The 57,671-nt window shown below is 66.3% G+C and carries 38 protein-coding genes, 1 pseudogene and 1 riboswitch (1 of these 40 running past the window's edge); of the genes and pseudogenes, 14 read left to right on the forward strand and 25 right to left on the reverse strand.

Annotated elements, in window-relative coordinates:
- Window positions 1-222: 222 nt before the first annotated feature.
- The 3 genes from AC1D1Y_RS08760 to AC1D1Y_RS08770 all read right to left on the reverse strand — a co-directional run bounded on the left by AC1D1Y_RS08760 (window position 223) and on the right by AC1D1Y_RS08770 (window position 20,625).
- Window positions 223-12,633: a YDG domain-containing protein gene (locus tag AC1D1Y_RS08760; protein ID WP_477682000.1), complete on the reverse strand. Its 12,411-nt coding sequence runs from the start codon at window positions 12,631-12,633 to the stop codon at window positions 223-225.
- A 1,008-nt stretch (window positions 12,634-13,641) separates the two neighbouring features.
- Window positions 13,642-14,460: a LuxR C-terminal-related transcriptional regulator gene (locus AC1D1Y_RS08765; RefSeq protein WP_477682001.1), complete on the reverse strand. Its 819-nt coding sequence runs from the start codon at window positions 14,458-14,460 to the stop codon at window positions 13,642-13,644.
- 114 nt (window positions 14,461-14,574) lie between these two features.
- The gene (locus tag AC1D1Y_RS08770) at window positions 14,575-20,625 is read right to left on the reverse strand and encodes a two-partner secretion domain-containing protein (protein WP_477682002.1); all 6,051 of its coding nucleotides are present in this window, start codon (window positions 20,623-20,625) and stop codon (window positions 14,575-14,577) included.
- 392 nt (window positions 20,626-21,017) lie between these two features.
- On the opposite strand from AC1D1Y_RS08770, the gene AC1D1Y_RS08775 reads away from it, so the two are divergent.
- The 5 genes from AC1D1Y_RS08775 (at window position 21,018) to AC1D1Y_RS08795 (ending at window position 27,092) form a co-directional block, all read left to right on the forward strand.
- Window positions 21,018-21,713, forward strand: coding sequence for a response regulator (locus AC1D1Y_RS08775; RefSeq protein ID WP_477682003.1), 696 nt, complete (start codon window positions 21,018-21,020; stop codon window positions 21,711-21,713).
- A gap of 54 nt (window positions 21,714-21,767) precedes the next feature.
- Window positions 21,768-23,690, forward strand: coding sequence for a sensor histidine kinase (locus AC1D1Y_RS08780; protein ID WP_477654744.1), 1,923 nt, complete (start codon window positions 21,768-21,770; stop codon window positions 23,688-23,690).
- A 235-nt stretch (window positions 23,691-23,925) separates the two neighbouring features.
- Window positions 23,926-24,627 carry a response regulator gene (locus AC1D1Y_RS08785; protein WP_477682004.1) on the forward strand — a complete coding sequence of 234 codons (702 nt, stop codon included), beginning with the start codon at window positions 23,926-23,928 and terminating at the stop codon, window positions 24,625-24,627.
- A 13-nt stretch (window positions 24,628-24,640) separates the two neighbouring features.
- Complete coding sequence (locus AC1D1Y_RS08790) at window positions 24,641-26,515, forward strand: sensor histidine kinase (RefSeq protein ID WP_477654742.1); 1,875 nt, start codon at window positions 24,641-24,643, stop codon at window positions 26,513-26,515.
- A gap of 91 nt (window positions 26,516-26,606) precedes the next feature.
- Window positions 26,607-27,092: a hypothetical protein gene (locus AC1D1Y_RS08795; protein ID WP_477682005.1), complete on the forward strand. Its 486-nt coding sequence runs from the start codon at window positions 26,607-26,609 to the stop codon at window positions 27,090-27,092.
- Between the two features lie 4 nt (window positions 27,093-27,096).
- Here AC1D1Y_RS08795 and AC1D1Y_RS08800 read toward each other — a convergent pair whose 3' ends face one another.
- The 20 genes and pseudogenes from AC1D1Y_RS08800 to AC1D1Y_RS08895 all read right to left on the reverse strand — a co-directional run bounded on the left by AC1D1Y_RS08800 (window position 27,097) and on the right by AC1D1Y_RS08895 (window position 48,809).
- Complete coding sequence (locus tag AC1D1Y_RS08800; protein ID WP_477682006.1) at window positions 27,097-28,551, reverse strand: cobyric acid synthase; 1,455 nt, start codon at window positions 28,549-28,551, stop codon at window positions 27,097-27,099.
- Window positions 28,548-29,558, reverse strand: coding sequence for an aminotransferase class I/II-fold pyridoxal phosphate-dependent enzyme (locus AC1D1Y_RS08805; protein ID WP_477682007.1), 1,011 nt, complete (start codon window positions 29,556-29,558; stop codon window positions 28,548-28,550). The genes AC1D1Y_RS08800 and AC1D1Y_RS08805 overlap by 4 nt, the downstream gene beginning before the upstream one ends.
- On the reverse strand, window positions 29,555-30,577 hold the full coding sequence (cbiB, locus tag AC1D1Y_RS08810) for an adenosylcobinamide-phosphate synthase CbiB (RefSeq protein WP_477682008.1): 1,023 nt from the start codon (window positions 30,575-30,577) through the stop codon (window positions 29,555-29,557). Before cbiB ends, AC1D1Y_RS08805 begins: the two co-directional genes overlap by 4 nt.
- A 46-nt stretch (window positions 30,578-30,623) precedes the next feature.
- Window positions 30,624-31,334 carry a 5,6-dimethylbenzimidazole synthase gene (gene bluB, locus AC1D1Y_RS08815; protein ID WP_477682009.1) on the reverse strand — a complete coding sequence of 237 codons (711 nt, stop codon included), beginning with the start codon at window positions 31,332-31,334 and terminating at the stop codon, window positions 30,624-30,626.
- Window positions 31,331-32,152, reverse strand: a complete 822-nt coding sequence (locus tag AC1D1Y_RS08820; RefSeq protein WP_477682010.1) for a CbtA family protein — start codon at window positions 32,150-32,152, stop codon at window positions 31,331-31,333. Before AC1D1Y_RS08820 ends, bluB begins: the two co-directional genes overlap by 4 nt.
- Before the next feature lie 25 nt (window positions 32,153-32,177).
- Window positions 32,178-32,369, reverse strand: a complete 192-nt coding sequence (locus tag AC1D1Y_RS08825; protein ID WP_477682011.1) for a CbtB domain-containing protein — start codon at window positions 32,367-32,369, stop codon at window positions 32,178-32,180.
- Window positions 32,370-32,438: 69 nt separating this feature from the next.
- Entirely contained in the window at window positions 32,439-32,834 is a 396-nt protein-coding gene (locus tag AC1D1Y_RS08830; protein WP_477682012.1) for a DUF1636 family protein, read from the reverse strand.
- A 40-nt stretch (window positions 32,835-32,874) separates the two neighbouring features.
- Window positions 32,875-33,411: a vWA domain-containing protein gene (locus AC1D1Y_RS08835; RefSeq protein WP_477682013.1), complete on the reverse strand. Its 537-nt coding sequence runs from the start codon at window positions 33,409-33,411 to the stop codon at window positions 32,875-32,877.
- Between the two features lie 131 nt (window positions 33,412-33,542).
- A complete protein-coding gene (locus AC1D1Y_RS08840; protein ID WP_477682014.1) occupies window positions 33,543-34,619 on the reverse strand; it encodes a magnesium chelatase ATPase subunit I in 1,077 nt (358 codons plus the stop codon).
- Window positions 34,616-38,434: a cobaltochelatase subunit CobN gene (cobN, locus tag AC1D1Y_RS08845; protein ID WP_477682015.1), complete on the reverse strand. Its 3,819-nt coding sequence runs from the start codon at window positions 38,432-38,434 to the stop codon at window positions 34,616-34,618. The genes AC1D1Y_RS08840 and cobN overlap by 4 nt, the downstream gene beginning before the upstream one ends.
- A gap of 315 nt (window positions 38,435-38,749) precedes the next feature.
- Window positions 38,750-39,808 carry a cobalamin biosynthesis protein CobW gene (gene cobW, locus AC1D1Y_RS08850; protein WP_477682016.1) on the reverse strand — a complete coding sequence of 353 codons (1,059 nt, stop codon included), beginning with the start codon at window positions 39,806-39,808 and terminating at the stop codon, window positions 38,750-38,752.
- Between the two features lie 35 nt (window positions 39,809-39,843).
- Window positions 39,844-40,725 (reverse strand): ABC transporter substrate-binding protein, encoded by an 882-nt coding sequence (locus tag AC1D1Y_RS08855; RefSeq protein ID WP_477682017.1) that lies wholly within the window; start codon window positions 40,723-40,725, stop codon window positions 39,844-39,846.
- Window positions 40,726-40,730: 5 nt separating this feature from the next.
- Window positions 40,731-41,300, reverse strand: a complete 570-nt coding sequence (gene cobO, locus AC1D1Y_RS08860; RefSeq protein WP_477682119.1) for a cob(I)yrinic acid a,c-diamide adenosyltransferase — start codon at window positions 41,298-41,300, stop codon at window positions 40,731-40,733.
- Window positions 41,301-41,327: 27 nt separating this feature from the next.
- Window positions 41,328-42,113 (reverse strand): annotated as a pseudogene (locus AC1D1Y_RS08865) (ABC transporter ATP-binding protein); the annotation flags it as partial.
- The gene (locus AC1D1Y_RS08870; protein WP_477682018.1) at window positions 42,110-43,189 is read right to left on the reverse strand and encodes a FecCD family ABC transporter permease; all 1,080 of its coding nucleotides are present in this window, start codon (window positions 43,187-43,189) and stop codon (window positions 42,110-42,112) included. The pseudogene AC1D1Y_RS08865 and the gene AC1D1Y_RS08870, both read right to left, overlap by 4 nt.
- The gene (locus AC1D1Y_RS08875) at window positions 43,186-44,058 is read right to left on the reverse strand and encodes an ABC transporter substrate-binding protein (RefSeq protein ID WP_477682019.1); all 873 of its coding nucleotides are present in this window, start codon (window positions 44,056-44,058) and stop codon (window positions 43,186-43,188) included. Before AC1D1Y_RS08875 ends, AC1D1Y_RS08870 begins: the two co-directional genes overlap by 4 nt.
- Window positions 44,055-44,639, reverse strand: coding sequence for a bifunctional adenosylcobinamide kinase/adenosylcobinamide-phosphate guanylyltransferase (gene cobU, locus AC1D1Y_RS08880; RefSeq protein WP_477682020.1), 585 nt, complete (start codon window positions 44,637-44,639; stop codon window positions 44,055-44,057). The genes AC1D1Y_RS08875 and cobU overlap by 4 nt, the downstream gene beginning before the upstream one ends.
- Window positions 44,636-45,484 (reverse strand): ABC transporter substrate-binding protein, encoded by an 849-nt coding sequence (locus AC1D1Y_RS08885; protein WP_477682021.1) that lies wholly within the window; start codon window positions 45,482-45,484, stop codon window positions 44,636-44,638. The genes cobU and AC1D1Y_RS08885 overlap by 4 nt, the downstream gene beginning before the upstream one ends.
- Entirely contained in the window at window positions 45,481-46,821 is a 1,341-nt protein-coding gene (locus AC1D1Y_RS08890; protein WP_477682022.1) for a cobyrinate a,c-diamide synthase, read from the reverse strand. Before AC1D1Y_RS08890 ends, AC1D1Y_RS08885 begins: the two co-directional genes overlap by 4 nt.
- Before the next feature lie 20 nt (window positions 46,822-46,841).
- Window positions 46,842-48,809, reverse strand: coding sequence for a TonB-dependent receptor domain-containing protein (locus AC1D1Y_RS08895; RefSeq protein ID WP_477682023.1), 1,968 nt, complete (start codon window positions 48,807-48,809; stop codon window positions 46,842-46,844).
- An 83-nt stretch (window positions 48,810-48,892) separates the two neighbouring features.
- Window positions 48,893-49,180, reverse strand: a riboswitch (cobalamin riboswitch).
- Between the two features lie 46 nt (window positions 49,181-49,226).
- Between AC1D1Y_RS08895 and AC1D1Y_RS08900 the strand changes: the two genes are divergently transcribed.
- The 3 genes from AC1D1Y_RS08900 to AC1D1Y_RS08910 all read left to right on the forward strand — a co-directional run bounded on the left by AC1D1Y_RS08900 (window position 49,227) and on the right by AC1D1Y_RS08910 (window position 50,983).
- Window positions 49,227-49,466 carry a DUF904 domain-containing protein gene (locus AC1D1Y_RS08900; protein ID WP_477654723.1) on the forward strand — a complete coding sequence of 80 codons (240 nt, stop codon included), beginning with the start codon at window positions 49,227-49,229 and terminating at the stop codon, window positions 49,464-49,466.
- On the forward strand, window positions 49,463-49,783 hold the full coding sequence (locus AC1D1Y_RS08905; protein WP_477682024.1) for a cell division protein ZapA: 321 nt from the start codon (window positions 49,463-49,465) through the stop codon (window positions 49,781-49,783). The genes AC1D1Y_RS08900 and AC1D1Y_RS08905 overlap by 4 nt, the downstream gene beginning before the upstream one ends.
- Before the next feature lie 384 nt (window positions 49,784-50,167).
- Complete coding sequence (locus AC1D1Y_RS08910) at window positions 50,168-50,983, forward strand: sulfite exporter TauE/SafE family protein (RefSeq protein WP_477682025.1); 816 nt, start codon at window positions 50,168-50,170, stop codon at window positions 50,981-50,983.
- On the opposite strand, the gene rraA is transcribed toward AC1D1Y_RS08910, so the two are convergent.
- Both rraA and AC1D1Y_RS08920 read right to left on the reverse strand, forming a co-directional pair.
- The gene (gene rraA / locus AC1D1Y_RS08915; protein WP_477682026.1) at window positions 50,980-51,525 is read right to left on the reverse strand and encodes a ribonuclease E activity regulator RraA; all 546 of its coding nucleotides are present in this window, start codon (window positions 51,523-51,525) and stop codon (window positions 50,980-50,982) included. The two genes, AC1D1Y_RS08910 and rraA, sit on opposite strands and share 4 nt — an antisense overlap.
- A complete protein-coding gene (locus AC1D1Y_RS08920) occupies window positions 51,522-52,013 on the reverse strand; it encodes an Lrp/AsnC family transcriptional regulator (RefSeq protein ID WP_007873193.1) in 492 nt (163 codons plus the stop codon). The genes rraA and AC1D1Y_RS08920 overlap by 4 nt, the downstream gene beginning before the upstream one ends.
- Window positions 52,014-52,105: 92 nt before the next feature.
- On the opposite strand from AC1D1Y_RS08920, the gene yedA reads away from it, so the two are divergent.
- The 6 genes from yedA to AC1D1Y_RS08950 all read left to right on the forward strand — a co-directional run.
- Window positions 52,106-53,029, forward strand: a complete 924-nt coding sequence (gene yedA / locus AC1D1Y_RS08925) for a drug/metabolite exporter YedA (RefSeq protein WP_477682027.1) — start codon at window positions 52,106-52,108, stop codon at window positions 53,027-53,029.
- A gap of 108 nt (window positions 53,030-53,137) precedes the next feature.
- Entirely contained in the window at window positions 53,138-53,596 is a 459-nt protein-coding gene (locus tag AC1D1Y_RS08930; protein WP_122956824.1) for an SWIB/MDM2 domain-containing protein, read from the forward strand.
- 405 nt (window positions 53,597-54,001) lie between these two features.
- Complete coding sequence (locus AC1D1Y_RS08935) at window positions 54,002-55,012, forward strand: ABC transporter permease subunit (protein ID WP_411879545.1); 1,011 nt, start codon at window positions 54,002-54,004, stop codon at window positions 55,010-55,012.
- Window positions 55,009-55,908: an ABC transporter permease subunit gene (locus AC1D1Y_RS08940; RefSeq protein ID WP_477654718.1), complete on the forward strand. Its 900-nt coding sequence runs from the start codon at window positions 55,009-55,011 to the stop codon at window positions 55,906-55,908. The genes AC1D1Y_RS08935 and AC1D1Y_RS08940 overlap by 4 nt, the downstream gene beginning before the upstream one ends.
- A 10-nt stretch (window positions 55,909-55,918) precedes the next feature.
- Complete coding sequence (locus AC1D1Y_RS08945; RefSeq protein WP_436154161.1) at window positions 55,919-56,935, forward strand: ABC transporter ATP-binding protein; 1,017 nt, start codon at window positions 55,919-55,921, stop codon at window positions 56,933-56,935.
- Window positions 56,932-57,671, forward strand: the 5' portion of a protein-coding gene (locus AC1D1Y_RS08950) for a peptide ABC transporter ATP-binding protein (RefSeq protein WP_477676382.1). The gene runs 274 nt beyond the window's last position; only the first 740 of its 1,014 coding nucleotides appear in the window; the start codon lies at window positions 56,932-56,934; its stop codon lies beyond the right edge, outside the window. Before AC1D1Y_RS08945 ends, AC1D1Y_RS08950 begins: the two co-directional genes overlap by 4 nt.

Raw genomic sequence — 57,671 nt, forward strand, 5'->3', positions numbered from 1 at the left:
TAGCGAGACCCCGCCTGAACCGAGCACCGCAGGTTGCCCGCAGCGAAGCGAAGGGACGCAGCAACCAGGGTCGCCTTTTCTTTTGCTTACTTTTCTTTTGGCGAAGCAAAAGAAAAGTGAGTAGCCGCCGGGCTACCCCCGGCCAACCACCCTCAGCAGAGAGAACCGAAGAGAGCGCGCTCCGCCGGAGCAAGACCCGGAGCAGGCCCCAACCCAACAATCCTATTTGTCGTCGCTATTGCCGGCGTCGGCAGCAGCAGCCGAAAGCGCATCGGCCGCGGCGCCGCCGCCGAAACCACCACCCCCGCCACCACCACCTGCGGCGCCACCGCCACCACCCGACGAAGCCCCCAGCCCCGCCACCGCCTGCAGCGCGCCGTCATAAGCCCCCACCAGCGCGGCATTGCCCAGCGCGGCAGTGCTGGCGTTGGCGGTCGTGATGCTGAGCGCGCCATCGACAAAGCCCAGCGCGTAGTTGCCCGAGATGGAGCTCAGCCCGCCCGGCGTGATCAGGTAACTGCCCGCCGCGACGGCGCCCTGCGAGGAGCCGCCATAGGCCAGCGCGCCGCCGATGTCGGCCTGCGAATCGCCCGCCACAAAACCGTTGTAGCTCACGCCGTTGCCGCCGCTGTAAGCCCTGCCATCGTAGTTCTTGTTGTCGTTGTTGGCCGTCACCGTCAGCGCCTTGGGCGTGATGTCCGCCGTGGTCGCCGTCGTCGTGTTCAGCAAGTTGTAGTTGCCGGCGTCGCTGCCCGAGGTGCTGATGCCGTTGACGCTGACCACTTTTCCGCTACCGGCGTTCTTGTCGGCAAAGGAGGCGGAACCCGCGATGCCCAGCACGTCGCCGGCCACGCGGTTGTCGCCGTAGCCCACGGTGGCGGCCGTCGTGCCGTCATAGACCTTGTTGACACCGGTGGCCGTGACCGTCAGGTCCGCCTTGTTGATGGTGCTGGTGGTGTTGTTGGCATAAGTGACGCTGTAGTTGCCGTTGTTCACGCCGTCGCCCACCGTCACGCCCGTGGTTGTCACCGTCTTGTTGCCGGCGCCGGCATTCTTGTCGGTAAAGGCAAACGTACCGCCCGTCAGGCTATCGCCGCTGAACAGCGTGCCTGCCGTCACGGTGGCCGTACCGGCCGCCGTGGTGTTGCCGTCATAAGTCTTGGTGACGTTGCCCGTGCCCACCGTCAGGCTGGCCTGGGTGATGCCGGCCTGTTGCGTGCCGCCGGTAAACGTGTAATTGCTGGCCAGCCCGCTGCCGTCGGTCAGGCTCAGGCCGGTAACAGTCAGCGTCTTGTTGGCGCCCACGTTCTTGTCGGCCATGGTGGCCGTACCCGCGAGGCCCAGGGTCTCGCTGCCCACCAGCAGGCCGAGGTTGAGAACGCTGGCCGCCACGTTGGCCGTTCCGTCATACGTGCGTGTACCCGACAGGCTCACAGCGAAGGGGTTGATGGTGCTGGTGGTGTTGTCGGCGTAGGTGACGTTGTAATTGCCGTTGTTCACGCCGTCGCCCACCGTCACGCCGCTGGTTTGCACTGTCTTGTTGCCGTTGCCGGTGTTCTTGTCGGTGAAGGCAAAGCTGCCGCCCGAGAGGCTGTCGCCGCCGAACAGGCTGCCGGCCGTCACGGTGGTCGTGCCCGCGGCCGTCGTGTTGCCGTCATAGGTTTTGGTGACGTTGCTGGTGGACAGCGTCAGGCTGGCCTGGTTGATGGTGCTGGTAGTGTTGTTGGCATAGCTGACGTTGTAGTTGGCATTGTTGACGCCGTCGCCTACCGTCACGCCGCTGGTCGTCACCGTCTTGTTGCCGGTTCCGGCATTCTTGTCGGTGAACGCGAAGCTGCCTCCCGTGGCGCTGTCACCCGCGAACACCGTGCCCGCCGTTACCACCGCAGCTCCGCTGGCCGACAGGCCACCGTCGTAGGTCTTGGTGACGTCGTAGGTCGACAGTGTCACGTTGGCTTTATTGATGGTGCTCGTCGTGTTGTTGGCGTAGCTGATGTTGTAGTTGCCGTTGTTCACCCCGTCGCCCACCGTCACGCCGCCGGTCGCCACTGTCTTGTTGCCGCTGCCGGCGTTCTTGTCGAGGAAAGAGAACGCGCCGCCCGTTGCGCTGTCGCCCGCAAACACCGTGCCTGCCGTCACAACCACCGCGCCGGTGGCCGAGAGCCCGCCGTCATAGGTCTTGGTGACGCTGCTGGTCGACAGCGTCAGGTTGGCCTGGTTGATGGTGCTGGTGGTGTTGTCGGCGTAGGTGACGTTGTAGTTGTTGCCGCCGTTGCCGTCGGTCACCGTCACACCGGCCGTGGTCACCGTCTTGTTGCCCGTTCCGGCATTCTTGTCGGTGAACGCGAATGTACCGCCGCTCAGGCTGTCGCCGCTGAACACCGTTCCGCTGGCCACGGCAGCGGTACCTGCAGCACTGAGCGTGCCGTCATAGGTCTTGATGACGTTGTTGGTGGTCAGCGTCAGGTTGGCCTGATTGATGGTGCTGGTGGTGTTGTCCGCATAGCTGACGTTGTAGTTGGCGTTGTTCACGCCATCACCCACCGTCACGCCCGCCGTCGTCACCGTCTTGTTGCCGCTGCCGGCATTCTTGTTGGTGAAGGCGAAGCTGCCGCCCGTGGCGCTGTCACCCGCGAACACCGTGCCCGCCGTCACCGTGACCGTGCCGGCTGCGCTGGTCGTGCCGTCATAGGTCTTGGTGACGTCAGAGGTCGACAGTGTCACGTTGGCCTTGTTGATGGTGCTGCTGGTGTTATCGACGTAGCTGACGTTGTAGTTGCCGGTCACATCGGCGTTGCCGCTGTCCTTGATGGTCAGGCCGCTGGCCTGCACCGTCTTGTTGCCGACACCGAAGTTCTTGTCGGTAAACACCTGCGTGGCCGCGGCGTTGACCGACTCGCCTGCACCAGCGCCCGCCAGTGTGCCCACGGAACCTGTTCCCGTGGCACTCAGCGTGCCATCGTAGGTCCTGGTCACGCCGGTGGCCGTTACCGTCAGGTTGGCCTTGTTGATGGTGCTGGTGGTGTTGTCGGCGTAGATGACGTTGTAGTTGGCGTTGTTCACGCCGTCGCCCACCGTCACGCCCGCCGTGGTCACCGTCTTGTTGCCCACACCAAAATTCTTGTCGGTAAAGGCGAAGCTGCCGCCGGTCAGGCTGTCGCCGCCAAACAGCGTACCGGCCGCCACGGTCGCTGTGCCGGATGCGGCCACCGTGCCATCGTAGGTCTTGGTCACGTTGCTGGTCGACAGCGTCAGGTTGGCCTGGTTGATGGTGCTGGTGGTGTTGTCCACATAGCTCACGTTGTAGTTGGCGTTGTTCACGCCATCGCCTACCGTCACGCCGGCCGTCGTCACCGTCTTGTTGCCGTTGCCGGCATTCTTGTCGGTAAAGGCAAAGCTGCCGCCCGTGGCACTGTCACCCGCGAACACCGTGCCCGCCGTCACCACCACCGTGCCGGCCGCCGAGAGGCCGCCGTCGTAGGTCTTGGTGACGTCGGAAGTCGACAGGCTCAGGTTGGCCTTGTTGATGGTGCTGCTGGTGTTGTCAACGTAAGCGATGTAGTAGTTGCCCGACACGTCGGCATTGCCGCTGTCCTTGATGGTCACGCCGCTGGCGCGCACCGTCTTGTTGCCGGTACCGGCGTTCTTGTCCAGGAAGGCCTGGCTGCCGGCGGCATTGACCAGCTCGCCGGCGGCCGCGCCGGCCAGCGCGCCCACCGTGCCTGTGCCTGTCGCGCCCAAGGTGCCGTCATAAGTCCTGGTCACGCCAGTTGCTGTGACCGTCAGGTTGGCCTTGTTGATGGTGCTGCTGGTGTTGTCCACATAGGCAATGTTGTAGTTGCCTGTCACGTCAGCGTTGCCCGAATCCTTGATGGTCAGGCCGCTGGCCTGGACCGTCTTGTTGCCGACGCCGAAATTCTTGTCGGTAAAGACCTGCGTAGCGGCGGTATTGACCGACTCACCGGCACCTGCGCCGGCCAGCGTGCCAACAGAACCCGTGCCCGTGGCAGCGGTCGTGCCGTCGTAAGTCTTGGTCACCCCGGTCGCCGTGACCGTCAGGTTGGCCCGGTTGATCGTGCTGGTGGTGTTGTTGGCGTAGCTGACGTTGTAGTTGGCATTGTTGACACCGTCACCCACCGTCACGCCCGCCGTCGTCACCGTCTTGTTGCCGCTGCCGGCGTTTTTGTTGGTGAAAGCGAATGTGCCGCCCGTGGTGTTGTCACCCGCAAACACCGTACCTGCAGTCACGACCACAGCACCAGCCGCCGAGAGGCCGCCGTCGTAGGTCTTGGTGACGTTGGATGTCGATAGCGTCAGGTTGGCCTGGTTGATGGTGCTGGTGGTGTCATCCACGTAGGCCACGTTGTAGTTGCCCGTGACATCGGCATTGCCACTGTCCTTGATGGTCACGCCGCTGGCGCGGACCGCCTTGTTGCCCGTGCCGACGTTCTTGTTCAGGAAGGCCTGGTTGCCTGCCGAATTCACCAGCTCACCCGCCGCGGAACCGGCCAACGCACCCACGGTGCCCGTGCCAGTCGCGCTGGCGGTGCCGTCATAAGTCTTGGTCACGCCTGTGGCGGTAACTGTCAGGTTGGCCTTGTTGATGGTGCTGGTCGTGTTGTCAACATAGGCAATGTTGTAGTTGCCCGTGACATCCGCGTTACCGCTGTCCTTGATGGTCAGGCCGCTGGCTTGAACCGTCTTGTTGCCAATGCCGAAGTTCTTGTCGGTAAAGACCTGCGTGGCGGCGGTATTGACCGACTCACCGGCACCGGCGCCTGCCAGCGTGCCGACGGAACCCGTGCCTGTGGCGCCGGTCGTGCCGTCGTAGGTCTTGGTCACACCCGTCGCCGTCACCGTCAGGTTGGCCCGGTTAACGGTGCTGGTGGTGTTGTCCACATAGCTCACGTTGTAGTTGTTGCCCCCGTTTCCATCGGTCACCGTTACGCTGGCCGCTGTCACCGTCTTGTTGCCGGTGCCGGCGTTCTTGTCGGTAAAGGCAAAGCTGCCTCCACTCAAGCTGTCGCCGCTGAACACCGTGCCGCTGGCCACTGCAGCGGTACCTGCAGCACTGAGCGTGCCGTCATAGGTCTTGGTGACGTTACTGGTGGTGAGCGTCAGGTTGGCCTGGTTGACGGTGCTGGTGGTGTTGTCCGCATAACTGACGTCGTAGTTGGCGTTGTTCACGCCGTCGCCCACCGTCACGCCCGCCGTCGTCACCGTTTTGTTGCCGCTGCCGGCGTTTTTGTTGGTGAAAGCGAATGTGCCGCCCGTGGTGTTGTCACCCGCAAACACCGTGCCCGCTGTCACCGTGACCGTGCCGGCCGCGCTGGTCGTGCCGTCATAGGTCTTGGTGACGTCGGTGGTCGACAGGGTCAGGTTGGCTTTGTTGATGGTGCTGGCCGTGTTGTCGACGTAGGCGATGTTGTAGTTGCCGCTCACGTCGGCATTGCCGCTGTCCTTGATCGTTACGCCGCCGGCGCGCACCGTCTTGTTGCCGATGCCGAAGTTCTTGTCAAGGAAAGCCTGGTTGCCGGTGACATCGACTACCTCGCCCGCTGCCGCGCCAGCCAGCGCGGCAACGGTACCCGTACCGCTGGCGCCCAAGGTTCCGTCGTAGGTCTTGGTCACCGCATTGGCCGTCACCGTCAGGTCGGCCTTGTTGATGGTGCTGGTGGTGTTGTCGACATAGGCAATGTTGTAGTTGCCTGTGACGTCGGCGTTGCCGCTGTCCTTGATGGTCAGGCCGCTGGCTTGCACCGTCTTGTTGCTGCCCGCGTTCTTGTCGGTAAAGACCTGCGTGGCGGCGGCGTTGACCACCTCGCCTGCGCCGGCGCCTGCCAATGCGCCGACCGAGCCCGTGCCCGTGGCGCCCAGCGTGCCGTCGTAAGTCTTGGTGACGCTCGTGGCCGTGACCGTCAGGTTGGCCTTGTTGATGGTGCTTGTGGCGTCGTCCACATAAGCAATGTTGTAGTTGCCGGTCACATCGGCATTGCCGCTGTCCTTGATGGTCACGCCACTGGCCCGCACCGCCTTGTTGCCGCTGCCCGCGTTCTTGTCGAGGAAGTCCTGGCTGCCGGCGGCGTTGACGACTTCGCCGGCCGCCGCGCCGGCCAGCGTGGCAACGCTGCCCGTACCCGTGGCGCTGGTCGTGCCATCGTATGTCTTGGTCACACCCGTGGCCGTCACCGTCAGGTTGGCCTTGTTGATGGTGCTGCTGGTGTTGTCGGCATAGCTGACGTTGTAGTTGTTGCCGCCGTTGCCATCGTTGACCGTCACGCCGGTGGTGGTCACCGTCTTGTTGCCGGTACCCGCGTTCTTGTCGGTGAAGGCAAAGCTGCCGCCGCTGGCGGTATCGCCGCCCAGCAGCACCGTACTGGCTGTGGCGATGGCGGTACCCGCGGCAGAGGTGGTGCCGTCGTAGGTCTTGGTCACGTTGCTGGTGCTCAGCGTCAGGTCGGCTTTGGCGATGTCCAGCCCGCCGCCGATGATGTCGTAGCCCTGCTGGCCCGAGTAATAGCCCGTGGCATGGCTGCCCGCGTTGCGCGCGCTGGCGTTGCTGCCCAGCACGCCCGACGTGGCCGTGGTAGCGCCGGTTTGTATGTTGCCGTTGTAGGTCACGCTGGTATTGGCCAGGGTCAGCCCGGTCATAAAGCTGCGCAGCAGCGGGCCTGTGTTGCCCTCATAGGCGCGCCAGGTAGTGCCGTCGCCGCCCACGTTACTGGCGTTCCAGCCTGCGCTGGTAAAGGTTGCTGCGCTGGTGAACTCCGCGTTGGTCAGGCCGCGGCTGAGGCCGTCAACCGTGCTGCCTGGCTGGACGTCACCAATACCGGGGGTTGCGCCGTCGCGCCAGAAGGACGCCGTAACGCTTCCGTGGTTCAATTGACCGATAAGTGAGCCTACGGAGGTCGAGCCAGTGACCGCGCCTGTGGCGTAGCTGTTGACAAGGTTGGCACTAGAACTAGTGGATACGCCTGTCAGTCCACCAACGTAATAGGTGCCAGTGACACTGCCTGTGGCGTAGCTGTTGCTGATCGTGCCCGCGTTTTCGCCAACCAATCCGCCTACGTTAGTGACGCCGCTGACACTGCCCGTGGTATAGCTGTTGCTGATCGTGCCCCAGCTTATACCTGCCAGCCCACCTACATCGCTGTGGCCGGTGACACTGCCACCCACCAAGCCGACGTTGGCAATAGCGCTAGTATTAGCGGTCCAGCCAAACAGACCTACGAGGATTTGCCCGGGGCGATTGATGGTGAGGTTGCTGATGGTTTTGCCGTCGCCGTCAAAAGCGCCGTAAAAGTGAGTTATGCCGCCGCCGATCGGACTGAAGCCCGCACCACCGTTCCAGTCCACCGTACCTGTTGCGTCAATGTGGTTGACCAGCTTGTAGTTTTTGTACTGCATGCCATCTGAGCCTGCACCTTGCAGGCCGTAGATGTCAGTGATCCGGTAGGCCGTCCCGGGGCTCCCGCCGTCGCCGCCCAGCGCGCGCACAAAGGTGCCGCCGCTGATGCGGAAATCATTGGCGACGAACGAGGGCAAGGTGCCGATCTGGCTGAAGGTGCCGGCCTTGAGGTCGAACACGCCCGTGACGTTGATGGCCGCCGGCGCGCTGATGCTGCCCTGCGCGCTGAGCGCCAGGCCCGCCGCGTCAATCGCGCTGTTCAGGTTGATGCCGCCGGCCGTGGCCGTGAGGCTGATGTTGTCATTGGTGGACGCAAAGGCATTGCCCACCGTGACGCCCGAAGCCGAGCCGGACGTGAGACTGACGTTCTGCGCCGAGCCGCTGTCGGTGCTGATGCTGTAGTTGGCGGTGTCTATCGCATTGGCGGTGCTGATGCTGATGTCGCCCGTGGCGCCGGTGGTGGACAACGTCTGCAGGCCGCTGACATTGGTGCCCAGCGCGATGCCGTTCTGGGACGAAGCCGTCAGCGTTGTCGCCGTGACATTGTTGTCGGTACCATTGGCGTCGGTGATCGCGCCGGCCGCGGCCGTGAGCGTCACGCCCGAGCCTGACACGGTTTTCACGTCGAGGTTGCCGGTCACAGCCTCCAGGTAAACCGCACCTGTGGTTGAGACGTTCTCGATGCTGCCGCCGGCGACCAGCAACGCATTGATAGTCCCGGAAGTGCTGGTAGCGGTCAGCGCCGCCGCATCAGCGAGCAGGTCGATATCGCCGGCGGCACTGGCCGTGAGTGCGCCGGCCGTCACCTGGCCTGGGCCCGTGATGCTTCCGCTGCCGGCCGCGAGCTGCACGGCGCGTGTGGCGTTGCTGACGGTGCTGTTAAGCACCAGGTTGGTGGCGCCACTCAAGGCCAAAGTGCCGTCGGCCACGCTGACGGGCGCCAACACGGTCAGCTGGCCGGCCGTGGTGCCCACGGCAACATTGCCGGTGCCCGTGGTCGACACGCCGTTGATGGCGCCGCCGGGCACAGTGCCGCCCGCGAAGGTCACCTGGTCGATCGCCAGCGCCTTGTTGTTGCTGATGCCTATGCCGGCGCCGGCCACGGCCGAGAGCGTGTTGACGCTGGTGTTGACCGTGTTGTCGCCGCCCGCGCCGTCGCCGATGTAGCCGCCGGCCCGCACGGCCAGATTGTTGCCGGTCAGTGCTGTCGAGACATCGGCCTGCTGGACATTCGCGCCGGCTGAAACGTAAATGTCGCCGGTAGTGGTCTGGGCATTTGCGTTGCCCGAGAAGATGACGTCGCGCCCGGCTTCAAGCCGGATATTGCCGTTGATGGCCGAGAGCACGCTGCTCGCGTTGATAGTCAGGTCGTTTCCGCCGCCCGCGCTCAGGCTGATGTTGCCGGCGCCGTTGCGGCCCAGGCCGTTCACGGTGAGCGCGCCGTTGCTGGTGGCGATGTCCAGGTCGCCCGTCGTAAACAGGTTCTGCACCTGGGTGCCGCCCAGGCTCACATTTCCGCCGCCGAAGATGACCCGCGTGTTGCCCGCGCGGTTGGCGACGACGCCTGTAGCGTTGCGCGCCGTCCCCGTCACCGGGATGATGCCCAGCCGCTGGCTCAGGTCGCCGGCGCCCGTGCCCGCGCCTATGCCGCGGTTGGCCGTCACGGCGACCGTCAAGCCATTGAAATAACTGCCGGGCACCTGCTGCACATAGCCGTCCGTGGCGGTCACGATCACCGCCTTGCTCAAGCCCGCGGCGCCGCCGGCCAGGCCGTTGCCGCCCGTCGCGTCGATGCCGCCTATCGAGACATTTTTGTTGGCGCCGAGGGCCCCAATCGTCACCGTCACAGCGCCGCCCGCGCCGCCGGCATTGGCCAAAAGGGTGCCGCCGCCCAAGGCATTGCCGCCCTTGGCGTTCACACTGCCGGCGAGGCTCACGTTGCCGTTGCTGGTCGTCATGCTGACGTTGCCCGCGGCACCTATCGAACAAATGGCGTTATTGCTGCAACCCGCATTTTCAACATAGCTGGAAACACTGCCGCTGCCGGTGATGTCGGCATTGGCACCCGTAGTGGTGATGCCAACCGTGCCGCCTGTGCCTGACACGATGGTCGCGCTGCCGTAGTTGGTATTGACCCGGTTGAGCGAACCCGCGCCGCCGTGCGCATCGAGGTTGCCGAACTGGATGGTGGCGCCCGCGCCTACCGTGCCCAAGGTGACATTGCCGGCATTGCCGCCGTTGCTGCCGGGGTTGGAGTTGGCGACGTACCTGCCGCCCCAGGTGCTGATAGCGCCCGTGGTGATCGATGCCGCGCCCGTGCCGGCCGTGGTCACCAGGACGGTGCCGCCGCTGCCGCCATTGCCGATGTAACCCGCCGAGCCGCCCTGGGCGGTGAGGTTGCCCACGCTGATGGCGCCGGCGCCGGTGCTGCCCGTATTTCTCAGCGTGATGTTGCCGCCGTTGCCGCCTGTGCCGAACATCCAGGCAAAGTTGCTGCCGCCGCCGGCGCCGCTGCCGCCGTTGCTGAGCACATTGCCTGTAATGGCGATGCCGGCGCCGGCGGCTGCCATGGTCACCGACACGTCGCCGCCGCGGCCGCCGGCGACGCCGGCGTTGCCCGTGGTGCTGCCCGCGTTGGCGCTGCTGCCCTGCGCGGTCAGGTCGCCGGTGACGCTGATAGAGCCGCTGTTGGCGCCGCTGGTGCTGAGCGTGATGTTGCCGGCGTTCGAGCCGTTGGTGTCGGTGCTGCTGGCCGCGCCCGAGGTCACGATGGCGCTGCCGCCGCTGCCCGACGCCGTCAGGGTCCGGCCGGCGGTGACGGCCACGTTGGCGCCCACCGTGGACACCGTCGCTGCCGTTTGCGCATAGTGGTCATCGGCCGCCAGTGTGATGGTGTTGGTGATGCCGCCGGTGGTGCTCACCGCTTTGTTGAGCGTCAGGTTATCGGTTGCGCCGCCGGTATCAACTGTAGCCAGCGAGATCGCGCCGCCCGTGCTGCTCACGCCGACAATCGAGCCGCCATTGGGAGGGGTCATGCCCTGGAAGGTGACCGTATCCACCGTCAACGCACCGGTGTTGCTCACCGAAATCGCACCCGGCGCCACCGCCGAGAGCGTGTTCACCTGGGTATTGAGCTTGTCGTCACCGGCCACCGCGGCGGCGCTGTTGCCGATATAGCCGGTCGATCGTATGGAGAGCTTGTCGGCGGTGACAGCAATGCCGGTGCCGCCCTGCTGGATATTGCGCCCCCCCAGATAGACATCACCCGTAGCGTTGATGGCGCCCGTGCCGTTGAAGATGATGTCCTGGCTGCCGCTGAGCTGCACGTAGCCGCCAACAATGGCGGAACCGTTGCCGACGGTGATGTCCCGGCCAGTCAGTTTCACATTGCCGCCGTTGGTGTTGATGGCCGCGCCGTTGGCGAGGCTGACATCGCCTGCGCTGGCAATGGCATTCACAATGAGCGCGCCATTGCTGCTGCTGATCGACTGGTTGATGGCAATGTTGTTATCGGCGAGCAAGGCCAGCGTGCTGGTGTTGGGGCCGGTATAGGTCACAGCGTCAACGACTGTGATGTTGCCCGCGCCCGCACCGTCCGGGTTGTTGGTGGTAATGACGACGTCGTTGTTGGCCAAAGCGGCCGTGAGGGACGCGGTGGTCAGCAACGAATCGTCCACCGCGCCGCTGGCGGCAAAGGGCTGGCCCGCGCCGCCGTCGGCACTGCTGTCGCCCACGGCATAGCCCGCAGCGGCATCCGCGCTGGCGTTGTCGACGGCGATCCAGATATTGGTGGGGTCCAGCAGCAGCGTGCCCTTGTGGCCATTCGCCGCAGAGGTGTCCACCTCACCCTTGAAAGCCAGCAGGCCCTTGCCTGATACCTCGACAAAGCCGCCGTTGCCGCTGTTGGCGCCGCCCTTGGCCGAGATGCTGCCGTTGTAGCGCGTGGTGCCGTCCGACCAGACAATGACCTTGCCGCCGTCGCCGGTGCTGATGGCGTCCGCCGTCAACTTCACGTCCGCGCCCACAAAGGTGGCGGAGGCATTTTTGACCGCGGCATTGCCACCCTGGAAGTCGCCGCCTACCAGCGCGGTGCCGCCGCCGGCGTCGCCGGACACATCGACTTTGGCCGCATCAAACAAGCCCACCTTGTCGCCGGTGATTTGTACTTTTCCGCCCAGCTCACCCGCGCCCTTGCCGCTGGCGTCCAGCGTGCCGCTCACATGCACCACGCCGCTGTCGCCGCCTTCCAGGCGGATCACGCCGCCCTGGTTGTTCAGGGTCTTGGCCTCTATGACACCCGAGTTGTTGACCACCGTGCGCAGCAAGGCGTCTGTGGCGCTGGCCGTCAGAATGACCTGGCCGCCGTCAGCCTTGATCAGGTGGCGGTTGTCGGCCAGCGCATTGATGGCGGCCTGGTCGATGCTGTAGCCCAGCAGGTTGCCGTTGTCGATATTGAGCGTGACCTTGTTGCCCGCCGCCAGCAGAGCTGTGCCCAGCGTCGCGCCTATCACGCCTTCGTTGCGCACCTCAGGCGCCAGCAGCGCGATGTAGCCGCCGTTCGCCGCCGTCAGCACGCCCTGGTTGACGACGGAGCCCGAAGCACCCGAGCCGGTGAACACATGGTTGCCGGCCATGAAGTCGGCATTGCTCATGTTCAGGGTCGAAGCCACCAGCCCACCGACATTGACCTGCGAGCCGGCGCCAAACAGCACGCCGTTCGGGTTCAGGATAAACACCTGGCCGTTGGCCGTGAGGCTGCCCAGCAGCTCGCTGGGGCTGCTGCCGGTGATGCGGTTCAGCGCTATCGCCGCCGCATTGGGCTGGTTGAACCGCAGCGCCTCGTTGGCTGCGGTGGACAAACTGGTCCAATCAATCGCCAGGCGCTGGCTGGCCTGGTTGATGGTCGTGGTGGTGCCCAGCGTGGAGACACTGCCGCTACCCGCCGACACGCTGGCATTGGCCGCATCAGCCGCGCGCGCTTCATGCGTGAGCACCACCAGCGAAGCAAGCAGCACCAGCGCCGCGCGGCAGGCGGTATTGAGCCTGAAGCCTGCGCCTCCACTCTCTCCTCCTTCATCCGCCTGAACGTCATCCCACTGCACGCTGCCGCGCGCCGAGCCGCCCTTGCCGCGCCCTTTGGCGTTTTCCGCCACGGCCACCCACAGGCTCAATGCGGCATTCCAGACGAGGCGGTAGATGCGGTTCATGCTGGCGTGGCTTTTCATGGCAATGGCTTTCCGAAAAAATGGGTCAAGGGCGAGTACTTCACACAGGCGGCGCGAAGACATGCGCCGCGCGCGTCTGTGACAAAACGTGTAAATCGTAGGAGTCCGCCAGCCGCCTGTATGTCCCTAGTTCTGGGGACGCGGCGGCGCCGGCCATGGTGAAAATTCACATTGCGGGCCGCGCACTTACTGCATTGAAGCGGCACATCACCCGGTAGAAAAAGCACGGGATTCGCTTGCATGCGGGCGATTTTCTGTAACCGGGTTCAGCCCGGCAACTACTGCGAATGCAGTAGTTGCCCAAGCACGCCGCCGGGGCTTGTCGCCAGTTTTGGGGACAAGCTGAGGAGCTGGGTCTTGTGCCGGCTTGCACGCCTGCTCCCTTTGCTGGGAGTTGCTGGCCGGGGGTTGCCCGGCGGCAAGTAACTTTCTTTTGCTTCGCCAAAAGAAAGTCACCAAAGAAAAGGCGACCCGCAGTCTGGGTCCCCTACGCTGCGCTACGGGGCAACCTGCGGTGCTCGAGCCAAGCGGGGTCTGGCTAAACTCGCTACGCTGCGCTTCGCTCAGACAACGCCAGCCCTGATCCGCTTGTCTCTGCGCTCCTCGGCCCAGCCAGGACGGGGCAGTCCGAATACAAGAAAACCAATACCAATACCAATACAAACAAGGACTCGCCACGGCGAGTCCTTGTGGTTTTCGGTATTTGGATTTGGTATTCCTTCCCCACCCCTTGTGGATGCGCCGAGGAGCGCAGGGCCAGACGGATCAGGGATCGCGTTGTCTGAGCCGAAGGCGAGTTTAGCGAGACCCCGGCTGGACCGAGCACCGCAGGTTGCCCGTAGCGAAGCGCAGGGACGCAGCAACCAGGGTCGCCTTTTCTTTGCTTACTTTCTTTTGGCGAAGCAAAAGAAAGTGAGTCGCATGCCGGGCGACTCCCGGCCAGCAACCCTTAAAAGAGGGCGGAGAAGGAGCAGAGGCAGAGAGGGAGAAAACACCACTGTTAAGCGCTCAACCCGGGCTGTAGTAGCCGCGCCGCACGGCGCAGGCGGTGATCTCGGCCGCGTTGCGCAGCGAGAATTTATCCATCAGATTTTGCCGGTGCGTGCGCACCGTGAGCACGCTGATGGCCAGCAGCTTCGCGATCTCGCGGTTGCTCAGGCCGCGCGCCACCAGCGACATGATCTCGCGTTCGCGCGGCGTGGCCGCCAGTGCCTCACCGGCCGCGTCCATGCGCAGGGAGCGCGGCAAAAAGACCGCTGCGATGCTGCGGCTCACGTGCTGCCGGCCGGCCAGCACCGCCTGCACCGCGCGCATCAGTTCGGCGCCGCCCTCGCTTTTGTGCGCATAACCGTCGGCGTCCGCCAGCAGCGCCCGCCTGAGGGCGCCGGGCTGCAGCTCGCCGGTCAGCACCAGCACCTTGACGGCTGCGCCGAAACCGGCCTTGATGGCGGACACGATGTCCAGGCCGTGGGCGTCCGGGCCCATGTCCAGGTCCAACAGCACCAGCCGGGGCAGGAGCCGGTTCACCAGCGGCACTACGGCCTCACCGTCGCCGGTTTCGGCCATGACCTCAAAGCCGTCCTGTCGGGACAGCAGCACCCTGAGACCGTCGCGCATCAGCGCATCGCCTCCGGCAAGCAGGACAGTGGTGGGGCAGCAGTTCAATCCAGCGTCTCCAGGCCAGGGCAACAAGGACACGGCCCCGCGCCGCTTGAGGCTTGCCCTACTGTGGCAAAGGGCCGGTGAACTGTCTGTCCCCAGTTCTGGTGACACCGCTGCAAGGCGCCGCGCCGCGGAACGGGCCGCCGCCAGCGCCTGCTTCTCCACGCGCCGCGAGCCCCCACCCTACCCTCCCCCAGCGGGAGCAAGAGAGGCTTGACCCCTTCCCCCTCTGGGGGAAGGTTGGGATGGGGGGCCAGCGCCCCTAAAAACCGACACGGCCTATTCGGCTTTGTCCTGCCCGGCGGCCTCCGCGGCAACCGCGTTCAGCGCCTGGATGAGCGGCGCATCATCCAGCACGGTGGATTCGCTATCGGTGTTGTTGCCCAAAGATTCGCCGGCGCCGGCAATGGTATTCATCGCGGTCACATAAGGCCCATCCAGCGCCCCCGTCACGCCGAAAAGAGATGCAGGCAAAGGCGGTGTACCGGTCATCGTCAGCGTGCTGTTGGTGTAGACGACGTTGTAGCCCAGGGCCGATGCCAGCGTGCCCTGCGTGATGGCATGGGTGGGGCCGGTCGTGGCGGCGCCTGTGGGCGCCGACAGCGCACCGCCCAGCGCGGTGGCCGCGGTGTCGCCCGCCACCAGGCCGCTGTTGACGGTGTAGGTAAGGGCCGGGTCGGCGCCGCCGTATGCCTTGCTCTGGTTGTCGCCGCTTACGTTGAGCGTCGGCACAACGCTGTAGACAAAACGGTTGCCCGTCAGGGACGTCATGGAAGCATCCGACGGTGCGTTGGCGGCGTAGGTTCGGCCAAACGCATTGCCCGTTGAGACCAGACCGCCCAGGTTGCTGGCGGTCGGGTCGGTCGAGTAGACGAGGAAGCGGCCCGCGCCCGGGTTAAGTGCACCCGCCCCGGCGTTGTTCACAAAGTTTTGTCCAGCCGCCAACACCAGCGAATCATTGGCCACGCTGCCGGAAGTCACGCTGTTAGCCAGCGTGAGGTCGCTGGCTGCGCCGGCGGTGCGGACTAGCACCTTGCCAGTGGCCGTCAGGCCTGCCGTGTTGACAGTGCCCACCGTCAGCGCACCGGCCTGCGCGTAGGCCACCTCCCCTGTATTGCCGGCCAGCGTGGTCACCGCATTTGCAGCATTGGTGAGCGTGTGGCTGCCAGTGCCCAACAACTCCAGGCCATTGGCTGTAATGCCTGCGGTTTGGGTAGAAGCGCCGCCGGTGGAAAGCGTGAGCTGGCCGGCCGTCAACGCTGCATTGACGGCGATGTTGCCGGCGGCGGTGAGCTTGAACTTGTCCTGGCTGTTGCCGAAGGCGCTGTCGACGGTGATGCCGGCCGCGGACGTCACGCTGACGGTCTGCGCGGACGCGGCATCAGTGGTGATGGCCAGGTTGCTGGTGTTCAACGCGTTCGTTGCGGTGAGGCTGATGTCGCCGGTAGCACCAGTTGTCGTCAGCGTTTGCAACCCTGTCACATCGGTGCCCAGCGTGATGGCATTCTGGGCATTCGCAGTGAATGTAGTGGCGGTAACGTTGTTGATCGCACCGTTGGCGTCTGTGATGGCGCCGGATGTAGCGCTGAGTGTCACGGCGCTGCCACTGACCGTTTTAACCGCCAGGTCGCCCACCGCGGTGACATTGACAGCGCCCGTGGCGCTGATGTTTTCCACGCTGGCGCCGCCGGCCAGGGCGAGGTTGACCTGCGAGCCCGTGCCGCGGGCCACTGCGGTGACTGCACCGGCGGTTGAAACATTCATCGCGGAGGCGGCGCTGGCACCTATGTTGCCATTGCCTGCCTCAAGGGAGACCGAGCCACCTGCGGTGGCGGTGATGTTGATGGCCGCGCCGCTGTTCACAAGGTTGCGCCCGGCGGCCAGTACTAGCGAATCATTGGCCGCGCTGCCGGAGGTAATTCCATTGGCCAGCGTGAGGTCGCTGGCCGCGCCTGTGGTGCGCACCAGTACTTTGCCGCTTGCAGTCAGGCCTGCCGAGTTGACAGTGCCCACTGTCAGCGCACCGGCCTGCTCGTAAGCCACATCGCCGGTGTTGCCGGCCAGTGTGGTCACGGAGTTGGCGGCATTGGTGAGCGTGTGGCTGCCGGTGCCCAGCAGCTCCAGGCCATTGGCTGTGATGCCTGCCGTTTGTGTAGACGAGCCACCGGTCGAGAGCGTGAGCTGGTCGGCCGTCAGCGCTGCATTGACGGCGATGTTGCCGGCGGCGGTGAGCTTGAACTTGTCCTGTGTGTTGCCGAAGGCGCTGTCGACAGTGATGCCGGCCGCAGACGCCACGCTGACGGTCTGGGCCGAGCCGGCATCGGTGGTGATGGCCAGGTTGCTGGTGCTCAGCGCATTCGCTGCGGTGAGGTTGATGTCGCCTGTCGCGCCTGTCGTGGTCAGTGTTTGCAGGCCGGTCACATTGGTGCCCAGCGTGATGCCATTTGCTGCGGTTGCGTTAAGCGTGGTGGCGATGATGTTGTTGGCCGCGCCATTGGCGTCAGTGATGGCGCCGGCCGCGGCGTCGAGGGTGACCGAGCTGCCGGCCACCGTCTTGACCGCCAGGTTGCCAGCCCCGTTGACGCTGACGTTGACAGCACCTGTCGCGCTGATGTTTTCCAGGGCGCTGTTGCCGACCAGGCTCAGGTTGACGTGTGAACCGGCGCCGTTGGCTACCGCGACGATAGGGCCGGCCGCTGAAATACTCACGGCGTTGGCCGCGCTGTTACCTATGCTGCCGTTGCGCGCCTGCAGGTAGATCGTGCCGCCGCCCGAATTCTGGAGGTGCGTGCCGAGGCTTGCGGGAGATGGCGCACTGATGCCTCCCGTGGCCACGATGCTCATGGCGGCCGTGCCCGCGGTCGTGCCTGTGGCATTGCTCGAAGTAGAGAAGGTTTCCGTTCCCAGGGTGATGGAGCCGGTGTTGCCAATGTCGATGCGGCCGCCGCCATTGTTTGTGACGGCGCCAAGGAACGCGGCGTTGGCAGCGGTGTTGCGAACGATGATGTTGCCTGATGTGCCGTTACTGAGATTGCCGAAAGTGCCGATCTGGTTACCGGCATTGGCCAGCGTCATGCCGCCGTTGCTCGATGCCTGCAGCACGTTGCCAACGATGGCCTGGGTTTGCGACAGCGCGCCGCTGCTGTGCAGCTCAACAAGACCGGTGCCGGACTGGATGATGCCGGCCGTTCCGTCCACCGTCCCCACAGACAATGCAGAGTTGGAGCGAACCTGGAAATTATTCGTTCCGTAGGCGCGGCCGCTGACCTGGCTGATCTGGTTGAGTGGGTTGTCCAGGATGACGGTTCGCGCGTCGGCGTTCAGGTTGGCAACCGTGAATGCCGCCGTTTGCGAGATGCCCGGACCTCCAGCGCTGCTGTTGAGCAGGCTCAAGCTGGGTGCGCTGGCCAGGTTGATCGCGCCGCCGGTGTTGCCGATGGCGATGCCGCCGGTGTTGGCGGTGCGGCCGATCACGATCGCTGAAGCGGTGATCCGGTTGAGCTCGTCGTTGCTCAGGTTCATGGCGGCGGTTTCAGACGCCCCGCCAAGCGTGATCGCCCGGGGGGCGCTGACCGTATTGATCGTCACCCTGCCCGTGCCCGCGTTGACGGCGCTGCCGATGTTGACACGCTCACCCCGCAGCGCGATGTCCCCGCCCCCGCTGTTGATGCCGGTGCCGTTGATGTTCAGGTCAAAGTTGGTGGCCGGCGAGGCCGGCGCCGTCCCCGATCCGAGCAGCGACATGGCCGCGCCGTTGGAGTTGATGCTGCCGCCGGTCAGGCTCAGGCCCTGGGAACCGGCGGCGTGTACCACCGCTGAATTCACGCGGCCGTTCACGGTGATCGCGCCGGTCGAGCTGAGGCTGCCGCCCGCCATGGAGATGCCCGTGAACGTTGCCGTAGTCGAGAGGCCCTGCCCATCACCTGAAACGGAGAGCCCGCCCGTGCCCGCAATCAGGTCGGCGCCGGCATCAACCAGGATGCCGATGCCGGTCGTGCCATCGTCCATATCAGCGACGCCGTCGAGCAAGATGCGACTGGCCGCGCCGGACTGCACCTTGCCTTTTGCAATGATGCCCTTGGTATCCGCGGCGGCGGCGAGGGCACTGAGCATCTGGCCCCTGACCTCCACGTTGCCGCCGGTGCTGGACACCTCGGAGCCGGTGCCCAGCTCAACGGCGACGTTGAGGGCCGTCGAAGTGGTGTGTGCATTGCCGGTGACGGCGATGTTGCCCGTACCCGTGACCTTGGCCAGTGAGTCCAGCCGCACACCACGGGCCGCCTGGGCAATGATTGTGCCCCAGCCCGACTCGCCGATGATGGTGACGGTGCCGGCGCCGCCTGCGACGTTGGAGTTGGCGATGGCCACGCCTGCCGCCGAGCCGCTGGCGGCGACAGCAGCGGCGCCGCCGCTCTTGAGCTTGCCGGTGATGTTTATGGTGCCACCGCCGGTGGTGCGGACGTTGGTCTGTGTGGCCCCGCTGTTGACCAGCTCGATCGCATGATTGCCTGAATTGGTATTGGATGCGTCAATGCTGATGTTTCCGCTGCTGGTCAGGCTGCTGCCCATCAGCTTGATGGCAGAACTGGCGCTGTTGATGTTGGCATTGCCGCTGGTGAGGGTGGCGCGGTCCAGCAGCACGCCATACTGCGACTGGTCTGTGGTGGTGCCGCTGATGGTGAGGGCGCCGGTGCCGGCGTTCAGGGTGCTCTGGGACACCAGCACGCCCGAGTTCCCGGCCTGGCCCGCTGCGGTCAGCGTGATCGCGCCTCCGCTGGTCTGCAGGACCGTATTGCTAACATCCAGCCCGCCGGCGGAGTTGAGATTGATCGTTCCGGCGCCGCCGGTCACGGAAATTGCGGAGGTCTTGATGGCCTGGGTGGCCGCCGCTGTGGTCACGCTCGCCGAGCCCCCGCCGGAGACCTTGAACGTCAGGCCGGCGCCGTGCGTGCTGCCCGTGAGGTCGATGCCGGTACCGGTGGCTCCCGTGGTTCTGATGGTGAGATTGAAGCCACTGAGGAGCTCCACATCGGCATTGCCGAAGGTGCCCGTGACGTTGATCGAATCCGTGGCCTCGATCAGCATGTTGGAACTTGCCGACTCGATAAAGTCTTCGTAAATGGTGTCGGCCGCCCCGCCATTGCCGCCCGCGATGGTCATCGTGGCCGGGTCCAGCAGCCAGGTGCCGGTCTTGCCCTGCGGCGCCCGCGTATTGACCCTGAAGCCCGGCAGGATTTTGAAGTTCGAGGCACTGGTCTCGATAAAGCCGCCGTCACCGCCATCCGGGGCGCTGGCATCCAGCGTGCCGCCGATGTTGACCATGCCGTGCTCCATGTCGCCGATCAGCATGATGCGGCCGGCCTTGTTGGCAATCGTCTTCGCTTCAATGACGCCGGTGTTGTTGACGGTGCCCATGGTCACGCTGTCCAGCGCTTTGGCGCCTAGCAACACCTGGCCGCCGTCGGCCTTGATGAGCTGTTTGTTCTCGGCCAGTGCGTTGAGGGCGCCCTGGTCGATGCTGTAGCCCAGCAGGCTGCCGTTGTCGAGGTTGAGGGTGACCTTGTTGCCGGCCGCGAGCAAGGCTGTTCCCAGGCTCGCAATCATCACGCCTTCGTTGCGCACTTCCGGCGCCAGCAATGCCAGGTAGCCGCCCTGCCCTGCATTCAGGTTGCCTTGATTGACGACGGAACCGCTGGAGCCGTTGTTGCTGAACACATGGTTTCCGGCCATGAAGTCGGCGTTGCTCATGGAAAGCGTCGAAGCCACCAGGCCGCCAACGTTGACCTGTGAGCCGGCACCAAACAGCACACCGTTGGGATTAAGAATGAAGACCTGGCCGTTGGCAGTCAGGCTGCCGAGCAGCTCGCTGGGGCTGGCGCCAGTGATGCGGTTCAGCGCAATGGCCGAAGCATTGGGCTGGTTGAATCGCAGCGCCTCGTTGGCCGCGGTGGACAAACTGGTCCAGTCGATGGCCAGGCGCTGGCTGGCCTGGTTGATGGTGGTGGTGTTGCCTAGCGTGGAGACACTGCCGCTACCCGCCGACACACTGGCATTGGCCGCATCGGCCGCATGCGCTTCATGCGTGAGCACCGCCAGGGAGGTAGTAAGCAACACCAGCGCCGCGCGGCAGGCCGTGTTGAGCCTGAAGCCCGCGCCACCGCCATCGACGCCATGGCCTCCTTCCGCCTGCACGTCATCCCACTGCACGCTACCGCGCGCCGAGCCGCCCTTGCTTCTGCCCTTGGCGTTTTCCGCCACGGCCACCCACAGGTTCAGGGCGGTGTTCCAGACGAGGCGGTAAATACGGTTCATGCTGGCGTGGCTTTTCATGGAAGCTTTCGTTGACGGGCGGAACTTGCAGCGGACCAGGCGGCTCGCCAATCAGTCGGGCCCGCGCCCCCGCTGTTGTGGAACGCCTGCCCGACTGGCCGTCATCGTACGAATCACGAAAGCCGCTGTCTGTAGCGCATATGCGCTACGCCAGATACCTTCAGGGGCTCCGTCATACAAACCAAATCGGACTGCTGACCAACAGGAATGATGGCTAGCAGCTATCAAAAATATAGCAAGCAGGTCGTCCGGGGCGGCATGATGATCGGCACCGACGGCGCATCGAACGGCCCTGCCGGTGCCCAGACACCGGATACCCGCTTGCATGTAGAACAAACGATCTACACAAATTGCGAGTCGTGCGCCTGAAACCGTCGCAAAATGTCTGCCTGATGAATGCACCTCCCGCTGAACAAGACCCGCCCATGATCCATGTCGCCATCGTCGAAGACGATCCGGGCTTTCGTGGAGCGCTGAGTCGCGTGGTGCAGGGCGCTTCTGACATGCGCCTGGTGGGCGCGGCGGGCACCCGTGCCGAAGGCCTGCAGATGCTGACGCAAGCGCCGGCCGATGTGCTGCTGGTTGATCTGGGCCTGCCCGATGGCTCGGGCATCGACGTGATCCGGGAGGCTTCCCGACAGTGGCCGGCCTGCAGCATCATGGTGAGCACCAATTTTGGCGACGAGACGCATGTGATGCAGTCGATCGAATCCGGTGCTGCCGGCTACCTGCTGAAAGACAGCTCACCGCTGAAGATGGCGGCCGAGATCCGCAGCCTGGCCAGCGGCGGCAGCCCGATCAGCCCCATCATCGCCCGGCAGGTGCTGGCGCGCTTTCGCCGCGGCACCGCAGCCGGCGCCGGCACGGCGCCCGCCGATATCGACGCGTCATCGCTGCTGTCGGCGCGTGAAAAGGAAGTGCTGGACTACATCACCAAAGGCTTCACCGCCGTGGAAATCGCCAGGCTGATGGAGTTGTCGCCCTTCACGGTGCGCACTTTTGTGCGGCGCATCTACAGCAAACTCAAGGTTACCTCCAAGGCTGAAGCGATCTACGAAGCCAGGAACCAGGGCATTTTGGCGCTGTAGTTGCCCGCGCGAATGCCTTTTCATAATCACCTCCTCCTGCGTTTTTCGCCCCGCATGGCCGTAGCGCTGCTGGCAGCAGCCGCGGTGCTGGCGGGTCTTATCGCCTGTGACTCTGCGGGCACCCGCGCGGATGGTTCCCCCGGCGCAGCGGCCCTGCATCTCACCCAGGCTGACTGGCAGGTGCAAACCGATGCGGGCTTCAGCTCGCCACCGCTCACCCTCGACGGCCAAACCCTGCTGGACCGCTGGCAACCCGTTACGCTGCCGCACGCCCTGCCCATAGCGTTGCTGGGACAGGCCCGGGCTGCGGCATCCGCCGGCGTGGCACCCGTCACACGCACCAGCTGGTTTCGACTGACCGTGCCGCAGGCCCCGGTATCGTCCACGCCACTGGCGCTGTATGCGGCCCGCGTGCGCACCGACGGCACCCTCGCGGTGTATGCCGACGGTCACCTGATACACACCGCACAGCAGCAAGGCCCGTTGTGGAACAGCCCGCACACGCCGCTATGGGTGCTGCTGGAGAAATCAGCCGATGGCCGGCCGCCGCGCGAGATCACGCTGCGCATCGAGCACACGGCTGCGACGCAGGTGGCGCTGTCATCACTGTGGCTGGGCCCGGTGGATGCCATCAGCTGGCGCTACCACGGCCGCCAATGGCTGCAGCAGGAATTGCCGGGCATGTTCAGCTCGGCTTTCCTCGCGGTCGGCATCTTCGCCTTGCTGGTGTGGTTGCGGCGCCGGCATGAGCCGGGCTATCTGCTGTTTTTTGTGCTGGCGGTCATGTCTTTCATACGGGGCCTGCATTTTTATGTGAACTTCCCGATTGCCAACGACTGGTTTGCCTGGTTCACCGTCAACTCGCTGTTCTGGCTGGTCACGGTGGTGCACTTTTCAATCGGCCTGCTGCACCGGCGCCAGCAACTGTGGCTGACGCGGGCATTGATCACCGCGTCCGTGCTGATGGCCCTGCTGACCCTGCCCGTGTGGCCGGCGCTGCCCAACACGCCGAGGACCACGCCCATGCTGTATGTGATGGCCGCACTGATGGGCACGAGCGTCAGCGTGGCGGGCATCATCAACGCCTGGGGGCGCTCTCGCAGCGCCATGGTGGTGGCCATCGGGACGGTGCTGGCCACGCTCTTTAGCGCGACCGACTGGCTGGTACAGAACAATTTCATCAGCCCCGAAAACTGGTATCTGGGCCCGCATACCAACGCGATCACCTTCAGCGTCTTCGGTTACGTGATGTACCGCCGTTACACCGGCGCCATTGCGGAAGTCGAGCAGGTCAACGCCAGCCTGGCCGAGCGCCTGCGGGCGCGCGAAGCCGAACTTGAAGCCAGCCACCGCAGCCTGCGCGAGATCGCCCAGCGGCAGATGCTAAGCGATGAACGCCAGCGCATGATGCAGGACATGCACGACGGCTTGGGCTCGACGCTGATCAGCGCCATCCGCTCCGTTGAAGTCGGCGGCATGAGCGACGAACGCGTGACGCAGACCCTCAAGGACTGCATGGACGACCTGAAGCTCGCCATCGACTCGATGGAGCCGGTTGAAGCGGACCTGCTGCTGCTGCTGGCCACACTGCGTTTCCGGCTCGAACCCCGGCTGGAAGGCACCGGCGTCACGCTGCTCTGGGAAGTTCAGGAGCTCCCCACGCTGCACTGGCTGGACCCGCGCAATGCGCTGCATATCCTGCGCATCCTGCAGGAGGCCTTTGCCAACGTGCTCAAGCACGCGCAGGCCAGCGAGATACGCGTCACAACGGCTGCGGGCGACGGCTGGGTCAATGTCAGCATCGCCGACAACGGCAAGGGCTTTGCTGTGGAGCAGGCGCTGGGCAGCGGCGGCAAGGGCCTGGCCAACCAGCGGCGCCGCGCGCATGCCATAGGCGGTGATGTGGAATTTGAATCCTCGCCGGCCGGCACCCGGCTGACCCTGCGCCTGCCCGAAAAGCGCCCCGCTGCAGTGTGAACCCGCCGACTGCAACAAAAGCGTTAACGCGGCCAGCCACCGATACACCGTTGTCCTTCTTTTGGGCGATACGCGCTCAGCTTTGCATCGCGCGGTAGCGCGTACTGTCCCTAGATATGGGGACACGCCCCGGCCCGCCCTTGAAGCACAATGGCGTATTTCCGGCCGTCCGCGCCCCATCCTGCGGGCGGTACGCCCAGGCATGCACAAGGCATGCGCCAATGCAGGAACCGACATGCAGCCCAGCCCCAGCCCGTCTCCCATCCATGTGGCGCTTGTGGAAGACGACGTTCACTTCCAGAACGCCATCGTGACCGCCATCGCGGCTTCGCCCGACATCCGCCTGATGAGCCTGGCCAGCACACGCGCGCAAGGCCTGCAGTCGCTGCAAGGCGCGCCGGCCGACGTGCTGCTGGTGGACCTGGGCCTGCCCGACGGCTCAGGCATCGACGTGATACGCGCGGCGCATACGCAATGGCCGACCTGCGCCGTGATGGTGTGCACGGCCTTCGGCGACGAGGCGCATGTGCTGCAATCCATAGAGGCTGGCGCCTCGGGCTATTTGCTCAAGGACAGTGAGCCCGAGAACATGCTGCACGAAATACGCAGCCTGCACGGCGGCGGCAGCCCCATCAGCCCGCTGATCGCGCGGCAGATCCTGATGCGCTTTCGCGCCGCGCCTTCGGTGGCGCCGGCTGCCGCGCCGGCGGCGGCACCGGTGCAGGCCTCCAATGAACAGGCCGCCCTCTCCAGCCGCGAAAAAGAAGTGCTGGAACTCATCACCAAAGGCTTTACCGCCGACGAGATCGCCCGGCTGATGCAGGTGTCGCAGCACACGGTGCAAACCTACGTGCGGCGCATTTACAGCAAGCTCAATGTGAACTCCCGGGCCGAAGCGATTTATGAAGCCAGGCATCAGGGCATTCTGGCGGCCTGAGGTGCGCGGAGGCATGGTTCGCTGGCTGCTGCTGTGTGCCTGGCTGCTGGCCTGCGGCCCCGCCGCCTGGGCCGCGGGGCCGGTCGTCCACTACACCCGCGCCGAGATGCTGCGCGAGGAAGCGGCCAGCTTCAAGCCCCTGGCGGCCACGATCGACGACAGCGCCCTGCCCGGAAGCTGGACACAGGTGGCATTGCCGCGCGTGATTGAAAAGCCGGCGGCCCCGGCCGCAGGCAAGTCGCCCGTGGTCACCACCTGGCTGCGCATACGCCTCGATGAGCTGCAGGGCATCAAGAGTCCCACGCACTTCTACCTGAAACGCTGGCTCGCGGCCGGCCAGATCGCGGTGTATGCCGACGGCCGGTTGCGCTACCGCTCCACCGGCAGCCCGGTATGGAACCTCTTTAACCACCCCGCGCTGCTGCTGCCGCTGAACCTGACCGCCGACAGCCCGCCGCCCCAAACCCTGCTGATACGCCTGGACAGCCTGCCCTCGCCCGAGGCGGCGATCTCCTCGTTCTACGCGGGCGATTCCGACAGTCTGGTCGAAATGGCCGCCAGGCGCGACTGGCTGGCCAACCAGCTGCCTTTTATGTGCAGCGCGGCCTTCCTCGCCGTCGGGCTTTTCTCGCTGGCCGTCTGGGTGGTGCGCCGCCAGCCCGCCAGCCTCTACCTGTTCGCGATCGCTTTGCTGAGCGCCACGCGCCGCTGGCATTTCCAGCTCGGCCCCGAAAAACTCATCGTCAGCGACGCCTGGTTTATCTGGCTGACCCTTAACGCCCTGATGTGGCAGTCGCTGATCACGCACTATTTCCTGCAGTTCCTCCACGGCCGGGCCATGCCTTGGCTCAGCCGCGTGATGCTGGGAACGGCCGTGGTGTTTTCCATCGTCACCCTGCCCTTTGCCTCCGTCTTCCCCAGCCTGCTGGCGCTGCGGCCCTATGCCCACCTGCTGTTGATCAGCATGGCCACGGTCATCGTGGTGATCGGGCTGTGGCACTCATGGCGCAGTCGCTCCCTGGATGCGAAGATGCTGTCGATCGCCTTTTTCCTGAACTATGTGTTTGGCGTCTACGACTGGGCGCGGCTCAAGTACGTGCTGGACCTGGAGAGTTATTACCTGACGCCTTACGCGGCCATGGCGCTGTTCGCCGTGTTCGTGGTCATCATGTTTCGCCAGTACGTGGGGGCCCTGGCCACTGTTGAGCAGCTCAATACCGGGCTCGAAGAAAGCCTCAAAAACCGCGAAACCGAACTGGCGGCGAGCTACCAGAAACTGCGCGAAGTCGAGCAGCGCGAAGTGCTGAGCCAGGAACGCCAGCGCCTCACGCAGGACATGCATGACGGCCTGGGTTCTTCGCTGGTCAGCGCCTTGCGCGTGGTCGAAGGCGGGCGGCTCAGCGAGGCCGAGGTGGCCGAAGTGCTCAAGGGCTGTATCGACGACCTGAAGCTGACCATCGATTCGATGGAGCCGGTGGAGGCCGATTTGCTGCTGTTGCTGGCCACCCTGCGCTTTCGGCTGGGCCCGCGGCTGGCGGGTGCTGGCGTGTCACTGCGCTGGGAGGTGTCCGACGTGCCGCCGCTGGACTGGCTGAACCCGCGCAACGCGCTGCACATACTGCGCATCCTGCAGGAGGCCTTCACCAACACCCTCAAGCACACCCGCGCCACGCAGATCCGGGTGATGACGGGCGCCGAAGACGGTTATGTCAGCGTCATCATCGCCGACAACGGCGGCGGCTTTTCCGTCGACGAGGCCCTGGCCGGCGGCGGCAAGGGCCTGGCCAACCAGCAGCGCCGCGCGCAAGCCATAGGCGCGGAACTCACGCTGGCCTCCACGGACGCGGGTACGGTGCTGACGCTGAGGCTGCCGGAGAAGCGCCCTTAGCCGGCATGGGTTTGAGCGTGCCGCCCGCGAGCGCTTTACGCCTCGTCTTCATAATGGCGAGATGACAGCCACACACCAGCCCCTTGCCTTCATGAGCCTTTCACGCCGTTTCCCGCGGCCCCCTGTCCTTCTCGCATCCCTTGTTCTTCCCGCCCTGCTGTGCTGCGGTCTTGCGCAGGCCCAGCCTGCAGGCCCAGTCCGCGCGGCCTCCGCCGCCAAACCCGCAGGCGCCGCCACCCATCCTCTTGTGGGCACCTGGAACTGGACCTTGCCCGGCAAGCCATGCACGGAAACCTGGCAATACCGCGCCGACGGCAGGAGGCTGGGCACCAGCGGCGAGGAAGTGACCCAGGGCGATTACCAGGTGTCGGCCAAGCCCACGACCACGGGTTTTTACCCGCTGACCGAAACCGTGACCAACAGCAACGGCAAGCGCGACTGCTCGGGCGACCTGCATGCGGACGGGGACGAAAGCGTGATCCGCTTTATCCAGTTCAGCCCCAAGCAGGACCAGTTCATCGTCTGCAAGACCGCTTCACTGGAGGCCTGTTTCGGGCCGCTCAGGCGCGTGCCCTGACGCCCTACCGGGCGTCTATTAGCGACTGCAGAACATCCGGCGCGAAATGCTCGCCGATATAGTCGGCCAGGCCGTCAAACACCGAATCCAGCGTGGGCGCGGCCGCGCCGAACAGCGCCTGCAGCACGCGTGGGTCTTCAAACATGCCATGTAAATAAAGGCCCAGCACATTGCCGGCATGGTTCTGCCAGGCCAGCCCCTCGGGCATCACGGCATGGGCGATGTCGCCGGCCGCGGCCATGGCCGAATGCGGGGCCGTCTGGCCGTGGTGGATTTCGTAGCCCTGCACTTCGACACCTGACAAGGCGGCCCACAGCCCGCGCAGCGGCATGAAACCGGCTTGGCGGTGCCGCACGGTCTTGGCTTCGTCAAACACGGTGACCACCGGCAGCAAGCCCAGCCCCGGCGCATTGCCATCTATCCCGTGCGGGTCTATCAGCGCCTCGCCCAGCATCTGCAGGCCGCCGCAAATACCCAGCACCGCACCGCCGCGGCCCGCGTGCGCGGCCACCGCCTGGTCCAGCCCCTGCGCACGCAGCCAGGCCAGGTCGCCGCTGGTGTGTTTGGAGCCCGGCAGGATGACCCAGTCGGCGCCCATCAGCTCGGCCGGGCTGCGCACCCACTTGAGGCGCACGCCGGGCACATTCTTGAGCGGCTGGAACTCGTCGAGGTTGCTGATGCGCGGGTAGGCGACCACGGCGACGGTGGTGCTGACCGCGCCCGAAGCCACGCTGCGGTCGTCAAACACACCGTCTTCTTCGGGCAGGCCGTGCTGCCACCACATGGGCAAGGTGGCCACCGTGGGGATGCCGGTCATGTCCTGCAGCATCTGCGGGCCCGGCGCCAGCAGTTTGGCGTCGCCGCGGAACTTGTTGAGCACAAAGCCCTTGATGAGTTTTCGCTCGGCTTCGTCCAGCATGGCCCAGGTGCCGTAGAGGTGCGCGAACGCGCCGCCGCGGTCTATGTCGGTCACCAGCAGGCAGGACGCATGGGCGTGCTGCGCCGAGCGCATGTTGACGATGTCGCTGGCCTTGAGGTTGATCTCGGCCGGCGACCCCGCGCCCTCCATCACCACCACATCGTTGTCGGCGATCAGTTCATCAAGCGCCCGCGACACCACGGGCCAGACCGAGGCGCTGCGGCCGCGCCATTCCATGCGCGAGAGTTCGGCATTGACCTGCCCCATCAGCACGACCTGGCTTTGGGTGTCTTTTTCGGGTTTGAGCAGCAGCGGGTTCATGCGCACGTCGGGCACGGCCCTCGCCGCCAGGGCCTGGAAATACTGGGCGCTGCCGATCTCGCCGCCCGCGACCACTCTTGCGTTGTTGCTCATGTTCTGCGCCTTGAAGGGCGCGACCTTGAGCCCTTGCCGCGCGTAATAGCGGCACAGTGCGCTTGTCAGCCAGCTTTTGCCGGCGCCGCTGGTGGTGCCCAGCACCATGACACTTTTTGCGCTCATGTGGTTCTGAAAAGTTGTTGCCATGCATTGTGCAACGCGTCCTGCACGGCGGGCGGCTGCACGCCCAGGCGCACATGGCCGGGCAGGCCAAACGAACTCGTGTCGCGCAGCTTGATGCCCTGGGCACGCAGCGCTGCCAGGGCCTGCTGCAGGCTCAGGCCCTCAGGCAAGGCCGGTTGCGCGCAGAAGAAATTGGCTTCGCTGGGCAGGCAGTGCCAGCCCAGCGATTCACATACAGCGATCTGCTGGGCCTTCCATTCGCGCAAGGTCTGCAGGCTGGCGGCCAGCCAGTCCTGCGCCTCGCGGCCGGCCCAGGCCAACAGCATGGCCTCGCCATGCGCACCCACCGGCCAGGAGGGGCAAAGCTGCTCGAGCGCGGCGGCGGCGTCCTCTTGCCCCAGCGGCGCAATCGCATAGGCCGCGCGCACGCCGGTCAGGCCCAGCGCCTTGTTGGGCGTCCAGAGCTGCCAGGTGTTGTTGAGTTGTTGCAGCGAAAGCGTAGGCGCGGCGCTGAGCCTCAGCGGCTCGTAAGCGCGGTCCAGCACGACAAGCGTTTTTGCATCCCGGCTGTCGACCAGCGCGCCCAAGCCTTGCTGTGCGGCCCCAAGCGGACTGGAAGGCTCACAAGCCCACTGCAGTTGCGCATCCCCGGATTTGCCGGCTACCGCCAGGCCGTGCGCAGCCGCTGCCTGTGCGTAATCGCCATAGCTGAGCGGCGGCAGCCAGACGGCACGCGCACCCTGCCCAGCCGCCAGGGCCGTGATGCGAAAGATGAATTCACTGGCGCTCGCGGCTGGCAGCACACGCGCCTCGTCCACACCATGGAAAGCCGCCAGTTGCCGGCGCAAAACCGTGTAGCCGGCGTCGGGATAACGCGTGGCATCGGCCCTCTGGACGGCCGCGATTGCCGAAGGGCAAGGCCCGCAGGCATTGCTGTTGGTCGAAAAGTCATGCAGCGGCACGCCCAGGCCATCGGGCCCGCCATGGATGCGGTGTTTCGCGCTCATGCCGACCCCACCAGCACCGCGGCCAGCAGTAGCGCCGCCATGGCCAGGACGACCAGGGCAAACACTGCTTTGGCGGCCACGCCCTGGGCCAGCGCCGTGTCCGCCGCGGCGGGCGGCCGGCCTTCAGGGTTCAGCGTGTAGACGCCGGGCTTGCCCAGTGAAACTCCGAGCGCCAGCGCCATGGCGGCCATGGGCCAGCCGCTGTTGGGCGATGGGGTCTTGCGCGCTTCTTGATGCAAGGCGTGAAACGGCAAGCCGCGTGCCCCCAGTGCGAGCAGCAGCGCGGTGAGGCGCGCCGGCACCCATGACAGCACGTCGTCCGCGCGCGCGGCCCACTTGCCGGCCCATTCCCAGTGCTTGCCGCGATAAGTGCCGCGGTAGCCCCACATGGCGTCGGCGGTGTTGGCGAAGCGGTAGATGGCGGCGCCGGGCAGGCCGAACAGCACAAACCAGAATATGGGCGCCACCACGGAATCATTGAGGTTCTCGGCCAGCGATTCGATCGCGCTTTCGCGCACCTGGCTGGCACTGAGTTGCGTGGTGTCGCGGCTCACGAGCCAGGACAGGCGCTCGCGCCCGGCTTCCAGCGACTGGCCCAGCGCCAGCTCGACCGCGCCGACTTCTTCGCGCAGCATGCGCCAGGACATCATGCATTTGAGCAGCCAGGCCATCAGCACGGCCAGCAAGGCGGTGTCGACGGCACCCTGCCAGTCCGGCGCCGCGACGTAGCCGGCCAGTTGCCAGAACATCAGCGCCTGCGCGCCCCAGGCCACGGCGCCGGCCAGCGCAACCCCCAGCCACCAGGCCAGCGCGCCCAGCCAGAATGCCGTCGCGGGCGGGCAGTGCACCGTCACGCCGCCGCAGAGTTTCAGGTAGTTGCCCATCCAGACCACCGGATGGACGGGCGAAGGCGGCTCACCCATGTGCCGGTCTATCCACAGCGCCAATCCCAGGGCCAGCGCCAGGCAGCCGGCGGCATACGGCAGGCCGGGTGAAAGGTAAAAACCGGTCCAAGTCATGGACGGCGGCAAAGCGGGGCAAGCCGCCCGGGCTCGTCAGGAATCGTCATGGCACCTCTTGGGAAGTGGGGGCGGCGCCCCAGCGGTCTTCAAACACCATCTCGGCCAGCGGCGCGCGGCGCGCCCACTTTTCGGCCTGCAGCATGGGCTGGTCGTAAAAAGCCTGCACCGGTCCGAGGCAGAGTACGGCGATCGGCTGGCTGCCCTCGGGCATGTGCAGCAGCGCGGCCAGTTGCAGCGGATCAAAGATCGAGACCCAGCCCATGCCCAGCCCTTCGGCGCGCGCCGCGAGCCAGAGGTTCTGGATGGCGCAGGCCGCCGAGGCCAGGTCCATCTCGGGCAGAGTGCGGCGGCCGAACACATGCTGCTCCCGCCCCGGCGGCAGCGCCACCACCAGCACCTCGGCGGCATCGAGCACGCCCTGCACCTTGAGTTTCATGAACTCATCTTCGCGCTCGCCCAAGGCCCGGGCCGTGAGCACGCGTTCCTGTTCGACCAGCGCATGGATGCCTTCGCGCAAGGGCCGGCTGCGCACGCGGACAAAACGCCAGGGCTGCATGAAGCCCACGCTGGGGGCATGGTGCGCGGCCGACAGCAGGCGCTGCAGCAGTTCATCGCCCACCGTACCACCACTGAAGTGGCGCATGTCGCGCCGCTCGAAGATGGCCCGGTACACCGCCTCCTGCTCAGCGGCGCTGAAGGCGTGGCCGGGCGCGGCCGGGTCGCCGACCGGGACCAAACCCGTCACAGCGCTCACTGCGGTGCTTGCACGGCGCCGACAACAGGCGCCTCGGCACGCTGCAGCACCGCCAGCAAGGCCGGGCGTACCCAGCGCTGGAAGGCCCATCCACCGGCCAGGCCCATACAGACCCAGAACGACAGCGACACCCAGGTGGTGGCCCAGATGAACTGCGTACCCAGTTGCTCCAGCGCGGCATGGGCTTCAGGGGCGAAGCCGGCCAGGGCATCGCCCTGCAGCTTGGGCGCGCCCACCACAAAGGGCAGCGCCAGCAAGGCCGCGGCCACCAGCCAGCGCCAGGATGCGCGTGCAAAACCGGCCACGGCGCAAGCGCCGGCCGCACTGGCCACCGCCAGCACCCACCAGGCCTGGCGGGCCTGCAATGGCGCGGCCTCCATGCCGGGAACTTCCGCATGCAGGCCCAGCGAGGGCCAGAGGTGAAAGCTCAGCCAGCCGGCCGCCGCCACCAGGCCGGCCAGGCGCAGCGAGGCCACCGCGCCGCCGCGCCGGTAAAGCCATACGCCCATGACCGCAAACAGCAGCAATGCCATGCTGAAAGCGTGCAGGATGTTGGCCACCCAGGTCCAGCCAATGCGCTCGGCGCCGTTCGCGGGTTCCCATTCCTTGGCGGTGCCGTGCTCGTGAGGCGCTGCGCCTTCGGCGTGCGCGTGGGCAGCAGGCGCTTCGGCGGGCTTGGGGACCTCGGCCTTTTGTTCCTCATACACCTCGGCCGCCAGGATCAGTGGCGCTGCTTGCCAGCGCTGCATGCCGGTTTGCACGCTGCCCACCACCACCGCGGTGGCCAGGGCAGCCCAGATCAATCGTTGGAAAATCATGGATGTCTCCCGGTGAAAGTACAGCTCAATGGCACGGTTTGACGGTGATGTGGCGCACGTCATGCGCGGCGTTGTGCGCCAGCGGGCTCTCGGCAAAGGCCACGCCGTAGAGGACGACCAGGCCCAGCGCCGCGGTGCCGAACAACGGGCGCAGCACGGCCAGGCCGGGGTTGAGGGTGTGGGAAGGGCTGTGGGTCAGCGTTGTGGGTTCTGTCATGGCTATCTCCTTGAAGTAAGTGGTAAATGGAAGGGGGTGAAATAAATCAAACGTAATGGATTCGGCCCGTCATGTCGAGCCCTGGCCGACGGGGGGCAGCCGCGCCAGGATGCCGCCGCGCAGCCGCTCGGGCCGCGTATTGCGGGCCAGGTTGCCGTCGGCGCTGTGCTTGTGCAGCTGCGCGCAGGCCAGCACCTGGGCCGCGGTCTCGGCATCGGGGACCAGGTCGCCGAAGTAATAGCTGAATTTTCCCGGTGCCTGCAAGGTCACGGTGCAGGCGCGGGAGCAGCCGCTCATGCAGGCCAGGCCGCGCAGCTGCAGGCCTTTGTGCTGCCCGGTATCGAGCTCGCACATAAGCAGCGCGTCCTGCACGGCCTCGAACAGGGCCAGGCCGTGGGCCGGCAGCTCGCGCGATGCGCCCGGCGGGCGGCAGGTGGTGCAGACAATGATTTCGGTCTCGGTCATCGGTAAGGAATTCGTTTTGCGATGGATAGATAAAGATAAGTCAGGCTGGCGCCAGGTGATGTTCCGCGCCCCAGCGCGCGGCCCAGGCGGCGCAACGGCCCAGGGGTTTGTGCGGATCATCAAAGTCCACGATCACGAGATGCTGCGCCGCCGGCGGAGCCTGGGGCTGCTCCAGCGTACGGCCGTCCGTCAGCAGCCACAGCCAGCACTCGCTGGGGCCGCTCTTGCGCAGGCTGCGCTGCAGCAGCCGGTCGGCCTGGACAAGCGCCTCGGCCAGAGGCGTGCCGCCGCCACCGCCGACGGGACGCAGGCGCTGGCTGCCGGCAGCGCGCGCGCGGCCCGGCGGCAGCAATAACTCGACGCCCTGCCCGCCGAAGCGCAACAACGCCACATCGTCACCCTGGCGCGCGGCCTGCTCGATCATGAAGGCTGCATGGCCCTTGGCCAGCGCCAGGCGGCCACGCGCTCGCATGGAACCCGAGGTGTCGAGCACGATGCAATGCAGGCGGCTGCCGCGCAGCGCCACGGGCTGGCGGCGCAAATGCTCGCGCCGCAACGGCGCGGGCCCTTTGGCCACGACGGTGGGCAGCCAGGCAATGGCGGCACCGCGCTGCTGCGCGTTCTGCGACGCAGCGCTTGTGGAAAGAATTTGGGGTGGAGGCCACCGCCAGCTGCCAGGCCCGTTGCGCGGGCGGCGGCTGGGGTGGCCTAGGCTTTTTTTGGCGGCCACCCCGCGATGCGCTGGACCTTGGCCATGCCTTCGGGCTGGGCCGGCAGCGCGCCCCAGTCACCCTGCGGCGTGGGTTCGATGGACGATGGCTCCTGCGCGCGCTCCGGCTTGTGGGGGGGTTGTTGCTGCGCCCCGCTATGGGCGGGTGGCTGCGCGGCACTGCCTTCGGGACGGCGATGCGCGAGTGCCAGCTCGGCCACGGCATCCACGTCGTCCACTGTCACTTCGCCGCGTCCTTCCAGCGCCGCCAGCGCGCGTGCGGCGCGCAGCATCACCAGGTCGGCGCGCATGCCGTCCACACCGGCCGCGATCGCGCAGGCTGCCGCATGGTTCAGCACGGCGTCCGACCAGGTGAGGCGCGGCAGCGCGGAGCGGGCCGCCACCAGCGCGGCGCTGAGCCTGCGCTGTTCTTCCGCATGTTGCTCGCCGAGTGCGGCCGGGTTTTCATCAAAGCCCAGGCGGGCGCGCAGGATGGCGGTGCGCTGCTGCGCATCCACCGGATTGGCCAGCGCCACCGACAGGCCGAAGCGGTCCAGCAGTTGCGGGCGCAGCTCGCCTTCCTCCGGGTTCATGGTGCCCACCAGCACAAAGCGCGCGGCATGCTGGCGCGAAATGCCGTCGCGCTCCACGGTGTTCACGCCGCTGGCGGCCGCGTCGAGCAAGGCGTCCACCAGCGCGTCGGGCAGCAGGTTCACCTCGTCCACATACAGCACGCCCTTGTGGGCCCGCGCCAGCAGCCCGGGCGCCAGGCGCACCTTGCCGTCGCGCAGCACGTCCTCCACATTCAGGGTGCCCACCAGCTGCTCCAGGCTGGCGGCCAGCGGCAAGGTGACAAAGGACGCGTCAGGCAGCAGTGCGGCCAGCGCGCGCGCTGCCGTGGACTTGGCCGTGCCGCGCGGGCCGCTGATCAGCACACCGCCTATGCCGGGGTCTATGGCCGCCAGCTGCAGCGCACGCTGCAACTGCGGCTGGCCGACCAGCGCGGTGAAGGGAAAGGCCGCGCGCGCGGCGGGCTCAATGGCTTCAGCGGAAATGTCCAGTTCAGGGGTGTTCATGCCAGGGGTCCTTCTCCGTGTTCTTCAAGCCGGCGCTCCAGCGCCAGCAAATGCTCTTCAATGCGCTCGCGGTGCTCGCCCGGCGCCTCCCAGAGGCCACGCCGCATGGCTTCGAGCAGGCGCTCGCCGATGCTGCGCAGGGCGCCGGGGTTGTGCCGCTGCAAAAACGCGCGGCTGGTGTCGTCGTGCAGATAGGCCTCGGCCACCAGCGCGTACTGGTGGTCGCCCACCACGCCGGTGGTGGCGTCAAACGCGAACAGGTAGTCGACCGTCGCCGCCATCTCGAACGCGCCCTTGTAGCCGTGGCGGCGCACGCCTTCCAGCCACTTGGGATTGACGGCGCGCGAACGCACGACACGCGCCACTTCCTCACCCAGCGTGCGTATGCGCGGCGCACCGGGCACGCTGAAGTCGCCGTGGTAGAGGGCGGCCGGCGCGCCGGCCAGCTGTTCCACCGCCACCGCCATGCCGCCCTGGAACTGGTAATAGTCGTCCGAATCGAGCACGTCGTGTTCGCGGTTGTCCTGGTTGTGCAGCACGGCATCCAGGCCGGCCAGGCGCTGCTCGAAACTGCCGCGCGCGGCCGCCCCATGCTCGCCCTGGCCGTAGGCAAAGGCGCCGGCGCGCAGATAGGCCTGGGCCAGGTCGGCACCGTCGTTCCAGCGGCCGCTGGCCATGAGTTCCTGCAGCCCGGCGCCGTAGCCGCCGGGGCGCGGGCCGAACACGCGCCAGCTGGCCTCGCGCTCGGCAGCCTCGGCGCTGAGGCCCCGGGCTTCTGCTTCAGCCGCTTCGCGCCGCACACGGGCGCGGATGGGGTTCACCTCGTCGGGTTCGTCCTCTTCGCTGATCGCGGCCACGGCGCGCACCGCGGTGTCGAACAGGTCGATCACATTCGGAAAGGCGTCGCGGAAAAATCCCGACACGCGCAGGGTCACGTCCACGCGCGGCCGGTTCTTGATGGCCATGGGCAGCACTTCGATGTCCACCACGCGGCTGCTGCCGTCGGCCCATTTGGGCCGCACGCCCAGCAGCGCAAAGGCCTGGGCGATGTCCTCGCCGCCGGTGCGCATGGTGCTGGTGCCCCAGACCGACAGGCCCAGGCAGCGCAGCATCTCGCCGTGGTCCTGCAGGTGGCGCTCGACCACACGTTCGGCGGCGGCGGCGCCCATGGCATAGGCGGTCTGTGTGGGCACGGCGCGCGTGTCCACCGAATAGAAATTGCGCCCCGTGGGCAGCACGTCGGGCCGGCCGCGCGAGGGCGCGCCACTGGGGCCGGCGGGTACAAAGCAGCCGGCCAGGCCGCGCAGGCACTGGGCGATTTCCTGCGGGCCGCAGGCGTCCAGGCGCGGGCGCAGCACCTGGCGCATGCGTTGCAGCACCGGGGCGGTGTGGGGCCAATCCGCAGCATCGAATGCTTCATCGGCCACTACGTGGTCAGCGACGAGTTGCCGGGCCAGCAGTTCCAGCCGCTCGCGTGTGTGGCCTGCATGGCGCCAGGCTTCAGTGCTCAACTGCTGCAACACCGCGGGATAGGGGCCGTTCCAGGGAGCCGCCCACTCGGGGCTGAGCGCATTGAAACCGTCTACGCCGTCCAGCTTCAAATCCTGCGCCAATGCCGCCAGCAGGCTGCGCTGCCCTGCTGCTGAACCGCCGGGGAAACGCGCCAGCGCCACCAGCGTGTCAACCTGCTGGCGGCCTTGCGGCGAGCTGCCCAGGATGTGCAGGCCGTCGCGAATCTGCGATTCCTTGATCTCGCAGAGGTAGGCGTCGAGCCGCTGCAGCAGTGCCTGCCGCGCGGCTTCGTCCACGGGTTTGGTAAAGCCCAGTTCCGCATGCAAGCCTTCACTGAGCACGCGCTCCAGGATGTCCACGCGCAGGCGCTGCGCGCGCCGGGGATCCAGCGACAGGGCCTCGTAGTACTCGTCCATCTGCCGCTCCAGCTTCTGCAGCGGGCCGTAAGTTTCGGCACGGGTCAGGGCCGGCATCAGGTGGTCGATGATGACCGCCTGGGTGCGGCGCTTGGCCTGACTGCCCTCGCCGGGGTCGTTGACGATAAAGGGATACAGATGCGGCAAGGGGCCGAGGATGGCGTCGGGCCAGCAGGCCGCGCCCAGCGCCACGCTTTTGCCGGGCAACCATTCGAGGTTGCCGTGTTTGCCCACATGCACCACCGCGTCCACCGCAAAGCTGCGGCGCAGCCAGAAATAAAACGCCAGGTAGTTGTGCGTGGGCACCAGGTCGGCGTCGTGATAGGTGGCGACCAGGTCCAGGTCGCGCCCGCGCGCAGGCTGTATGCCGACAAACACCTGGCCCAGGCGCAGGCCGGAGACCATGAAGCGGCCGCCGCGCACCATGGGGTCTTGTTCCGGTGGGCCCCACAGGGCGTTCACGGCATCGCGGCCGGCGGCGTCCAGGCGGTTGAAGTCCTCCAGGTAGTGGTCCATGGCCAGGCTCTGGCCGGCGGGGCGCATGTCGTTGGCATCCAGGTTGTTGGTCACACCCGCCACCAGCGCGGCAATCAGTGCGTCACCGCCCTCGGGCAGATCGCCCGTGGCGTAGCCCGCATCCTGCATGGCGCGCAGCAAGGCCACGGTGGAAGCCGGCGTATCCAGGCCCACGCCGTTGGCCAGGCGGGCATCGTCATTGGGGTAGTTGGCCAGGACCAGTGCGATGCGCTTGTCCGCATTCGGCTTATCCCGCAGCACGCACCAGCGGCGCGCCAGCTCGGCGACAAAGGCCATGCGTTCGGGTTCAGCCTGGTAGCGCACCACGTCGACCTCGGTGCGTTCATCGCGCCAGGCCAGGCCCTTGAAGCTGATGGCGCGGGTTCCGATGCGGCCGTCCACCTCGGGCAGCACCACCTGCATCGCGAGGTCGCGCGGCGCCAGGCCGTGCGGGTCGTCCTGCCACTGCTCTTGCGAGCAGCCGGCGGTGATCAGCTGCAGCACCGGCGCATCGCCGGCCAGCGGCTCCATCAGCGCACCGTCCACGCTGTCCGCATCGTCGCCATCGAGCGCGGTGATGGCGAAGCTGGTGGCATTCAACACCACACCCACCTGGTGCTCGGCGGCCAGCGACCGCAGCAGCGCCAGGCTGGCGGGAGTTTTCAGCGAATCCACCGCCACGGCCACGGTGTTGAGGCCCGCACCGTGAAGCGCCGCCAGCATGGCGTCAAACACTGCGGTATTGCCGGCCTGCACATGGGCGCGGTAAAACACCAGCAGCGCGGCGGGGGCACCGTCTTGCCATGGAGGGGTCTCCAACGGCCGGTAAACCATGGCGGGCGGCAGCGCTTCAGGCGGCGCAGGGCGCGGGCCCCGGCCAAAGGCAGAGTGGCCTATCAATTCAAAAAAGGTACGCGCATTGTCGCGGCCGCCTTCGCGCAGGCAGCGCCAAAGCTGCCGGCAATCCTCGTGCGGCGCGGTGCTGCGCATCAGCAGCTGCAGGTCCTCAGCGGCATCGCCCGAAAACAGCGCCAGCCACTGACCGCGTTCGCGGGCCAGCTCACGAACCCGCTCCACCACATAAGCCCAGTCGCTGGCTGCCCCAAGATGGTCGATCACCACCACGCGCGCATGCTGCAATACTTCGTCCACATACATGTCGGCAGATGCCGGCTGGCGCAGCCACATCAGGTTCGCCAGGCGCACTGTGGGGAAACCATCGGGCAACTGCTGCGCGGCATCGGCCAGCAAAGCCAGCGTGGTATCGGCCGCGCTGAGCACCACGATGTCGCCCGGTGTTTGTTCCACGCGCACCACGCCCTGGCCACCGTCTTCAACGTGGCCGCCTGGGCGTGTAGAGAGCAAATGCATTTTTTACTTCAATGTTCAAACAGTCTGGGCATGCCGAAGAGGGCGGGATGGGCGGCTACGCGAATGTCCCCCGCAGCGGCCTAAGGCCGACTGCTCCTCCTTTATTTCGCTACGCCACCCACCCCACCCTCTTCGGCAATCAGCGTTGGGCTTGTGCAGCGGCTGAACAAGCCAAACCACACCTGGCGCAGGCCGACGGGGCATTCTGCGCAGCGGCATAAAGGAGGAGCCCGCAGGGCGGAGGACAGCCGCGGAGCAGAGTGCCCCGTCGGCCTGCGCCCCCCACGAACATAAAACTTCAGCGTGCATTTGGATTCAGACCGTGGCTTTACCCAAGGCAGCCTGCAACTCAGCTTGTAAAACTGCGGCATTGAGCTCAGACCCAATCAGCACCAGGCGCGACTGCCGCACCTCATCCGCTCGCCAGGGACGGTCAAAGTAGCTGTCAAAGCGCGTGCCCACACCCTGCACCACCAGGCGCATGGCCGAACCGGGCAAGGCCACGAAGCCTTTGGCGCGGTAGATTTCATGGCGCTCGACGAGGCTGCGCAAGGCGGCCAGCAGCGCATCGCGGCCGGGCACATCGAGTGCCACCTGCACCGAGTCAAAGGCGTCGTGGTCGTGGTCTTCCTCTTCGTCGTGGTGGGTCTTGCGCTGGTCGATGACGTCTTCGACCGCGCGCTCCAGGCCCAGCAACACGCCGATGTCGATACGGCCGTGCTGCGCATGCACCAGCTTGACACCGGGCGCGGTCTCGGCGCGTATGGCGACTTCCACGCCGACCAGCTGGTCGGCGGTCAAGCCGTCGGTCTTGTGCACCACCACCAGGTCGGCCGTGGCGAGCTGGTCTTCAAACAGCTCGTGCAGCGGCGATTCATGGTCGAGGTTGTCGTCGGCGCGGCGCTGGGCATCCACGGCCACCGGGTCGTCAGCAAAGTCGCCTGCGGCGACGGCGGGTGCGTCCACCACCGTCACCACTGCATCCACCGTGAAGGTGTTGCGCAGCGCGGGCCACTGGAAGGCCTGCACCAGCGGCTTGGGCAGGGCCAGGCCGGAGGTCTCGATGATCAGGTGGTCGATCTGGTCGCGGCGCGCGGCCAGCTTTTCCATCACGGGCGCGAACTCTTCCTGCACGGTGCAGCACAGGCAGCCGTTGGCGAGTTCATAGAGTTGCCCGTTTTCTTCGCCGTTCTCGTCGCAGCCTATGCCGCAGCCGCGAAGCAGTTCACCGTCGATGCCGAGCTCGCCGAATTCGTTGACGATGACCGCGATGCGGCGGCCCTGCGCGTTGGCCAGCAGATGCCGCAGCAGCGTGGTCTTGCCGCTGCCCAGGAAGCCGGTGACGATGGTGGCGGGGATTTTTCGGGTTTGCATGGTGTTTGTCTTGGTTGAAAATTTAACGGGGCGAATTAACGGGGCGAGTTAACGGGCGGCAGCGCGCTCAGGCATTCCACCAGCATCTGTGCGGCCTCGCCCAGGCGCGGGCCGGGGCGCGACAGCAGGTCCATGCGCTCGGTGTCCAGCAGGCACAGCTGCCGCTGGCGCACCGCGGGCAGCGCACTCCAGCCGGGCCGCTCCGCGACATTGGCCAACGTGGCGCGCGGGCCGATGATGATGTCGGGCGGGCGGCGCAGCAGCAGCTCGGGGTTGATCCTGGGGAACAGGCCTAGCTCGCCGCCCACGACGTTGACCAGGCCCAGCCTGGCCACCGTCTCGCCGATAAAGCTTTTTTCACTGGCCGCGGAGGACCCCGCCCCGACTTCCACATAGACCGTGCGCCCGCGCAGGGCGGCGGGCATGCGGCCAGCCGCGGCGTCGAGTTCGGCCTCCATACGGGCCACCAGCTCCGCGGCACGCGCCGGCTCGCCCAGCATGTCGCCGAGCTTCAGCAGCATGCGTTTCAGGTCGGCATGGGTGCGGGCATCAAAAGTCATCACCGGCACGCCCAGGGCCTGCAGGCGTTCGCCGGCGCGGCTGCGCGGGCCCAGCAACACCATATTGGGGCGCAGGGTCACGATGCGTTCGATCTGCGCGTCTTCCAGGCCGCCGACCTTGGGCAGCGCCAGCACCGAACCGGGCCAGGTGGAATGGCGGTCGGTACCCACCAGCTGCGCGCAACGGCCCAGCGCGCACACGGCTTCGGTCAGCGAGGGAGCAAGCGTGACGATGCGTGAGACAGGCTGAGTGCCCTGCGCCATAGCGAAGCCGGAGAGCAGCCCGAGAACTGCCAGCGATGACGCCACGGGCAGCATGCGCAGTGCAGAACGGGAAGCGACAAGCGTGGAGCCCATCTTGTTTAGTCTTCAATACCGCGTTGGGCGGGTACGCCAGCCTTGAAGTGGTGCTTGATCAAGGTCATTTCGGTGACGGTGTCGGCCAGTTCCACCAGCTCAGCCGGCGCATTGCGGCCGGTCAGCACCACGTGCACATGCGGTGGACGTTCGCGCATGCAGGTCAGCACGGTTTCCAGGGGGATCCAGCCATAGCGCAGCGGGTACATGATTTCGTCCAGCACCACCATGAAGTGCTCGCCGGCGCGTATGGTGGCTTCGGCCCTGGCCCAGCCGTCGAGCGCGAGCTGGGCCGAGTGCTCCAGGTCGCGGCTCTTCCAGCTGAAGCCGTCGCCCAGGCCTTCGATGGGAACGCCGAGCTGCTCGAACAACCGGTGCTCGCCGAAACGCGCGCTGGGCACTTTCATGAACTGGTAGACCTTGACGGCCTTGCCGCGGCCGTGGGCGCGCAGGGCCAGGCCGAAGGCCGCCGTGCTTTTGCCCTTGCCGTGGCCGGTGTTGATCAAGATGAGGCCGCGGCGCTCGCCGGTGGGTCTTTCGTAAGGCGTGGCGGAAGGTGGGGTTTCAATCTGCATGGGGGCCTTCTTTCCAGGATGGTTGACTTTGGGCAGCGCGATCCACTGCCCCTGCAAGGGATGGACGGCGATGCGCCCGTCGAATACGTCTTCCAGCGCGCGGTGCGTGGCCAAGTCGGCGCAGGGGCCCTGGTGGGTGACGCGGCCTTCGGCCATCACCACCAGGCTGTCGGCCTGCAGCGCCATGGTGATCTCGTGCAGCACGCTGACCACGGTTTTGCCTTCGGCCACCAGGGCGCGCACCACGTCCAGCCAGTCGGCCTGGTGCGGCGGGTCCAGGTTGGCCAGCGGTTCGTCCATCAGCAGCACCTGGGCCTGCACCGCCAGGGCACGGGCCAGCAGCACGCGCTGGCGCTCGCCGCCTGACAGTTGCCCCAGGGCGCGCTCGCGCCAGTCCCAGGCGCGGGTGGCGCGCAAGGCCTGTTCGACGGCCGCGCGGTCGGCGGCGCTGGGGGGCGCCAGCCAGGCCTGGTGTGGCAGGCGGCCCAGCATGGCCACGTCCCACACGGTCAGGTCGTCGGCCGAGGTTTCGTTCTGTCCCAGCCAGGCCAGCTGGCGGGCGCGCTCGCGATGCGGCAGATGGTGCAGCGGCTGGCCCAGCAGGCTGACCTCGCCGCCGTGCGGCAGCACGCCGGCCAGGGCCCTGAGCAAGGTGGACTTGCCCGCGCCGTTGGGGCCCACGATGCTGGTCCAGCGCGCGGCGGCGATGTCCAGGTGGATGCCGTGCAACACCTGCTGCCTTTGCACGCCATGGCCGAGGCTGGCCGCGATGCCCTGCGCGCGAAGGGCGACGGGATTCGTCACGGTGTTCATGCCGCGCGCCCTCCGCCCAGGCTGCTGCTGCGGTGCATCAGCCACAGCAGGTAGCCGCCGCCCAGCACCGCGGTGAGCATGCCCACGGGCAGTTCCTGCGGGGCCATCAGCCCGCGCGCCAGCGTGTCGGCAGCCATCAGCAGCACCCCGCCCATCAGGCTGGAGAGCAGCATCAGGTGGGCGTGCGTGGTCTTCACCACCGAGCGCACCAAGTGCGGCGCGGCCAGGCCCACAAAGGCGATCAAGCCGGTCTGCGCCACCGCGGTGCCGGTGGCCAGCGCCAGCACCGCCACCAGCGCCGCGCGCATGGGCGCCACCGGCAGGCCCAGGCTGACGGCCGTGGCGTCGCCCAGGCTCAGGCCGTCGAGCACACGCGCCAGCAGCCAGGCCGCCAGCACGCAGGCCAACCACACGCCGGCCATCAGCACGCAGGAAGTCCAGCCGACAAAAGCCGTCGAGCCCAGCATGAAGGCCTGCATGGCCTGCAGCGATTCGGGCGAGAACAGCAGCACCAGGTGCGTCATGGCCCCCAGCACCACACCCACCACCACACCGGCCAGCAGCAGGCGCAGGGTATGCCCCACACCGCGCGAGAGCGCCAGCGTGAGCATCACCGCGAACACCGCGCCCAGGAAGGCGGCGCCGGTCAGGCCCAGGCGCACCCAGAGGCTGCTGGAAAACACGCTGACGGCCACGCCGCCGTTCATCATGTTGCCGCCCAGCATGCCGGCGCCGCCGCCCAGGGCAGCCAGCGCCAGCGCCACGCCCAGCGAGGCGCCCGAGGCGCTGCCCAGCAAGTAGGGATCGGCCAGCGGATTGCGAAACAGGCCTTGCGCCACCGCGCCGGCCAGGCCCAGCAAGGCGCCTGCCGCCCAGGCGCCCAGGGTGCGCGGCAGGCGGATCTGCCAGATGATTTGCTGCGCCATCGCGGTCTGCGGCGGGTCCTGCGTGGGATTGAGCAGCGGCCCGATTAAATTCTCGAGCCCGGCGCTGCCCACGCAGATGCCAAGCACTGCCAGGGCCAGCGCGCCCAGCACGCCAGCCCACACCAGCCACCACACACGGGCCTGCATCATGGTTTGGCTCCCGGGGCTTTGCCGGTTAAACAGCGGGCCATCAGCCGCGCGCCCTCGGCCATGCGCGGGCCGGGGCGCACCAGCACATTGGCCTCTTCGGTCGGGAAGATGCAGACGCGCTGTTCGCGCAGCGCGCGAATGTTTTGCCAGCCGGGCCGGGCCTGCAGGCCATCGGCGCTGCGCTGGCCGACCATGATGAGGTCGGGATTGGCTCGGACTATGTATTCGGGGTTGAGCTTGGGAAAAGGCCCGAGTTTGGCCGGCACGATGTTCTTGACACCCAGGCGCGCCAGCGTCTCGCCGATAAAGGACGACTCGCTCGCCGCGTAGGGGCCCTGGTTGACCTCAAAGTAGACCCGCGTGCCACGCACACCGGCCGGCAGCGATTGGGCTGCGGCCGAGACACCGGCGTCGATCGCGCGCCAGAGGCGATCGGCATCGGGCACCTCGAGCAACTGGCCCAGCTTGAGCATCACACGCTGAACGTCGGCATGGCTTCGAGGCTCCAGCGCCACCACCTTCAGGCCCAGCGCCTGCAGCCGCTCGCCCGCGCGCGACGAGGTGGCCATCAGCACCACGTCGGGTTTGAGCGCGACGATCATCTCGATATTCGGGTCCAGCCCGCCGCCGACCTGGGGCAGTTTCTGCACGCCGGCGGGGAAGTTGGAATAGCGGTCCACCCCGACCAGGCGCTGGCACCGGCCGAGCTCGCAGACGGTCTCGGTCAGCGAAGGCAGCAGGCTGACGATGCGCTGCGGCGCCTGGGCCAGCGTGACGGTCACGCCGCGGTCGTCGGTGACTTGCAGCGCGTGCGCGGGCCACGCCAACGCGAGGCATAGCAGCGGCAAAAGAAATGCAATGCGTTTCACGAAGGAGCCTTCAAGGTCAGCGGCAAACCGGCCGCCATCAGGGTGACGCGCTCGCAGGCGCCGGCCACCTGCTGGTTGAGCTGGCCCAACGCATCGACGAAGGAGCGGGTTTCGCGCCCCATGGGAATGACGCCCAGGCCGATCTCGTTGCCGACCAGCACCAGTGGGCCGGGGGCCGATTGGATGGCGTCCACCAGCAAGCCCGCCAGTTCCCACGCGATCTGGGCGGCATCCTTGAGCTCCAGGCCGGGCGCGGGCATCAACAGATTGGTAAGCCACAGCGTGAGGCAGTCGACAACGACCAGGGTATGGGCGGCGCTGTGCTGCAGGAGGGCCTGGGCCAGTTGAACCGGCTCTTCCACAGTCAACATGCCGGGCACACGTTCGGCGCGGTCCTGCTGGTGGCGGCGTATGCGTTCGCGCATTTCGTCGTCCCAGGGCCTGGCGGTAGCGACCAGCACGGCGCGGTGTTCTGGCGACTGCGCCAGCCATTGCTGCGCCAGCTGCTCGGCGCGGCGCGACTTGCCGCTTCTCTGGCCGCCGAGGATCAGCTCACTGCGGGCAAGTGTCATCGCATTCATGGTTTGAAAGCTCCCGCGAGATCAGCTTCCATCCACTGCAGGATGATCTGGTGCATTTTGGCAACGCCATCGGTCAGTGCGGCGGGGCCGGGCTGCAGGACGTCGGGGGACTTGATCTCAAACAACTGCTGGTGGCGCACGGCGTTCACCGCACTCCAGCCTTCACGCGCCACCACGTTCTCGGGCCGGAATTTCTTGCCGCACCAGGAGCCCAGAATAAGGTCCGGGTTGCGGCGGACGATTTCGGTGCCGTCGGCAATGATGCGGTTCTTGCCCAGCGACTGAGCGGCGAGTTCAGGGAAACAGTCGTCCCCGCCCGCGATACCGACCAGCTCCGACACCCAGCGGATCGCGCTGATGTGCGGGCTGTCCCACTCTTCAAAATACACCCTGGGCCGGCGCGCACCGGCCGCCACCCTGGCCGCCACGACCGCCTGCATGGCGCGCAAATCGGCCTGCATCCGCGCAATGCGACTGGCGCCCTGCTCCACCTCGTTCACCATGGCGGCCAGCTGGTAGAGCATGGAGAAAATTTCGGCCACGCTGCGCTGGTTGAAGATGGTGACCTGCACACCGCGCTTGACCAGGTCCGAGGCAATGTCGGCCTGCAGGTCGGAAAAGCCCAGCACGCAATCGGGCTGCAGTTCCATGATCTTGTCAATCTTGGCGCTCAGGAAGGCGCTGACGCGCGGCTTCTCGTCCCGCGCGCGTTTGGGCCGCACGGTGTAGCCCGAGATGCCCACGATGCGCTGCTCCTGGCCCAGCAGGTAGAGCCATTCAGTGGTCTCCTCGGTCAGGCAGACGATGCGCTGCGGGCCGGGCTGGAAATACAGCAAGTCCGTCATGCAACCGCCTCCGCAGGTGCGGTGAACAGCTCCGCCACCGCTTCGGGGCAGGAGGGAAACCAGGCATGGAAGTAACTGGCGCGCACCGCAGCATGCTGCCACACGGCCTCACCCGCATCCGGTGCGGGCGCGGTGTTGGGCCGCGAGGTGCGGGAAACGGGCTGCAAGGGCGTGGCCGTGGTCGAATAATGGAAAGTGTGGCCGCGCAAGGTGCCGCCGGCCAGCGGCAACTGCTGCGGACCCAGGCCGGCCAGCAGCTTTTGCATGCTCACTTCGCCGCGCAGCACACCCCATTGCGCATGGCGCTGGCCGTCCAGCGTGACCAGCGTGTCAAACAGCGCCATCATGCCGCCGCACTCGGCCCATACGGGTTTGCCCGCGGCGACGTGCGCGGCCAGGCTGTCCCGCAGCGCGGTGTTGGCCGCAATGGTGGGCGCGTGGAGTTCGGGATAGCCGCCGGGTATCCACAGCGCGTCGCAGGCGGGCACGGCCGCATCGGCCAGCGGCGAGAAAAACACCAGCTCGGCCCCCAGCGTGCGCAGGGTGTCGAGATTGGCGGCGTAGATAAAACAGAAAGCGGCGTCGCGCGCGATGGCGATCGTCTTGCCCTGGAGTGCAGGGACTGTGGGCGCGGAGGCTTCAGGGGCCGTAAAGTCCACAGCCCAGCGCTGCAAGTCGTCCAGGGTCATCTGGCCCAGCGGGGTGGTGGCCAACGTATCGGCCGCGGCGTCCAGCCGCTCCATTGCATCTGCCACTTCGGTCGCCACGGTCAGCCCCAGGTGGCGTTTGGGCAAGGCCATGGCGGCATTGCGCAACACCGCACCCAGCCATTGGTCGTTTGCCACGCTGGCCTGCAGCATGCCCGCATGGCGCGCGTTGGCCACGCGGTTGGCCAGCACACCGGCCCAGGGCATGCCGGTGCGGTAGTGCTGCAGGCCAAAGGCCAGCGCGCCAAAGGTCGCCACCATGCCCGACGCGTCCACCACCGCCAGCACCGGCAAGCCAAAGCGCTGCGCCAGGTCGGCCGCGCTGGGCTCGCCGTCAAACAGGCCCATCACGCCTTCCACAATGATCAGGTCCGCTTCCTGTGCCGCCGCGTGCAGGCGGGCACTGCAATCGGCCTCGCCGGTCATCCACAAGTCCATCTGGTACACCGGCGCGCCGCTGGCCAGGGCGTGCCAGCACGGGTCCAGGAAATCCGGCCCGCACTTGAAGACGCGCACGCGCCGCCCCTGGCGCGCATGCAGCCGCGCCAGCGCGCAGGCCACCGTCGTCTTGCCCTGGCCGGAGGCCGGGGCGGCGATGAGGATGGCGGGGCAGCGGACAGTGTGTTGCATGGGTGGCCTTGGCCTCAGATTTACCGGGGTGCCCAGGTCAAACCGACGTACAGGGTACGCCGGGCGGTGGCGTAGGTGTTGGCGGTCTGGTAGACCTTGTCGGCGAGATTTTCCAGCTTGGCGGCCAGCTTCCAGTCGCGCGACAAGGCCGTCGTGGCGCTCAGGTTCACGACAGAATAGCCGGGCAGCACCACATTGCTGTTGTCGCTGTCGAAGGCGTGCGAGGCCATGACCAGGTCGGTCGCGAGCTGCCAGCCGCCCAGCGGCATTTCGGCGCCCAGCGTGCCGTACTGGCGCGAGCGGCGCTGCAGGGTGCGGTTGGTGGTGACGTTCTTGGGATTCTGCAAATCGAGCGAGCCATGGAGGCGGACATTGCCCAGGGTCTCGGCCGCCGTGAGCGTCAGGCCGGTGTACTGGGCCTGCGCCGTGTTGGCATAGCAGGCGCGATTGCTCAACACGGTCGGCGGGCCGCCGTTGATGCAGGGGCCGTTGCCGTTGACAAAGCTCAGCAGGTTGGTCAGGCGGTTGCGGTAGACCGTGACGCCGTACTGCGACGTCCCCTGGCTGTATTTGAGCGCCGCCTCCACGCTGCGGCCGGATTCGGGCTTCAGGGTCGAGGTGCCGTAGATGCTGAAGCGCTGGTACAGCGTGGGCACCCGGAAAGACGTGCCGGCGGAGGTGGACACTTTCCACTGCGGCGTGATCGCGAAGGCATAGGCCGCGGAGCCGGTGGTCTTGCCGCCGAATTCGCTGTCCCTGTCGTGGCGGGCGTTGAGCTGCACGGTGTGCGCGCCGCCGCTCCAGCCGTAGCCCAGGCTCACGCCGTCCAGGGAGCGGTCCTTGTTGAGGACACTCGCGCCCCCCGGGATGGCCGTGGAGCCGACCAGGCGGAACACGTCGCGCCGGCTTTCCAGCGCGGCGCTCAGCAGGTGCGCGCCCAGGCGGTATTCGTTCTGGAACAGCAGCGTGCTGATGCGGCTCCTGTCGTAGGAGATTTGCGGCGTCGAGCCGTTCAGGCCCTCTTCGCCGGAATCGGTGCCCTGCGTAAGGGCCAGCTTGGTGCTGTAGCGATCGGACCATCTGGCCTCCCACTGCAGGCCCAGGGTCTGCAGGTCGCTGATGCGGCGGTAGTCGCGGGTGGGGCCTCCGTCGTACTGAGAGTCGGTGTGGCTCTGCAGCACATTGGCTTCGATGCGGTGGTCGGGGTTGAGCTGGAAACCAAGCTTGGCGTTGGCACCCAGGCTTTTGTAGCCGTCGGCATCGGGGTTCTGGGCCGCGATGGTCCGGGCGTTGAAGCCGTCGCTCTGCCCCTGCGAGAGGCCCAGCGCGTAGTCGAAAGCGCCGGCCGACCCGCTGGCGGCGAGTTCAACCCGGCTGGTGTTGTAGGAGCCGTAACCCACCGTCACGGACGGCGAAAACGGGCCCTCCCCGCGCTTGGTGAAAATCTGGATCACGCCGGCCACGGCGTCGGAGCCATAGACGGCGCTGCTGGGGCCGCGCAAGACTTCGATCCGGTCTATCAGCGCAATCGGGATATTGTTCCAGGAGGCGCCGCCAGCGGTCGCCTGGGACTCCACCCGCACGCCGTCGATGAAGACGGGGGTGTGGCGGCTTTCGCCGCCGCGCACGAAGACGCTGGTGTTCGCGCCCATGCCGCCGTTGCGGGTGATCTGGACGCCCGGCACGCGGGCCAGGATGTCGGCCAGGCCGACCGGGCCGGCGCGTTCCAGGGTCTCGCGGTCGATGACGGTGACGTCGGCGACGACATCACCTATCGGCTGCGCGCTGCGCGTGGCGCTCACGACCATTTCCTTGAGTTGGCGCGGGGCGACTACCTGGGCGGCCTGGGCAATTTGGGTTGTTTGGGCGGTTTGGGCGGTTTGGGCGGTTTGGGAAAGGGCCGGAGACGCGGCCAGGAAAGCCAGCGGGAATGCGGCGGCCAGCACCGGCGGGTACACGGCAAGGCGTGCGTGGGGAGCAATTTTCATGAATCAGACAGTCAGCAATGGGCCCTCGCCGGCTTCCCCGCCGGCGTGTGAGCGTTACAAACGCCCAGCCCAGGGACTGGACGTGCGCGTTCACCTTGTTGGCCGGTATCCGGGCTGACGGAACCGCCTTCATCGCCTTCCCAAGCGCTTGTTCAAGGCGCTCAGTGGCGAATGATGAAAGCTGAATTTGCTCTGGCGTGAAGCCGGAAAGCGCATTCGTCCGTTTTACCGTTGCGGGGGCAGCGCAGGTTGAAGGTCTGGGCGCCGGCGATCAGGGTTGACCCGATATGCCTGGCTTTGACGCTCTCCTGCTTCCCGTTGAACTGCAGCATGTGAACCACACTGCGGGCACCAACAGGGCCGATTCTACGCGGCCCTTCCCGATGTCATGCCGCAAACCCTACAATGACGCTTGCCATGGCGAACCAAACCCAAATCGACCAGATCACCGAACGCGTCGAGCGGCTGTTGCTGCGCTACGAGGAATTGCAGCGCACCAACGAACTGCTGGCGGAGCAGGTCGGCCTGCTGACCCAGGAGCGCGACTCCCTCAAGTCGCGCCTGGGCGCGGCCCGCGCCCGTGTCGACGCCCTGCTCGAACGCCTGCCCGAAAGCAGCGGCCACGGCAACAAAACCACCGCGGGAACCGAGTCATGAAGCAGCTCGAAGTGCAGATCATGGGCCAAAGCTATTTGCTGGGCTGCCCCGAAAACGGCGACGCGCGCATGCTGGACGCCGTCAACCGCGTCGACATGGCCATGTGCCGGATCCGCGACGCCGGAAAGATCAAGGCGCGCGACCGCATCGCGGTGCTGGCGGCGCTGAACCTGGCCTTCGAGCTTCCCGAGCGCACGCCGGGCGCCGTTGCCGCACCGGCGGCCGCACCCACGGCCGGCAATGCCGAGAACGCTCAGCTCGCGGCCCTGCTGCAGCGGCTGGACACCGCCCTGGGCACGGACGGCCGCCTGCTTTGAAGCCGGGCGCGCCTTCGGCCGCAGCCCTTGCCCGACCTCCTTCAACGGATACCTTCACCACGCTCCGCACGGGGCCGCAAAGGCCTACAATGAAGGCGTCTGCGATGCGTATTGGGCTTTATATTTCCTTGAACCAATGCTCTACGAGCACGGGCTTGGTAAATTGTCCGGCAGGTGTGATCGTCTCGCGTCAGACGAACCCGAAACCCGACTGCCCTCGCCCACCTGAACCCCGGTTCAGGATGACGGTCCAGTGGCACTCGCAGACACCTTATTTGCGCCCTCGCCTTGCCCCCTCTCCCGCCTCCCCTCCCTCCAACCTCGCCCCGCCGCAGCGCTTCCCCGCGAAGCGCCGCAGGCCTGCGGCCCCATGCCTGACACCCCATGATGCTTGAACCCCTTCTCATTGTTGAACTGGCCATCCTGGGCGTCGGCACCGGATTTCTCGCGGGACTGCTGGGCATAGGCGGCGGCATGCTGATGGTGCCCTTCATCACCATCATCATGTCCAACCGCGGCGTGGCGCCGGACCTGGCCGTCAAGATGGCGATCGCCACGTCCATGGCCACCATCATCTTCACCTCGATCTCCAGCGTGCGCGCGCACCACAAGCGCGGCGCGGTGCGCTGGGACATCGTCAAGCGGCTGGCGCCCGGCATCGTGATCGGCAGCATCATCGGCAGCCTCGGTGTGTTCGCGCTGCTCAAGGGCTCCTACCTGGCGATCTTCTTCGGCCTGTTCGTGAGCTTTTCCGCCACGCAGATGTTCCTGGACAAAAAACCCAAACCGACGCGGCAGATGCCGGGCACGGCGGGCCAGTTCGCGGCCGGCGGCTTCATCGGCTTCCTGTCGGGCCTGGTCGGTGCGGGCGGCGGCTTCATCAGCGTGCCCTTCATGACCTGGTGCAACGTGGCCATCCACAGCGCGGTGGCGACCTCGGCCGCGCTGGGCTTCCCGATCGCCGTGGCCAACGTGCTGGGCTACGTGATCAGCGGGCAGAGCGTGCAAAACCTGCCCGAGAGCTCCTTCGGCTACATCTGGCTGCCGGCCCTGGTGGTGATTGCCGTGTGCAGCTTCATGACGGCGCCGCTGGGCGCCAAGGCCGCGCATAGCCTGCCTGTGGGCAAGCTCAAGCGGGTGTTCGCGAGCATCCTCTACGTACTGGCCGCGTACATGCTCTACAAGGGTCTGAAGGGCTAGGCTTTTCCCTGCGCCGGCATCACCACGATGCCGTCCTCGTCGGCATAAAGCCAGTCGCCCGGATAGACGCGCACGCCCTGGAGCTGGACGGGAATATCGCGCTGGCCTTCCTGCCGCCTTTCGGTGGGCAAGGGCATGAGGGCCAGGGCGCGTATGCCGGTCCGGCAGCGCGCCAGTTCGGCGGCGTCGCGCACACATCCGTCGATCACCACACCGGCCCAGCCGTTTTTCGCCGCGGCCAGGCCGAGGTTGCCACCCAGCAGAGCGCGGCGCAGCGAGCCGCCACCGTCCACCACCAGCACACGCGCTTCGCCGGGCGATTCGACGGCGGCCTTGACCAGCGAGTTGTCTTCAAAACATTTCACGGTGACGACGGGGCCGCTGAATTTTGCGACGCCGCCATAGCTCTGGAACACCGGCGGCAGCACCCGAAACGCGCCCGAGGTGTCGCCCTTGTGCGCATCACAAAGGTCGCAGGTGGCGAAGACGGCGGGGGCCGAAGAGGCCGAAGATGCGGGAGACGAAGGGGCGGCAGTGCTCATTTTCCGGTGACTTTCTTGATGACGGGTTTGATGTCCTCGCGGCGGGCCGGCAGCACGACGGCGTTTTCGCGGGGGGCGTTGAGAACGATGGAAGTCGAGGTCTCGGTGAGGATGCAGAACTTGGTCACCACCGCGTCCAGGTGGGCGACATCGATCACCGCGATCTCCAGCACCCAGCTGTCCTCGCCGGTGACGTTGTAGGCATTGATGACCTCGGGCGTCTGCTCGATCAGCTTGACCACGCGGGCGTATTCGACCCTGCCCACGCGGGCAATGGCGCGTATGCCGTAGCCCAGGCGCGCCAGGTCGACTTCGGCCCGGTAGCCCTTGATCACGCCGCCCAGCTCAAGCTTGCGCACGCGCTCGGTCACCGCGGGCTGGCTCAGGTGGACGCGGCGGCCCAGCTCGGCCATGGTGATGCGCGCGTCGCGCTGCAGCTCGCCAAGGATGCGGCTGTCGTAGTGGTCCCATTCGGTGGTTTCGGTCATGTCGGGTTTCAAGCTTTAAATTCAAAGGCCAGTTGCGGTTTTGCCGTTAATTTTGCATGGCCTGCAGGCACATGGCAACCTAACATCCCGGCATGACCTCCGCACTCATCTCCCCTCCCGCCGCCGGCAAGGCGCCGGCGCTCCTGATCCCCGCCCTGCTCGCCTGTTACCTGGTGTGGGGCTCGACCTACCTGGCGATCCGTTTCGCGCTGATCAGCTTCCCGCCCTTCTTCCAGATGGGAACGCGCTTCCTGGCGGCCGGCATCCTGCTGATGGCCTGGGTGCTGGCGCGCGGGCACAAGCTGCCGAGCCGGCGCGAATGGGCCAACGCCGCCATCATCGGCACCCTGATGCTGGGCGGCGGCATGGGGCTGACGGCCTCGGCCGAAGTCCACATCGGCTCGGGCCTAATCGCCACCTTCATCGCCATCGTGCCTATGCTGGTGTCGGCCTGGGGCCTGCTGCTGGGCCAGCGGCCCAGCCGGCTGGAGTTCATCGGCATGGCGGTGGGCCTGGCGGGTGTGCTGATGCTGGTGCAAGGTGCCAGTTTCGGCGCGGCGCCGGTGGGGCTGGCCTGCATCGCGGGTGCCACGCTGCTGTGGTCGCTGGGGTCGGTGCTGTCCGCCACGCGCCTGCCACTGGCCCCAGGCCCTGCGGGCTTTGCCAGCGAAATGTTGTGCGGCGGCGCGGTGTTGATGCTGATTTCTCTTGCACTGGGTGAGCATCGCGAGGCCGCCGCGAACTGGCCGGCGCAGCCCGAAGCGATGCTCGCCTGGCTCTATCTCGTGGTGTTCGGCTCGCTGATCGCCTTCAGCGCCTACCTGTATTTGCTGGCCAATGCCTCGCCCGCGGTGGCCACCAGCTACGCCTTCGTGAACCCCTTGATCGCGATTTTCCTGGGTGCTTTTTTCGCCGGAGAGCACGTCACGGGGAGCGAATGGGCCGCCTGCGGCGTGATTCTCACAGGCGTTTTCCTGATTTTCAGAGGTAAATCTGCAACATCCAGGCGCAAATAAAGTGGGTTTTCACTAGGAAACTGCGTTTTTCTCCAGTAGCATCCGCATTGCCACAAGGAAGTAGTTATCCGTGTGGTGATTTATCAACTTCTAGAAGGAAAATCAATCATGGCAACTGCGAAAAAAGCACCGGCTAAAAAAGCGCCTGCAAAAAAGGCTGCTCCGGCAAAGAAAGTAGCTGCGAAGAAAGCAGCTCCTGCGAAGAAGGCTCCTGCGAAAAAAGCAGCGCCTGCGAAAAAGGTAGCCGCGAAGAAAGCAGCTCCCGCCAAGAAGGTTGCGGCCAAAAAGCCAGCAGCGAAAAAAGCGCCCGCCAAAAAGCGTACGCCCAATGCAGCGTTCATGAAAGCGCTGACCTTGAGCCCCGCACTGGCAGCCGTGGTTGGCGACAAGCCTCTGCCACGCACCGAGATCGTCAGCAAGCTGTGGGTTTACATCAAATCCAAGGGCCTGCAGGACAAGGTCAACAAGCGCATGATCAACGCCGACGAAAAACTGCGCGCCGTTTTCGGCAAGGCGCAAGTGTCGATGTTCGAGATGGCTGGCCTGATCGGCAAGCACGTCAAGTAATCGGCTTCCGCCGATTTCGAAAAGGCCGGTTTCACCGGCCTTTTTTTATGCACGCACGCACCGCCCCGGCCTCGCAGCGACGCCCCTCTGGCACGCATCCTGCATTACTCCTTCGCCTTCGAAACACGCTTCATTAGCGCCGCAAGCGCCACTGTAGGTGTGCTGATGCCATAGGGTTACTGGGTAGCCCGCCGGTGGCGGCAGTGCCGAAAAATGATGCTAATGTTGCTAAGATAAAAAATTCCCCGCGGCACTGCCCCGGGCCTGACTGACTAGACAAGATCCCATGTTGATGCCACTGCATTTGAAGACGGGGGCGGCGGAAATTTCCGCGCGCTCCGCATGTCGCTTTCGCGACGGAAATTCCCTAGCCAGCGCTAAGCCTTGCCTTAGCATCCCGCGATAATGCTGCGCTTTATCTTTACCCGACTGAGCCTGATCATCCCCACCTTCCTGGGGATGACACTGCTGGCCTTCTTCCTGATCCGCATGGTGCCGGGAGACCCGATTGAAACCATGGCGGGCGAACGCGGCATCGATCCGGTGCGCCATGCCCAGCTCCTCAAGGAATTCGGCCTGGACAAGCCCGTTATGGTGCAGTACGGCATCTACATCGTCCGCGTGCTCAAGGGCGACCTGGGCAAGTCGCTGATCACCCAGGAGCCCGTGCTGCGCGAGTTCCTCACGCTGTTTCCGGCCACCATCGAACTGGCGGTCTGCGCGATTTTGTTCGCGCTGCTGATCGGCATACCGGCCGGCATCCTGGCGGCGGTGAAGCGAAACTCGATACTCGACCACGGTGTCATGGGGGTGTCCCTCACGGGTTACTCCATGCCGATTTTCTGGTGGGGGCTGCTGCTGATCCTGCTGTTTTCGGTCGAGCTCGGCTGGACGCCGGTCTCCGGCCGGCTGTCGGTGCAGTACTTCATCGAGCCCACCACCGGCTTTCTGCTGATCGACTCACTGCTTTCCGACGACAAAGGTGCGTTCTGGTCGGCCGCCTCGCACCTGATATTGCCCATGATCGTGCTGGGCACCAATCCGCTGGCGGTGATCGCGCGCATGACGCGCTCGGCCATGCTGGAAGTGCTGGGCGAGGACTACATCCGCACCGCGCGCGCCAAAGGTCTTTCCAACCTGCGCGTGGTGGCCCTGCATGCGCTGCGCAACGCCCTGATCCCGGTGGTCACCGTGATCGGCCTGCAGGTCGGCGTGCTGTTCACCGGCGCCATCCTGACCGAAACCATCTTTTCCTGGCCCGGCGTCGGCAAATGGCTGATCGAAGCCATCAGCCGCCGCGACTACCCCGTGCTGCAGGGCGGCATCCTGCTGCTGGGCGCCATCGTCATGGCCGTCAACCTGCTGGTGGACATCACCTACGGCATCATTAACCCACGCATCAGGCACCAGCGATGAGCACGGCCACCTTGAAACCCGCTACCGCGCCCGCGCCGCCGCACCCGCTGCGCGAATTCTGGAACTACTTCAGCGCCAACAACGGCGCCGTGATCGGCTTGGTCATCGTCATCGGCGTGCTGCTGATCGCGCTGTTCGCGCCGCTGCTGGCGCCGCACGCGCCCAACATCACCAACAATGCGGTCTTCCTCAAACCTCCGGCCTGGCAAACCGGCGGATCATGGACCTACCCGCTGGGCACCGACGCCATCGGCCGCGACATTCTCTCGCGCCTGATGTACGGCGCCCGCCTGTCGCTGGTCATCGGCTTGGCCGTGGTGGCGCTGTCGGTGGTAGTCGGCACCGTGCTGGGCCTGCTCGCGGGGTTTTTCCGCGGCATCTTCGAGATCGCGGTGATGCGCCTCATGGACATCATCCTGACCCTGCCCAGCCTGCTGCTGGCCATCGTGATTGTGGCCATCCTCGGCCCCGGGCTGATGAACGCCATGCTGGCCGTGGCCATCGTCGTACTGCCGCATTACGTGCGCATCACGCGCGCCGCGGTGATCGCCGAGACCTCGCGCGACTACGTGACGGCCGCCCGCATGAGCGGCGCCAGCCGTATCCGCCTGATGTTCAGCGAGATCCTGCCCAACTGCACGGCGCCGTTGATCGTGCAGGCCTCGCTGGGTGTCTCGACCGCCATCCTGGACGCGGCCGCCCTGGGCTTCCTGGGCCTGGGCGCGCAGCCGCCTTCTCCCGAATGGGGCACCATGCTGGCCGATGCCCGCGAATTTGTTCTGCGCGCCTGGTGGGTTGTGACCTTCCCCGGCCTCGCAATTTTGATCACTGTGCTGGCCTTCAATTTGCTGGGTGACGGACTGCGCGACGCGTTCGACCCGAAATTGAAACGCTGAAAGATTTCGTATGGCTCTCCTAGAAATAGAAAACCTCTCCGTCGAGTTCCCCTCGCAAAACGGCGTGATGCACGCCGTCGACGGCATCAGCCTGTCGCTTGAAGAAGGTGAAGTCCTCGGCATCGTCGGCGAGTCCGGCTCCGGCAAAAGCGTCACCATGATGGCCTTGATGGGCCTGGTGGCCTACCCCGGCCGCGTCAAGGCCGACAAGCTCCGCTTCGCCGGCCACGACCTCCTCAAGCTGTCGCAAGGCGAGCGCAACAAGCTCATCGGCAAAGACGTGGCGATGATCTTCCAGGAACCGACGACCAGCCTGAACCCCTGCTTCACCGTCGGCTTCCAGATCACCGAAACCCTGCGCCTACACTTGGGGCTGGACAAAAAAGCCGCCACGCGCAAGGCCATCGAGTTGCTCGAGCAGGTCGGCATCAATTCGCCCGAAAGCCGCCTCAAGGCCTATCCACACCAGCTTTCGGGCGGCATGAACCAGCGCGTGATGATCGCCATGGCGATCGCCTGCAACCCGCGCCTGCTGATCGCCGACGAGCCGACCACGGCGCTCGACGTGACCATCCAGGCGCAGATCCTCGATTTGCTGCGCAGCCTGCAGAAAGAGCGCGGCATGGCGCTGGTGCTGATCACCCACAACATGGGTGTGGTGTCCGAAATGGCGCAGCGCATCGCCGTCATGTACGCCGGCCAGATCATGGAAGAGCAAAGCGCGCACGCCCTCTTCAACACGCCCCAGCACCCCTACACCGAGGCCCTGCTGTCGGCCCTGCCCGAGCGCAGCGACGGCAGCGCGCGCCTGGCGACCATTCCCGGCATGGTGCCCGGCCTCTACGACCGGCCCACCGGCTGCCTGTTCGCCCCGCGCTGCGCCTACGCCACCGAGCATTCGCGCAACGAGCGCCCGCTGCTGCGCGCCTGGAAGGACGGCATGGTGCGTTGCCACTACCCACTGGGCGACCCGAGCCGCCAAGCCAATATCGAGCGTGACACCCCGCTGGTGGAGGCCGCGCAATGAGCACCGCCGCCATCACCCCTAGCGCCGTGCCGGCAGGCCCCGTCGTCGAGGCCAAAAACCTCAAGCAGGTCTATGAGATCCGCCGCGGCTTCATGCGCAAGTCCGACCACCTGCAGGCCGTCGGCGGCGTGTCCTTTTCGGTCCACGCCGGCAAGACGCTGGCCGTCGTCGGCGAATCCGGTTGCGGCAAATCCACGCTGGCCCGCATGGTGTCGCTGATCGAAACCCCCACGGGTGGCGAATTGCGCATCACCGGCATCGACGCCGTGAACGCACCGCATGACGAGCGCCTGGGCCTGCGCAAGGCCGTGCAGCTGGTGTTCCAGAACCCCTACGGCTCGCTGAACCCGCGTAAAAAGATCGGTGCCATCCTCGAAGCCCCGCTCGAGATCAACACCAGCCTGAACGCCGAGGAACGCGCCGCCAAGGCCCGCGCCATGCTGGCCATGGTGGGCTTGCGCCCCGAGCACTACGACCGTTACCCGCACATGTTTTCAGGCGGGCAGCGCCAGCGCATCGCCATCGCGCGCGCGCTGATGCTCAACCCCACTGTGGTGGTGGCCGACGAACCGGTGTCGGCACTCGACGTCTCCATCCAGGCCCAGGTGCTCAACCTGCTGGCCGACCTGCAGCAGTCCATGGGCCTGGCCTACCTGTTCATCTCGCACGACCTGGGCGTGGTGCGCCACATCGCCCACGACGTGCTGGTGATGTACCTGGGCCACGCGGTCGAGCA

The sequence above is a fragment of the Polaromonas sp. P1_G1 genome (assembly GCF_056405595.1).

Excerpts from the sequence above, each read along its gene's own strand:
- AC1D1Y_RS08945 (WP_436154161.1), top strand. The coding sequence starts at position 55,919 with ATGGCTCTCCTAGAAATAGAAAACCTCTCCGTCGAGTTCCCCTCGCAA.
- AC1D1Y_RS08820 (WP_477682010.1), bottom strand. The coding sequence starts at position 32,152 with ATGATTTTCCAACGATTGATCTGGGCTGCCCTGGCCACCGCGGTGGTG.
- cobN (WP_477682015.1), bottom strand. The coding sequence starts at position 38,434 with ATGCATTTGCTCTCTACACGCCCAGGCGGCCACGTTGAAGACGGTGGC.
- AC1D1Y_RS08770 (WP_477682002.1), bottom strand. The coding sequence starts at position 20,625 with ATGAAAAGCCACGCCAGCATGAACCGTATTTACCGCCTCGTCTGGAAC.
- AC1D1Y_RS08895 (WP_477682023.1), bottom strand. The coding sequence starts at position 48,809 with ATGAAAATTGCTCCCCACGCACGCCTTGCCGTGTACCCGCCGGTGCTG.
- AC1D1Y_RS08870 (WP_477682018.1), bottom strand. The coding sequence starts at position 43,189 with ATGATGCAGGCCCGTGTGTGGTGGCTGGTGTGGGCTGGCGTGCTGGGC.
- AC1D1Y_RS08795 (WP_477682005.1), top strand. The coding sequence starts at position 26,607 with ATGAGCCTTTCACGCCGTTTCCCGCGGCCCCCTGTCCTTCTCGCATCC.
- AC1D1Y_RS08825 (WP_477682011.1), bottom strand. The coding sequence starts at position 32,369 with ATGACAGAACCCACAACGCTGACCCACAGCCCTTCCCACACCCTCAAC.
- cobO (WP_477682119.1), bottom strand. The coding sequence starts at position 41,300 with ATGCAGATTGAAACCCCACCTTCCGCCACGCCTTACGAAAGACCCACC.
- AC1D1Y_RS08910 (WP_477682025.1), top strand. The coding sequence starts at position 50,168 with ATGATGCTTGAACCCCTTCTCATTGTTGAACTGGCCATCCTGGGCGTC.
- AC1D1Y_RS08885 (WP_477682021.1), bottom strand. The coding sequence starts at position 45,484 with ATGACGGACTTGCTGTATTTCCAGCCCGGCCCGCAGCGCATCGTCTGC.
- cobU (WP_477682020.1), bottom strand. The coding sequence starts at position 44,639 with ATGAATGCGATGACACTTGCCCGCAGTGAGCTGATCCTCGGCGGCCAG.
- cobW (WP_477682016.1), bottom strand. The coding sequence starts at position 39,808 with ATGCAAACCCGAAAAATCCCCGCCACCATCGTCACCGGCTTCCTGGGC.
- AC1D1Y_RS08940 (WP_477654718.1), top strand. The coding sequence starts at position 55,009 with ATGAGCACGGCCACCTTGAAACCCGCTACCGCGCCCGCGCCGCCGCAC.
- AC1D1Y_RS08905 (WP_477682024.1), top strand. The coding sequence starts at position 49,463 with ATGAAGCAGCTCGAAGTGCAGATCATGGGCCAAAGCTATTTGCTGGGC.
- AC1D1Y_RS08830 (WP_477682012.1), bottom strand. The coding sequence starts at position 32,834 with ATGACCGAGACCGAAATCATTGTCTGCACCACCTGCCGCCCGCCGGGC.
- AC1D1Y_RS08900 (WP_477654723.1), top strand. The coding sequence starts at position 49,227 with ATGGCGAACCAAACCCAAATCGACCAGATCACCGAACGCGTCGAGCGG.
- AC1D1Y_RS08840 (WP_477682014.1), bottom strand. The coding sequence starts at position 34,619 with ATGAACACCCCTGAACTGGACATTTCCGCTGAAGCCATTGAGCCCGCC.
- AC1D1Y_RS08785 (WP_477682004.1), top strand. The coding sequence starts at position 23,926 with ATGCAGCCCAGCCCCAGCCCGTCTCCCATCCATGTGGCGCTTGTGGAA.
- AC1D1Y_RS08800 (WP_477682006.1), bottom strand. The coding sequence starts at position 28,551 with ATGAGCGCAAAAAGTGTCATGGTGCTGGGCACCACCAGCGGCGCCGGC.
- AC1D1Y_RS08920 (WP_007873193.1), bottom strand. The coding sequence starts at position 52,013 with ATGACCGAAACCACCGAATGGGACCACTACGACAGCCGCATCCTTGGC.
- AC1D1Y_RS08775 (WP_477682003.1), top strand. The coding sequence starts at position 21,018 with ATGAATGCACCTCCCGCTGAACAAGACCCGCCCATGATCCATGTCGCC.
- AC1D1Y_RS08930 (WP_122956824.1), top strand. The coding sequence starts at position 53,138 with ATGGCAACTGCGAAAAAAGCACCGGCTAAAAAAGCGCCTGCAAAAAAG.
- cbiB (WP_477682008.1), bottom strand. The coding sequence starts at position 30,577 with ATGACTTGGACCGGTTTTTACCTTTCACCCGGCCTGCCGTATGCCGCC.
- AC1D1Y_RS08790 (WP_477654742.1), top strand. The coding sequence starts at position 24,641 with ATGGTTCGCTGGCTGCTGCTGTGTGCCTGGCTGCTGGCCTGCGGCCCC.
- yedA (WP_477682027.1), top strand. The coding sequence starts at position 52,106 with ATGACCTCCGCACTCATCTCCCCTCCCGCCGCCGGCAAGGCGCCGGCG.
- AC1D1Y_RS08805 (WP_477682007.1), bottom strand. The coding sequence starts at position 29,558 with ATGAGCGCGAAACACCGCATCCATGGCGGGCCCGATGGCCTGGGCGTG.
- AC1D1Y_RS08890 (WP_477682022.1), bottom strand. The coding sequence starts at position 46,821 with ATGCAACACACTGTCCGCTGCCCCGCCATCCTCATCGCCGCCCCGGCC.
- AC1D1Y_RS08935 (WP_411879545.1), top strand. The coding sequence starts at position 54,002 with ATGCTGCGCTTTATCTTTACCCGACTGAGCCTGATCATCCCCACCTTC.
- AC1D1Y_RS08855 (WP_477682017.1), bottom strand. The coding sequence starts at position 40,725 with ATGGGCTCCACGCTTGTCGCTTCCCGTTCTGCACTGCGCATGCTGCCC.
- AC1D1Y_RS08780 (WP_477654744.1), top strand. The coding sequence starts at position 21,768 with ATGGCCGTAGCGCTGCTGGCAGCAGCCGCGGTGCTGGCGGGTCTTATC.
- AC1D1Y_RS08760 (WP_477682000.1), bottom strand. The coding sequence starts at position 12,633 with ATGAAAAGCCACGCCAGCATGAACCGCATCTACCGCCTCGTCTGGAAT.
- rraA (WP_477682026.1), bottom strand. The coding sequence starts at position 51,525 with ATGAGCACTGCCGCCCCTTCGTCTCCCGCATCTTCGGCCTCTTCGGCC.